51 protein-coding genes are annotated in these 55,372 nt (G+C 63.5%); 19 read left to right on the top strand and 32 right to left on the bottom strand.

Features of this window, described 5'->3' with window-relative positions:
- Positions 1 to 992, top strand: a 992-nt coding sequence (locus AC1DPF_RS16240) for a peptidoglycan DD-metalloendopeptidase family protein (protein WP_477962379.1), incomplete at its 5' end; no start/stop codon positions are given.
- Between the two features lie 8 nt (positions 993 to 1,000).
- On the opposite strand, the gene AC1DPF_RS16235 is transcribed toward AC1DPF_RS16240, so the two are convergent.
- Complete coding sequence (locus AC1DPF_RS16235) at positions 1,001 to 2,755, bottom strand: SulP family inorganic anion transporter (protein ID WP_477870832.1); 1,755 nt, start codon at positions 2,753 to 2,755, stop codon at positions 1,001 to 1,003.
- Between the two features lie 10 nt (positions 2,756 to 2,765).
- Positions 2,766 to 3,038 carry a helix-turn-helix domain-containing protein gene (locus AC1DPF_RS16230; RefSeq protein ID WP_477870830.1) on the bottom strand — a complete coding sequence of 91 codons (273 nt, stop codon included), beginning with the start codon at positions 3,036 to 3,038 and terminating at the stop codon, positions 2,766 to 2,768.
- A 176-nt stretch (positions 3,039 to 3,214) separates the two neighbouring features.
- Between AC1DPF_RS16230 and rimO the strand changes: the two genes are divergently transcribed.
- Positions 3,215 to 4,549: a 30S ribosomal protein S12 methylthiotransferase RimO gene (gene rimO / locus AC1DPF_RS16225; protein ID WP_477870828.1), complete on the top strand. Its 1,335-nt coding sequence runs from the start codon at positions 3,215 to 3,217 to the stop codon at positions 4,547 to 4,549.
- Positions 4,550 to 4,564: 15 nt separating this feature from the next.
- On the opposite strand, the gene paoC is transcribed toward rimO, so the two are convergent.
- From paoC to AC1DPF_RS16195, 6 genes are all read right to left on the bottom strand, one after another.
- On the bottom strand, positions 4,565 to 6,775 hold the full coding sequence (paoC, locus tag AC1DPF_RS16220) for an aldehyde oxidoreductase molybdenum-binding subunit PaoC (protein ID WP_477870826.1): 2,211 nt from the start codon (positions 6,773 to 6,775) through the stop codon (positions 4,565 to 4,567).
- Between the two features lie 2 nt (positions 6,776 to 6,777).
- Positions 6,778 to 7,719 (bottom strand): FAD binding domain-containing protein, encoded by a 942-nt coding sequence (locus AC1DPF_RS16215; RefSeq protein ID WP_477870824.1) that lies wholly within the window; start codon positions 7,717 to 7,719, stop codon positions 6,778 to 6,780.
- The gene (gene paoA / locus AC1DPF_RS16210; RefSeq protein WP_477870822.1) at positions 7,716 to 8,327 is read right to left on the bottom strand and encodes an aldehyde dehydrogenase iron-sulfur subunit PaoA; all 612 of its coding nucleotides are present in this window, start codon (positions 8,325 to 8,327) and stop codon (positions 7,716 to 7,718) included. The genes AC1DPF_RS16215 and paoA overlap by 4 nt, the downstream gene beginning before the upstream one ends.
- Before the next feature lie 148 nt (positions 8,328 to 8,475).
- Positions 8,476 to 9,459: an N-acetyl-D-Glu racemase DgcA gene (gene dgcA, locus AC1DPF_RS16205; protein ID WP_477870820.1), complete on the bottom strand. Its 984-nt coding sequence runs from the start codon at positions 9,457 to 9,459 to the stop codon at positions 8,476 to 8,478.
- The gene (locus AC1DPF_RS16200; protein WP_477962377.1) at positions 9,459 to 10,982 is read right to left on the bottom strand and encodes a hypothetical protein; all 1,524 of its coding nucleotides are present in this window, start codon (positions 10,980 to 10,982) and stop codon (positions 9,459 to 9,461) included. The genes dgcA and AC1DPF_RS16200 overlap by 1 nt, the downstream gene beginning before the upstream one ends.
- The gene (locus tag AC1DPF_RS16195; protein ID WP_477870816.1) at positions 10,972 to 12,192 is read right to left on the bottom strand and encodes a polyhydroxyalkanoate depolymerase; all 1,221 of its coding nucleotides are present in this window, start codon (positions 12,190 to 12,192) and stop codon (positions 10,972 to 10,974) included. The genes AC1DPF_RS16200 and AC1DPF_RS16195 overlap by 11 nt, the downstream gene beginning before the upstream one ends.
- 153 nt (positions 12,193 to 12,345) lie before the next feature.
- Here AC1DPF_RS16195 and AC1DPF_RS16190 point away from each other — a divergent pair, with 153 nt between their 5' ends.
- Positions 12,346 to 14,124 (top strand): ABC transporter transmembrane domain-containing protein, encoded by a 1,779-nt coding sequence (locus AC1DPF_RS16190; protein WP_477870814.1) that lies wholly within the window; start codon positions 12,346 to 12,348, stop codon positions 14,122 to 14,124.
- 14 nt (positions 14,125 to 14,138) lie between these two features.
- Here the strand turns inward: AC1DPF_RS16190 and mmsB are convergent, their stop codons facing one another.
- The 5 genes from mmsB to AC1DPF_RS16165 are packed head-to-tail and all read right to left on the bottom strand — an operon-like array spanning position 14,139 to position 19,491.
- Positions 14,139 to 15,029, bottom strand: coding sequence for a 3-hydroxyisobutyrate dehydrogenase (gene mmsB, locus AC1DPF_RS16185; protein WP_477962375.1), 891 nt, complete (start codon positions 15,027 to 15,029; stop codon positions 14,139 to 14,141).
- Position 15,030: 1 nt separating this feature from the next.
- The gene (locus tag AC1DPF_RS16180; RefSeq protein ID WP_477962373.1) at positions 15,031 to 15,804 is read right to left on the bottom strand and encodes an enoyl-CoA hydratase-related protein; all 774 of its coding nucleotides are present in this window, start codon (positions 15,802 to 15,804) and stop codon (positions 15,031 to 15,033) included.
- 10 nt (positions 15,805 to 15,814) lie between these two features.
- A complete protein-coding gene (locus tag AC1DPF_RS16175) occupies positions 15,815 to 16,867 on the bottom strand; it encodes an enoyl-CoA hydratase/isomerase family protein (protein WP_477962371.1) in 1,053 nt (350 codons plus the stop codon).
- A complete protein-coding gene (locus tag AC1DPF_RS16170) occupies positions 16,867 to 18,006 on the bottom strand; it encodes an acyl-CoA dehydrogenase family protein (RefSeq protein WP_477870806.1) in 1,140 nt (379 codons plus the stop codon). Before AC1DPF_RS16170 ends, AC1DPF_RS16175 begins: the two co-directional genes overlap by 1 nt.
- A 60-nt stretch (positions 18,007 to 18,066) precedes the next feature.
- Positions 18,067 to 19,491: an aldehyde dehydrogenase family protein gene (locus AC1DPF_RS16165; RefSeq protein WP_477962369.1), complete on the bottom strand. Its 1,425-nt coding sequence runs from the start codon at positions 19,489 to 19,491 to the stop codon at positions 18,067 to 18,069.
- A gap of 143 nt (positions 19,492 to 19,634) precedes the next feature.
- Here AC1DPF_RS16165 and AC1DPF_RS16160 point away from each other — a divergent pair, with 143 nt between their 5' ends.
- The 7 genes from AC1DPF_RS16160 (at position 19,635) to AC1DPF_RS16130 (ending at position 23,777) form a co-directional block, all read left to right on the top strand.
- Positions 19,635 to 20,510, top strand: coding sequence for a LysR family transcriptional regulator (locus AC1DPF_RS16160; protein ID WP_477870802.1), 876 nt, complete (start codon positions 19,635 to 19,637; stop codon positions 20,508 to 20,510).
- A 13-nt stretch (positions 20,511 to 20,523) separates the two neighbouring features.
- On the top strand, positions 20,524 to 20,808 hold the full coding sequence (locus AC1DPF_RS16155; RefSeq protein WP_477962367.1) for a hypothetical protein: 285 nt from the start codon (positions 20,524 to 20,526) through the stop codon (positions 20,806 to 20,808).
- 2 nt (positions 20,809 to 20,810) lie between these two features.
- Positions 20,811 to 21,599, top strand: a complete 789-nt coding sequence (locus AC1DPF_RS16150; RefSeq protein ID WP_477962381.1) for a Crp/Fnr family transcriptional regulator — start codon at positions 20,811 to 20,813, stop codon at positions 21,597 to 21,599.
- A 94-nt stretch (positions 21,600 to 21,693) separates the two neighbouring features.
- Complete coding sequence (locus AC1DPF_RS16145; protein WP_477962365.1) at positions 21,694 to 22,023, top strand: hypothetical protein; 330 nt, start codon at positions 21,694 to 21,696, stop codon at positions 22,021 to 22,023.
- Between the two features lie 84 nt (positions 22,024 to 22,107).
- Complete coding sequence (locus AC1DPF_RS16140) at positions 22,108 to 22,854, top strand: response regulator (protein WP_477962363.1); 747 nt, start codon at positions 22,108 to 22,110, stop codon at positions 22,852 to 22,854.
- A 102-nt stretch (positions 22,855 to 22,956) separates the two neighbouring features.
- A complete protein-coding gene (locus AC1DPF_RS16135) occupies positions 22,957 to 23,136 on the top strand; it encodes a CsbD family protein (RefSeq protein WP_477962361.1) in 180 nt (59 codons plus the stop codon).
- A 161-nt stretch (positions 23,137 to 23,297) separates the two neighbouring features.
- Positions 23,298 to 23,777, top strand: coding sequence for a pyridoxamine 5'-phosphate oxidase family protein (locus AC1DPF_RS16130; protein WP_477870793.1), 480 nt, complete (start codon positions 23,298 to 23,300; stop codon positions 23,775 to 23,777).
- 54 nt (positions 23,778 to 23,831) lie between these two features.
- On the opposite strand, the gene AC1DPF_RS16125 is transcribed toward AC1DPF_RS16130, so the two are convergent.
- Positions 23,832 to 24,662 (bottom strand): outer membrane protein, encoded by an 831-nt coding sequence (locus tag AC1DPF_RS16125; protein ID WP_477962359.1) that lies wholly within the window; start codon positions 24,660 to 24,662, stop codon positions 23,832 to 23,834.
- Between the two features lie 300 nt (positions 24,663 to 24,962).
- On the opposite strand from AC1DPF_RS16125, the gene AC1DPF_RS16120 reads away from it, so the two are divergent.
- Positions 24,963 to 25,232, top strand: coding sequence for a GlsB/YeaQ/YmgE family stress response membrane protein (locus AC1DPF_RS16120; protein ID WP_477870790.1), 270 nt, complete (start codon positions 24,963 to 24,965; stop codon positions 25,230 to 25,232).
- Positions 25,233 to 25,828: 596 nt separating this feature from the next.
- Here the strand turns inward: AC1DPF_RS16120 and AC1DPF_RS16115 are convergent.
- The 10 genes from AC1DPF_RS16115 to AC1DPF_RS16070 all read right to left on the bottom strand — a co-directional run bounded on the left by AC1DPF_RS16115 (position 25,829) and on the right by AC1DPF_RS16070 (position 36,078).
- On the bottom strand, positions 25,829 to 26,029 hold the full coding sequence (locus tag AC1DPF_RS16115; protein WP_477870788.1) for a hypothetical protein: 201 nt from the start codon (positions 26,027 to 26,029) through the stop codon (positions 25,829 to 25,831).
- A gap of 325 nt (positions 26,030 to 26,354) precedes the next feature.
- Positions 26,355 to 28,661: a GumC family protein gene (locus AC1DPF_RS16110; protein WP_477962357.1), complete on the bottom strand. Its 2,307-nt coding sequence runs from the start codon at positions 28,659 to 28,661 to the stop codon at positions 26,355 to 26,357.
- A gap of 57 nt (positions 28,662 to 28,718) precedes the next feature.
- Positions 28,719 to 29,387, bottom strand: coding sequence for a LuxR C-terminal-related transcriptional regulator (locus AC1DPF_RS16105; protein ID WP_477870784.1), 669 nt, complete (start codon positions 29,385 to 29,387; stop codon positions 28,719 to 28,721).
- Between the two features lie 438 nt (positions 29,388 to 29,825).
- Positions 29,826 to 30,467: an HAD family hydrolase gene (locus tag AC1DPF_RS16100; RefSeq protein ID WP_477870782.1), complete on the bottom strand. Its 642-nt coding sequence runs from the start codon at positions 30,465 to 30,467 to the stop codon at positions 29,826 to 29,828.
- 38 nt (positions 30,468 to 30,505) lie between these two features.
- Positions 30,506 to 31,459: an ATP-grasp domain-containing protein gene (locus tag AC1DPF_RS16095; RefSeq protein WP_477870780.1), complete on the bottom strand. Its 954-nt coding sequence runs from the start codon at positions 31,457 to 31,459 to the stop codon at positions 30,506 to 30,508.
- Between the two features lie 91 nt (positions 31,460 to 31,550).
- Positions 31,551 to 32,234 (bottom strand): PIG-L deacetylase family protein, encoded by a 684-nt coding sequence (locus tag AC1DPF_RS16090; RefSeq protein WP_477870778.1) that lies wholly within the window; start codon positions 32,232 to 32,234, stop codon positions 31,551 to 31,553.
- Positions 32,225 to 33,157, bottom strand: coding sequence for a methionyl-tRNA formyltransferase (locus AC1DPF_RS16085; protein ID WP_477962355.1), 933 nt, complete (start codon positions 33,155 to 33,157; stop codon positions 32,225 to 32,227). Before AC1DPF_RS16085 ends, AC1DPF_RS16090 begins: the two co-directional genes overlap by 10 nt.
- A complete protein-coding gene (locus AC1DPF_RS16080; protein ID WP_477962353.1) occupies positions 33,129 to 33,731 on the bottom strand; it encodes a sugar transferase in 603 nt (200 codons plus the stop codon). Before AC1DPF_RS16080 ends, AC1DPF_RS16085 begins: the two co-directional genes overlap by 29 nt.
- A complete protein-coding gene (locus AC1DPF_RS16075; RefSeq protein ID WP_477962351.1) occupies positions 33,728 to 34,903 on the bottom strand; it encodes a glycosyltransferase family 4 protein in 1,176 nt (391 codons plus the stop codon). The genes AC1DPF_RS16080 and AC1DPF_RS16075 overlap by 4 nt, the downstream gene beginning before the upstream one ends.
- Complete coding sequence (locus AC1DPF_RS16070) at positions 34,900 to 36,078, bottom strand: glycosyltransferase (RefSeq protein ID WP_477962349.1); 1,179 nt, start codon at positions 36,076 to 36,078, stop codon at positions 34,900 to 34,902. The genes AC1DPF_RS16075 and AC1DPF_RS16070 overlap by 4 nt, the downstream gene beginning before the upstream one ends.
- A gap of 358 nt (positions 36,079 to 36,436) precedes the next feature.
- Here AC1DPF_RS16070 and AC1DPF_RS16065 point away from each other — a divergent pair, with 358 nt between their 5' ends.
- From AC1DPF_RS16065 to AC1DPF_RS16040, 6 genes are read left to right on the top strand one after another with little or no spacing between them, the layout of a single operon-like run.
- The gene (locus tag AC1DPF_RS16065; RefSeq protein WP_477870769.1) at positions 36,437 to 38,446 is read left to right on the top strand and encodes a polysaccharide biosynthesis protein; all 2,010 of its coding nucleotides are present in this window, start codon (positions 36,437 to 36,439) and stop codon (positions 38,444 to 38,446) included.
- 26 nt (positions 38,447 to 38,472) lie between these two features.
- A complete protein-coding gene (locus tag AC1DPF_RS16060) occupies positions 38,473 to 39,687 on the top strand; it encodes a DegT/DnrJ/EryC1/StrS family aminotransferase (RefSeq protein WP_477962347.1) in 1,215 nt (404 codons plus the stop codon).
- A 2-nt stretch (positions 39,688 to 39,689) separates the two neighbouring features.
- On the top strand, positions 39,690 to 40,544 hold the full coding sequence (locus tag AC1DPF_RS16055; protein WP_477870765.1) for a sulfotransferase: 855 nt from the start codon (positions 39,690 to 39,692) through the stop codon (positions 40,542 to 40,544).
- Positions 40,545 to 40,581: 37 nt separating this feature from the next.
- Entirely contained in the window at positions 40,582 to 41,136 is a 555-nt protein-coding gene (locus tag AC1DPF_RS16050; protein WP_477870763.1) for a polysaccharide biosynthesis/export family protein, read from the top strand.
- Positions 41,137 to 42,396, top strand: coding sequence for an outer membrane beta-barrel protein (locus AC1DPF_RS16045; RefSeq protein WP_477870761.1), 1,260 nt, complete (start codon positions 41,137 to 41,139; stop codon positions 42,394 to 42,396). It begins immediately after the preceding gene.
- Positions 42,397 to 42,436: 40 nt separating this feature from the next.
- Positions 42,437 to 43,750: a pectate lyase family protein gene (locus AC1DPF_RS16040; RefSeq protein WP_477870759.1), complete on the top strand. Its 1,314-nt coding sequence runs from the start codon at positions 42,437 to 42,439 to the stop codon at positions 43,748 to 43,750.
- A 51-nt stretch (positions 43,751 to 43,801) separates the two neighbouring features.
- Here AC1DPF_RS16040 and AC1DPF_RS16035 read toward each other — a convergent pair whose 3' ends face one another.
- The 4 genes from AC1DPF_RS16035 to AC1DPF_RS16020 form a co-directional block, all read right to left on the bottom strand.
- A complete protein-coding gene (locus tag AC1DPF_RS16035; protein WP_477870757.1) occupies positions 43,802 to 44,953 on the bottom strand; it encodes a glycosyltransferase family 4 protein in 1,152 nt (383 codons plus the stop codon).
- A complete protein-coding gene (locus AC1DPF_RS16030; RefSeq protein WP_477870755.1) occupies positions 44,940 to 46,232 on the bottom strand; it encodes an O-antigen ligase family protein in 1,293 nt (430 codons plus the stop codon). Before AC1DPF_RS16030 ends, AC1DPF_RS16035 begins: the two co-directional genes overlap by 14 nt.
- Positions 46,233 to 46,249: 17 nt before the next feature.
- Entirely contained in the window at positions 46,250 to 47,398 is a 1,149-nt protein-coding gene (locus AC1DPF_RS16025) for an acyltransferase family protein (RefSeq protein WP_477962346.1), read from the bottom strand.
- A 185-nt stretch (positions 47,399 to 47,583) separates the two neighbouring features.
- A complete protein-coding gene (locus AC1DPF_RS16020; protein ID WP_477962344.1) occupies positions 47,584 to 48,777 on the bottom strand; it encodes a calcium-binding protein in 1,194 nt (397 codons plus the stop codon).
- A 411-nt stretch (positions 48,778 to 49,188) separates the two neighbouring features.
- Between AC1DPF_RS16020 and AC1DPF_RS16015 the strand changes: the two genes are divergently transcribed.
- Entirely contained in the window at positions 49,189 to 50,184 is a 996-nt protein-coding gene (locus AC1DPF_RS16015; protein WP_477962342.1) for an NAD-dependent epimerase/dehydratase family protein, read from the top strand.
- A 28-nt stretch (positions 50,185 to 50,212) separates the two neighbouring features.
- Positions 50,213 to 51,580 (top strand): UDP-glucose dehydrogenase family protein, encoded by a 1,368-nt coding sequence (locus AC1DPF_RS16010; RefSeq protein WP_477870747.1) that lies wholly within the window; start codon positions 50,213 to 50,215, stop codon positions 51,578 to 51,580.
- A 118-nt stretch (positions 51,581 to 51,698) separates the two neighbouring features.
- On the opposite strand, the gene AC1DPF_RS16005 is transcribed toward AC1DPF_RS16010, so the two are convergent.
- The 4 genes from AC1DPF_RS16005 to AC1DPF_RS15990 form a co-directional block, all read right to left on the bottom strand.
- Positions 51,699 to 52,124 carry a LuxR C-terminal-related transcriptional regulator gene (locus tag AC1DPF_RS16005; protein ID WP_477870745.1) on the bottom strand — a complete coding sequence of 142 codons (426 nt, stop codon included), beginning with the start codon at positions 52,122 to 52,124 and terminating at the stop codon, positions 51,699 to 51,701.
- 957 nt (positions 52,125 to 53,081) lie between these two features.
- Positions 53,082 to 53,582 carry a hypothetical protein gene (locus AC1DPF_RS16000; protein ID WP_477870743.1) on the bottom strand — a complete coding sequence of 167 codons (501 nt, stop codon included), beginning with the start codon at positions 53,580 to 53,582 and terminating at the stop codon, positions 53,082 to 53,084.
- Positions 53,557 to 54,390 carry a hypothetical protein gene (locus AC1DPF_RS15995; protein ID WP_477962340.1) on the bottom strand — a complete coding sequence of 278 codons (834 nt, stop codon included), beginning with the start codon at positions 54,388 to 54,390 and terminating at the stop codon, positions 53,557 to 53,559. Before AC1DPF_RS15995 ends, AC1DPF_RS16000 begins: the two co-directional genes overlap by 26 nt.
- 496 nt (positions 54,391 to 54,886) lie before the next feature.
- A partial coding sequence (locus AC1DPF_RS15990) for a M10 family metallopeptidase C-terminal domain-containing protein (protein WP_477962338.1) occupies positions 54,887 to 55,372 on the bottom strand: 486 nt, incomplete at its 5' end.

The raw sequence follows: 55,372 nt of genomic DNA, 5'->3' as shown, positions 1-55,372 counted from the left end.
GCCCGCCGCCTGCCGCGGCGCCGGTCGAGCCGCCGCCGGTGGCCCCTGGCCCGCCCCCCCCCGCCGTTTCGGAAAACGCACCCGTACCGCCGCCGCCGGCCTGGCAGGTCAGAACGGTCACGCCATCCGCCGTCGAGGTCGCCGCATCGACCTATGTGGTGAAGCGGGGGGACACGCTGCGCGCCATTTCGGACCGGACCGGTGCGGGATCCGAAGTCATTGCCCGGGTCAACAACATCGCGCCACCGTTCAAGATCATCGTCGGGCAGAAGCTCAAGATTCCCGGCGGGCGCTATCACCGGGTCGGCAAGGGCGAGACCGGCATCGCCATTTCGCGCGGCTATGGCGTGGAATGGAGCCGCATCGCCCAACTCAATGAGCTCGAAGAACCCTATATCCTCCGCGAGGGCCAGCGGCTGCTGCTGCCAAGCCGCAAGGAGGTCGCAAGCATGACCGCGGACGAGCGGGCGTCCGCGTTCAGGCTCGACATCGAGGACCTGATCACCGGTTCGGAACCCGCGCTCGCCACGCGCGAGACGCCCAAGCCGCCGGTGACGACGCCCAAGGCGGTCGCCCCCACCGTCGCGGTCGCCGAACCGACGCGCTTCACTGGGCGATTCGACTGGCCGGCGCGCGGACCGGTCCTGCGCGGTTTCGGCAGATATTCGGGCGGCCAGCAGAATGACGGCATCAATATCGGCGTCGAGCGCGGCAGCGCGATCACCGCCGCCGCCGATGGCGTGGTCGCTTATGTGGGGCAGGATATCCCGGCCTATGGTACGTTGATCCTGCTGCGCCACGGCGACGGCTGGCTCAGCGCCTATGGCTATGCCGACAGCATCACCGTGACGCGCGGCCAGAAGGTGGTGCGCGGTCAGACCATCGCGAAGAGCGGCGCGAACCCTTATAGCGGTGAGCCCCAGCTCCACTTCGAAATCCGCAACGGCCGGAAACCGGTCAATCCCACGAACTACCTGCCCGTACGGAGCTGATCCGACGTTCAGCCGAACGTGCCGGCATCCAGCTTCAGAGTGGCCCCGCTGCGCGTCTCGTTCCGGGCGGCAGCCAGAGCATTGGCGACCGTCGCTTTGAAGCGGGCCTGTGGCGGGCGGACACCATGGGCGAACAGTACGCGCCTGATCGGCACGCGCGTGCCGGTCAGATAGAGAGCTGCGCCTTGGCGATGGGCCTTTGCGGCCAGCGCCTTGATAGTGGCGGCGGCCGTGGAGTCGAGAATCGGCACGTTCGCAAAGTCGATGACATAGACCTTCGGATGCTCGCCGATCCGATCGAGGGCCGCTCCGACCGCGGCCGCGGCTCCAAAGAAGAAGGCACCGGAAATCCGATAGACGAGGATGTCGGGATCGGTTGCGGACTCGGGATCGTAGCAATCCCGGTCGCCCCCCGCATCATCGGCCATGTCCTGTTGAACCAATGGCCGGGGATCTTCGACCTCCACCGCCTGCGCCATACGATGGAGGAACAGCAGCGTCCCGACACCGAAGCCGACCAATATCCCCTCCGTCAGATCGCGGAACAAGACCAGCAGGAAGGTCAACAGCAGCACGACCGCATCGCCGCGCGATGTGCGCAGCAGTAGCGCGAACTCATGCTTCTCGGCCATGTTCCAGCACACCATCGCCAGGACCGCGGCGAGAGCGGCCAGTGGTACGTAGCTCGCGAGCGGCGCCGCCAGGAGTATGAACAGAAGCAGAAATACCGAATGCAGAATCCCCGCGACCGGGCCATGCGCGCCGGCCCGCACATTGGTTGCGGTACGGGCGATAGTCCCGGTCACACAGATGCCGCCGAACAGCGCGGACCCTATATTTGCCGCGCCTTGGGCGACCAGTTCGGCGTTGGACCGGTGGCGGCGTCCAGTCATTCCGTCTGCGACGACCGCCGAAAGAAGACTTTCGATGCTCCCAAGCAGCGCGAAGGACAAGGCTGCCGGCAGCACCAACTCGATCCTGTCCAGCGACAGCGCCGGCAGATGCGGCATCGGAAGCGACTGGGGAATGCCGCCAAAGCGCGTTCCGATCGTCTCCACCGGAAGCCCGAACAGTCGGCTCAACAGCGCAGCGACCACGATGGCAATGACGAAGGCGGGCCAGTGTGGACGGAAACGCCGAACCGTGATGATCACCCCGATTGAGATCAAGGCGACTGTCACTGCAGCAGCATTGACCGTTGGCAGGGCGCTACTCAGTGCCTCAAGCTTGGGAACGATTGCGCCCGGTTCGCGCCCCGCGAGCGTCAGACCAAGCAGATCCTTGATCTGGCTCGCGAAAATCACGATGGCGATGCCCGAGGTGAACCCGACCGTGACCGGATAGGGAATATATTTTATGAAGGTGCCCAGCCTCAGAAAGCCAATAGTAAGCAGCATCAGCCCGGAGAGCATGGTCGCAAGGATCAGTCCGTCGAGACCGTAGCGCTCGACCGTCCCCGTGACGAGTATGATGAACGCCCCGGCCGGTCCGCCGATCTGGAACCGGCTTCCCCCGAGCGCTGACACGATGAACCCGCCGACGATCGCCGTGTACAGCCCGCGATCCGGCGTCACTCCTGATGCGATCGCAATCGCCATCGAAAGTGGCAAGGCGACGATCGCCACGGTAAAGCCAGCGATCGCATCGGCCTTGAGATCGGCAAGTCCGTAGCGATCTCGCAAAATGGTGACGAGCTTGGGTGTGAACATCTCGCGGAAGCTGGGCTCCGCCTTGCTGGTTGTGACAGCATGTTTTCCGTTCATGGACATCGCGTCAGCTCGGCCTGCCGTTCGGATTGTCGGCGCGCTTGAGCCGCACGCCGCGTCCCAGGCCGACGCTTGTCCCATTGCTGCCGATCAGCTCGACCCCGGCCCCGTCTAACGCCTCGATGATCTTGGTGAGGGTATCGATGACGCCGCGCACGGTTCCCTCGCTCGCCTCCATCCGCTGAATGGTTGGCAAGGACACGCCCGACAATTCGGCGAGCTGCCGTTGGTCGATTGCCAGCAGGGCTCTGGCGGCTCGCATTTGCGCGGCGGTGATCATGGACAATCTCCCACGTCTGCAGCTTCACATAGCATTATTGACGTTTAAAACATCTTTTTGGAGTCAAACTGCGATCGTGGCCGTCCACCCGGGCAGCAGCCGGTCCTACCGCCGAGAGAGCAGGTTCAGGGGCCCCCTCGCAATTTGCGGAAAAAGCGCTTATGTGCGCGCGCTCCATGGCAATCCAACTCCCCTCCCCGCCGAAAGTCGGCATGGTGTCGCTCGGCTGTCCGAAGAACCTCGTCGACAGCGAGCGTATCCTCACGAAGCTGCGTGCGGACGGCTATGGCCTGTCGCCCGATTATGCCGGCGCCGATATCGTGCTGGTCAACACCTGCGGCTTCCTCGACAGCGCCAAGGAGGAGAGCCTCGAGGCGATTGGCGAGGCCATCGCCGAAAATGGCCGGGTGATCGTCACCGGCTGCATGGGCGACGAAGCCGAGCGGATCCGCGCCCGTTTTCCGAACGTCCTGGCCGTCACCGGCGCGCATCAATATGAGGCGGTGGTCGGCGCTGTGCACGAAGCGGCTCCGGTGACGGCGTCGCCCTATACCGATCTGGTGCCCGACGCCGGCCTCAAGCTGACACCGCGCCACTACAGCTATCTGAAAATTTCGGAAGGCTGCAATCATCGCTGCAGCTTCTGCATCATCCCGTCGATCCGCGGCGACCTGGTGAGCCGGCGGCCCGACGCGATCCTGCGCGAGGCGGAAAAGCTGGTTGCGGCCGGCACGCGCGAACTGCTGGTGATCAGTCAGGACACGTCCGCCTACGGGCTCGACCTGAGGCACGCAACCTATCCGCTCAAGGGCGGCGGCGAGGTCCGGGCGCACATGACCGATCTGGCCCGGGAACTCGGCAAGCTCGACGCGTGGGTGCGGCTTCATTATGTATATCCCTATCCGCACGTGGACCATGTCATCCCGCTGATGGCCGAGGGGCTGGTGCTGCCCTATCTCGATATTCCGTTTCAGCATGCGTCGCCGAGGGTGCTGAAAGCGATGAAGCGCCCCGCCAACGACGCGAAGGTGCTCGAGCGGCTCGCGGCCTGGCGCGCGATTTGTCCCGACATCACGGTGCGCTCGTCCTTCGTGGTCGGCTTTCCCGGCGAAACCGAGGCAGACTTCCAGTATCTGCTCAACTGGCTCGACGAGGCACAGCTCGACCGGGTGGGCGCGTTCCGGTTCGAGCCCGTGGCTGGAGCCGCCGCCAATGCGCTGCCGGACGCCGTACCCGACGAGATCAAGGAAGAGCGTTACGCGCGGATCATGGAGAGGACCGCCGCGATCTCCGCCGCAAAGCTCGAGGCGAAGATCGGCCGGACGCTGGATGTAATCATCGACGTCGTGGATGGCGAAGGCGGAGCGACCGGTCGCTCCAAGGCCGACGCGCCCGAGATCGATGGCGAAGTCCATCTGCGCGACGCAGCTACGCTCGCGCCCGGCGACATCGTAAAGGTCGAGATCGAGGATGCCGACGAGCACGACCTGTTCGGCGTGCAGGTCGGCTGACCTGCATACGGTCGATCACGCCATCGGCGGCAGCCTGTCGATCAGCTTGTCGAGCGTCAGCGGATAATCCCTGAGCCGGATGCCGGTGGCATTGTAGATCGCGTTCGCGACTGCCGCGCCGGCGCCGCAGATGCCGAGTTCGCCAACGCCTTTGGCTTTCATCGGCGAGCTCTTGTCGTCGAGTTCGTCGAGGAAGAACACGTCCTGCTCGGGTATGTCGGCATGAACCGGTACATGATATTCGGCGAGATCATGGTTGACGAAGAAGCCAAAGCGCTTGTCGACCAGCAATTCTTCCATGAGCGCGGCTCCGACACCCATCGTCATTGCGCCGATCACCTGGCTGCGCGCTGACTTGGGATTGAGGATGCGCCCGGCTGCGAACGCACCACCCTGCCGGCGGACGCGCACCTCGCCGGTCGCGGCATCGACGCCGACTTCGCAGAAATGCGCGCCGAACGCCGCCTGCGCGTAGCGCTTCGAAAGATCGCCGAACTCGATGCCGTCCTCGACGCTTACGCCCTCGGCGCCCGCCGCGTCGCCAAGCCGGACGCGCCGATTGCCGCCGACGATATAGCCGTCGGCGAAATCGACATCGTCGGCGTTGAAGCCAGCCTTCTGCGCTACCGTCGTGCGCAGCAGCATGCAGGCCGCATAGACGCCCGAGGTCGAGCTGTTCCCGCCCCACTGCCCGCCCGAGCCCGCCGAGACCGGAAAGCGGCTGTCGCCGAGCCGCACGACCACCTTGTCCAGCGGCACGCCCATGACTTCGGCGGCGGTCTGGGCGATGATCGTATAGCTGCCCGTGCCGATGTCCGTCATGTCGGTCTCGATGGTGACGATGCCCTCGCCATCAAGAATGGCGCGCGCAGCCGAGTTAACGGTGGGATTGTTGCGAAATGCCGATGCCATGCCCATGCCCACCAGCCAGCGGCCATCGCGCACCTGCCCCGGCTTGGGATTCCGCCGCCGCCACGAGAAGCGCTCCGCACCGACGCGCAGGCATTCGACCAGCTTGCGGCTTGAAAAGAGACGGGTCGGCCCCTTCTCCGGATCATATTGAACATCGTTACGAATGCGCAGTTCGACGGGATCGATCCCCACCTTTTCCGCCAATTCGTCCATCGCCACTTCGAGGGCAAGCAACCCGACGGCCTCGCCAGGCGCACGCATCGCATTGCCCTCCGGCAGGTCGAGCTCAGCGAGATAATGCGCGGTCATCCGGTTCTTGCCGCCATAGAGCAAGCGGGTCTGCGCCGCCGCCGTCTCGGCGCTACCGCCGGGCAGATCGCCTGACCAGCTCTCGTGGGCGATCGCTTCGATGACGCCGTTGCCGTCGGCGCCGAGACGGACGCGCTGGATCGTTGCCGGGCGGTGGACCGTATTGTTGGGGATCTGCGGCCGGGAGATCGCCACCTTGACCGGCCGCCCCGCCGCCCTTGCACCGAGCGCAGCCAATATCGCATCCGCGCGAATCCACAGCTTGGCGCCGAAGCCGCCGCCGACATAAGGCGAGACGATGCGCACATTGCCCGCAGGCAAGCCGAGCGTTGTCGCCACGTCGCGCACGGCCACCGCAACCAGTTGGTTCGATGTCCACAGCGTGAGCTTGTCGCCCTTCCAGGCGGCAATGGAGGCGTGCGGCTCCATCATCATATGGCTCTGGTCCGGCGTCGTGTAGATCTCGTCCACCGTCACGGTGGCGCGGGCGAAAGCGCCGTCGAAATCGCCGGCCTTCGTATCGGCTGGGCCGGCAAAGCCGACCGGCGCAGCGCTGGCATGGGAACGGCTTGCTGCCAGGTCGAACGACCCCCGAGTTGCGGCATAGTCGACCCGCACCAGCTTCGCCGCATCGCGCGCCTGCTCGAAGGTCTCGGCGACCACGAGCGCGACGGCCTGGTCGAAATGCTCGATCTGGGGCCCCGCGAGCAGCATCGCCGTATTGGATGGCGATATCTTCAGTGGCCCGGCGTTGGCCGCCGTAACTATGGCGAGGACGCCGGGGGCCGCCTCCGCATCACGACTGTCGATGGATCTGATCCTGCCCTTCGCTATGGCCGAGCCGACAATCCAGCCATAGGCGGCATCGGGTGCTACGTCATAGCGTTCATAAGCATAGGGCGCGGTTCCGGTGACCTTGATCGGCCCGTCAATCCGGTCATGCGGATGGCCTACCACGCGCTGGCGATCGATCACGTTATCGGCGGCCGGGGCGTCGAACTTCATGGTCATGCCTCCATCTCCGCCAGCACCGCGCCCAGCGTTCGCCTGACCAGCCTCAGCTTGAAGGCGTTATGTTCGGTGGTACGCGCACCGAGCGTCACGGATGCGGCGATGGCTTCGGCTCCCTTGAGCTTTTCGGCAGCCTCAACGCGCCATGGCTTGTGGGCGAGCCCGCCGAAGGCGAAACGCTGGCCGTCGGGACCCACTACCGCCGCCACAGACACGAGTGCGAAGGCATAGGAGGCCCGGTCGCGGACCTTGCGATAGATTTGCCGTCCGGCAATCGGCGGGGGCAGCAGCACGCCGGTGATCATCTCGCCCGGCGCAAGCGCCGTCTCGATGTGCGGCGTGTCACCCGGCAACAAGTGGAAGTCGGCGATCGGTATCCCGCGTGTCGTGCCGTCCGGTCGCACCGTCTCCACCACCGCATCGAGCACCCGCATCGCCACCGCCATGTCCGACGGATGCGTGGCGATGCAGGCATCGCTCGTTCCCATGATCGCATGGCCGCGATTGATGCCGCCCAGCGCGGCGCATCCGGATCCCGGCTTGCGCTTGTTGCATGGCATCCGCGTGTCATAGAAATAGGCGCAGCGGGTCCGCTGGAGCAGGTTCCCCGCCGTGGTCGCCTTGTTGCGAAGCTGGCCCGATGCGCCCGACACCAATGCGCGGGCCAACACCGGATAATCCCGCCGCACCCGCTTGTCGGCAGCGAGATCAGTGTTGCGCACCAGCGCGCCGATGCGCAGACCGCCGCCATCGATCTTTTCGATCCTGTCGAGGCCGAGATGGTTGATGTCGATCAGGAGCAGCGGGGTCTCGATCTGCAATTTCATCAGGTCGAGCAGGTTGGTGCCGCCCGCGATGAAGCGCGCGCCAGGATGCTGCGCGGCAGCTTTGGCAGCGCTGGCGGCATCTGCGGCGCGCTGATAGTTGAAGGGCCTCATGCCGTGCGCTTTCCGCTAACATCGCGGATCGCCGCGATGATATTGGGATAGGCCGCGCATCGGCAGATATTGCCGCTCATCCGTTCACGAACCTCGTCATCCGAGAAGGCGACGTCCATCAGGTCGGCACTGACATGACTGGGTACGCCCCGTTCAATTTCGGAGAGCATGGCTACAGCCGAGCATATCTGCCCCGGGGTGCAATAGCCGCATTGATAGCCGTCATGCTCGATGAAGGCTTTCTGCAGCGGATGGAGATCCTGCGGCGTACCAAGTCCTTCGATCGTGACAATTTCATCGCCGTCATGCATTGCCGCCAACGTCAGGCAGCTGTTGATCCGTCGGCCTTCGACGATCACCGTGCACGCACCGCACTGGCCATGATCGCAGCCTTTCTTGCTGCCGGTCAGGTGGAGATGCTCGCGCAGCGCGTCGAGCAGTGTCGTTCGGGGATCCAGCGACAGGTCATGATCCTTGCCGTTGACGTTCAGTCTCACGAGCATCGGCGTGACAGGGAGCGATTGCGCGGCCGGGCTCGTCTCGATTGGGGTTGCGGCCAAACCCACTGCCGTGACGGCTCCCGCAGCCAGCACGTTTCGTCGTGTCATCCCGTCGTCCCCGCGCGCCGAAGTCCGCTCAGCCGTCATCATGCACCCCGCTCGAATTTCTGACGGAGGCAACTGGCGGCCGCTGTGATCGTTCCCCGCCTCAAGGCCGCGGCTTCCCCGGCCGCCGCCCTGCCACGAGAACGGCCGCTCAACCCCACAAGGCAACCGGCGCCGGAAACGCGACGCCCCCCTCGAACTGCACCCGGTCGTCGCGATCTTGGGATAGCAGCAACGGTCCGTCAATGTCGATCCAGCGCGCGCCCTGCGCAACGAGCATCGCGGGCGCAATGCCGAGCGACGTGGACAGCATGCACCCGACCATCAGTTCCATCCCGGCGGAGCGCGCCGCGGCGGCGACCGCGAGCGCCTCGGTCAGCCCGCCAGCCTTGTCGAGCTTGATATTGATAGCAGCGTAGCGGCCGACACAACGCGGCAGATCGGCCCGATCCTGGCAACTCTCGTCGGCGCACAGCGGAATCGGAGAGGTCACGCCGTCGAGCAGGTGATCCTCGCCCGCCCTCACCGGCTGTTCGATGAGTTCTACGCCATGGGGCAGCAGCGCCGCCGCTTCTGCGGCGACGTCCCGCCCGGTCCAGCTCTCATTGGCATCCACGATCAGTCGCGCATGCGGCGCGCCGCGGCGAACCGCCGCCACCCGTTCGACATCGCCCTCGCCCGCCAGCTTGAGCTTAAGGAGCGGATAGACCACTGCCGCCTGCCGGGCGTCCCGCTCCATCCGATCAGCGTCACCAAGCGAGATGGTGAAGGCGGATTGCAGCGGCTGAGGCTGGGCCAGGCCGGCCAGCGACCAGACAGGACGCCGCTCGCGCTTCGCCTCGAGATCCCACAAGGCGCAGTCGATGGCATTGCGCGCAGCCCCGCGCGGCATTTGCCGCAGCAGATCTGCGCGCTCGATGCCCCGGGAAATCGCACCTGCCATGGCTTCGACCTGGGCCAGTACGGTCTCGGAGCTCTCACCATGGTAATAGATGGGAGTCGACTCGCCCCTCCCGGCGTGCACGCCGTCGCTGATCTGCACCACCACTAGGTCGACCTGCGTCCTCGCGCCGCGTGCAATGACGAAGCTGCCCGCGACCGGCCATGTCTCGATCCGCGCCGTCAACTCCGCCATCAGGTCATCGCCGCTCCGTTGGCGGGGCGCCGTGGGATCGGCCGGGGTTTGGGGTCGGGCCACAGCACGCGGGGCAGGATTCGTCCCTTCCGTTCGAACGCCGCCCTCACTTCCGGGCGGGCGAGGAACGAGGTCCACAAAGCGCGAAGCCGCGACGGCGCCGGCGCCAGCAGCGACCCGGTCGGCTGGAATTGCACGACCAGATCGCTTGCCGCATCGCTGTCGTCGAACGCCTTGAGGGTCAACTGCGAGGCCTCGGCATCGCGCCCCGCGCACAGCAGCGCTTCAATCGCAGCCGAGGGATTCTGGTCGCTGAGCTTCTTCAGCGTATCCATGGCGCTGGACGCTTCGGCGGTTCGTCCGAGCGCTGCCAGCGTGCAGACTTCGGTGCGATCGAGCCAACGCTTGCCGAGGTCGGTGAGAAGATCGCCGGCCTTCGCCCTCGCTTCGCGCGTCACCACGAGCGCCTTCGCCGGTTTGCCGGCCTCATCGAGGAACTCGGCATAGCTCACCAGCGCCGTGGAAGCCGCGGGCACATGCTGGATATCGAGCGCTAGGAACGGCGCCAGCAGCCGGTCGACCTCCTCGTTGCGACGCAGCGCTGCCAGCGCGCGGGCGCGGTAGAGGATGGTACGGACCGCTTCGCGGCTCATGCCATCGACGATGCGGACATCTTGGGTCATGTCGACCACGTCCTGATAATGGCCGAGCAGCAGCATCGCATCGGCCGCGTCTCGCAACGCCACATCCGAGTCCGGGGAATCGCCATAGGCCGACAATTTGTCGCGCGCGAACCGCTCCACCGACGTGGCACTGGCAGGACCGAGCCGGGCCTCCAATGCTGGCCACAACTTGGCAAAATGGCGGTCGACCGCCATAGCGGCGAGCTGCTCCGGCTGCCCGATCCGCTCGAGCAGACCTTCGGCCTCTGCCGCTTCGCCCTGATCTATCAGGGCCTCGATCGCGCCTTCGGCAAAGCCGATGCGAAGTTCGGGGATATCTGCCGGCTCCCAGTCGGCGCGCGCCAGGGCGATCAGCATTCGGCCCCGCACGGCGCGGGCGTGATCCTCGGCGAGCTTCAGTGAAATCGCCCGCACCGCCGCGCCGCTCAGCACATCGAGCGAGCGCGGCGAGGTCTCTGCCAGGGAAGCGATCTGGTCGGCCGCATCGGCGAAGCGATTTTCGTCGGCAGCGATGAGCACTCCGAATGCCTTGACCACGCCATCGCGCGGCATGCTCACGGCCAGTTCGCGCTGCACGACGGGCAGGTCGGCGACCCGGCCCTGCTCGCTGAGGCAGACAAGCCGCATTCTCTGGATAAGGTTGCGCTGCGGTCCGGCCGCAAGCCCGTCGATCAGTGGATCGAGCGCCGCAAGCACGCCAGCGCAATCCTCGCGGGTCGCAGCTTGCTGCGCCTTGCCGATTGCAGACTGTACGTCGGCCTCCGCGATTTCCGCCCGAAGCGGCGCGCCGGCAACGAGCGTCAGCGCCATGAGGAATGCCAATGCCGCCCTAGCGGGCATGCGTCGCAATCCACGCGTCGACAACAGGGGCAATCTCCTCGCGCCAGCGGCGTCCGTTGAAGATGCCGTAATGGCCCACATGTTCTGCCATCAGATATTTCTTGTGGCTGTCCGGCAGCTTGCTCGCCAAAGTGAGCCCAGCCCTGGTCTGCCCCAGCCCCGAGATGTCGTCGCGCTCGCCCTCGATCGCGAGTATGCCGACATCGGCGATCGCGGCGGGATCGACCTTGCGGCCGCGATGCATGAGCTCTCCCTTGGGCAACAGGTGCCGCTGGAAGACCACGTCGATCGTCTCGAGATAGAACTCGCAGGCCATGTCGCATACCGAGCGATATTCTTCGTAAAATGCCTTGGTAGCATCCGCGCTCTCTTCGTCGCCATCGACGAGATGCTTGAACATGCTCCAGTGGCTGACGAGATGGTTGCCCAAATTCATGGCCATGAAGCCGGTGAGCTGCAGAAAGCCCGGATATACTTTGCGGCCGGAACCCGGATAATAGACCGGCACGGTATGGATCACATTTTGCTCGAACCAGGTCAGCGGACGCTGGGTGGCGACGGTATTCACCGCGGTAGGCGCCTCGCGGGCGTCAACCGGGCCACCCATCATCGTCAGCGTCACGGGCCGGCAGGGATTCTGGTCCGCGCACATCAGCGCGGTGGCGGCGTAGGCTGGCACCGAGGGCTGACACACCGCGAGCATGTGGGCGCCGGGGCCCATCTTCTCCAGAAAGGCGATCAGATAATCGATATAGTCGTCGAGATCGAAACCACCCTCCTCCACGGGGACGAGCTTCGCGTCGCGCCAGTCGGTGATGTAGACATCATGGTCGATCATCATCCGTCCGACCGTGCCGCGCAGCAGCGTCGCATAATGGCCCGACATCGGGGCGACGATCAGCAGCTTCGGCTGGCCCGTCACGCCCCGTCGGCGGAAACGCTTGAGCTGCCCGAACGGCTTGCGGAGAATGATCTCCTCCGTCACCGGAACCTTCTCGCCATCGATCTCGACTTCGGTGAACCCGAAATCGGGCTTGCCGCGCGAAGCGGAAGCATGGGCGAAGACGTCCAGCCCCGAAACCATCATCGGCGCCATGTTGCTGTAAGACATCGGATTCAGGGGATTCTTGAGCCATTGGCCGCTCAGGTCGGCCCAGGCGCTCGCGGCGGACATCAGCGAACGTTGGAATTCATACGCATCGTACAGCATTCACGTCTCCCAGAGGCCTCTGCCGCCTTACGGCCATAATCATGCATCGCGCAATGCCGAGCATGCTCAACCGATGTGGGGATAGCAGGATCGAATTGCGAGATCATGAAGCCCGCGATTGAGCGTGCGCCCAAGGGTTGCTAGGGCCGGTCCATGGCGAAACGCAATGGTCCTCCCGAAAGCTCCCCCCGTAAGCTCGGCGAGCTCGCCATGATCTGGCGCTTCGCGCTTGCCTATCCTGGCCGTATCGTCGGTGCCGCGTTGGCGCTGATCGTCGCCGCAACGGCGACGCTGGCGATTCCTGGCGGGTTCCGCCTGGTGATCGACAAGGGATTCATCGCCTCGCGCGGCGATGTCGGCCCCTATTTCCGCTACCTCCTGATCATCGTGCTGGTGCTCGCGCTTGCCACCGCCTGCCGATATTATTTCGTCTCCTGGCTGGGCGAGCGCGTCGTCGCCGATATCCGGATCGCAGTTCAGGCCAATCTGCTCCGTCTGGCGCCGAGCTTCTTCGAGGAGAACCGGCCGTCGGAGATCGCATCGAGGCTGACCGCCGACACTTCGGTCATTGAACAGGTCGTCGGGACCACCGTGTCGGTGGCACTGCGCAACATCGTGCTGGCGATCGGCGGCATCATCTATCTGTTCGCGATAGCGCCCAAGCTGGCCGCGCTGCTGCTGCTCGGCATCCCGCTCGTCCTGCTCCCCATCATCGTGATGGGCCGGCGACTGCGCAAATTGTCGCAGAGCACCCAAGACCGTATCGCCGACGTCGGCGCGACAGTCTCCGAAACGCTGCGGGCGATGAAGATCGTCCAAGCCTTCGGTCAGGAGGCGCGCGAGGCGCAACGGTTCGAAACCGTTGTCGGCGCAGGCTTCGCCACCGCAAAGCGCCGCATCCGCATGCGCGCCGTGATGACCGCGATCGTGATCGCCCTGATCTTCGGCTCAATCACGATGGTGATGTGGCAAGGCGCGGTCGATGTCGCTTCGGGAAAGCTGTCGGGCGGTTCGATCGCAGCCTTCATCCTGACCGGCGGCATCGTCGCCGGCGCGTTCGGCGCGCTCGCCGAGGTCTATGGAGATATCGTGCGGGCAGCAGGCGCGGCCGCACGGCTTTCCGAGCTGCTGGGCGCGGAACCCGACATCCGGGCGCCCGCACTGCCGGCCGCACTGCCCTCGCCACCGCGTGGCCGGCTCGAGTTCGACCATGTCGCCTTCCGCTATCCCACCCGCCCCGAAGTGCTGGCGCTCGACGACATAAGCATGGTCGTCGAGCCCGGCGAAATGGTGGCGGTGGTCGGCCCGTCGGGTGCCGGCAAATCGACAATCCTGCAGCTGGCGCAGCGCTTCTATGATCCCGAATCGGGCGCGATCCGCCTTGACGGCATCGCACTGCGCGATGCGGATCCAGCCGACATCCGCGCTCGTCTCGCAGTGGTGCCGCAGGAGACGGTGATCTTCGGCGCCTCGGCACGCGACAATCTGCGCTATGGCCGCTGGGATGCCGATGACAGCGCGATCTGGGCAGCGGCCGAGGCCGCCAACGCCGCGACCTTCCTGCGCGCGCTGCCAGATGGCCTCGACACCTTCCTGGGCGAGGCCGGCGCGCGGCTGTCGGGCGGCCAGCGCCAACGCCTCGCGATCGCACGCGCACTGCTGCGCGACGCGCCGCTGCTGCTGCTCGACGAGGCCACCTCGGCACTCGATGCGGAATCGGAAAGGCTGATCCAGGATGCGCTCGATCGGCTGATGCGGGGCCGCACCACGATCGTCATAGCCCACCGTCTCGCCACCGTCCGCGCGGCGGACCGGATCATCGTCATGGATCAGGGCCGCATCGTCGAACAGGGCACGCACCAGAGCCTCAGCGCGCACGAGGGTTTGTATGCGCGGCTGGCCCGGCTGCAGTTCAACGATGTGCCTGCCTGACGCTGCTGCGCAGGTTATTTGTTAAAGCTGCCATCCAACAGCTTGATGATGGCCGAGAAATCCTTGCCGCCGCCGCCAAGGTTGGTGAAAGCCTGGTACAGGCTTTCGGCATGGCCGCCCATCGGGACGCTGGCGCCGACGCCTTGTGCCGCCTCTACCGCCAGCTTGAGATCCTTGAGCATCAAGGCGCTGGCAAAGCCGCCTTCGAAATTGCTGTCGGCCGGGCTGACCGGCCCGACGCCCGCGACCGGACAATAGCTGGTCATCGACCAGCTCTGTCCGCTGGCCTTCGACGATATATCGTAGAAGGTCTGGAGGTCGAGGCCAAGCTTTTGCGCCAGCGCGAACGCCTCGCATGTCGCCACCATGTTCGCGCCGAGGATCATGTTGTTGACGATCTTCGCGGCCTGGCCGGATCCGATCGTACCGGCATGTATCACCGCCTTGCCCATCAAGGTGAGTACTGGCTCTGCACGGGCGAAATGCTCCGCGCTGCCGCCCACCATGAACGTCAGCGTGCCGGCAATGGCACCGCCGATGCCGCCCGAGACCGGTGCGTCGACCATCGCCAGGCCCTTGGCAGCGGCCGCCGCGCCAACCGCGCGCGCGGTCGCGACGTCGATCGTCGAGCAATCGATAAGCAATGCCGTCGCTGGAACCACAGAAAATATTTCGCCCTCATAGACCGAGCGGACATGCTGGCCCGCTGGCAGCATCGAAACGACGAACTCTGCGCCTGCAGCAGCTTCCGCAGCCGACCCGACAGCTACGCAGCCCGCCGCGACCGCCTTATCGAGAGCGTCCCTGGAAAGATCGTAGGCACGAACGTCATGGCCCTTCTTCGACAGATTGGCGGCCATTCCACCACCCATATTGCCGAGCCCGATGAAACCGATCGTCGCCATCTTACTGGCCCGTCCAATTGCCGGGTCGTTTCTCGACGAAGGCAGTCATGCCCTCGGCCTTGTCCGCGGTCGCGCAGAGTCCGTTGAAAACACGGCGTTCGAACAGCAGCCCCGTGGCGAGGCCGGTTTCGAACGCGGCGTTGATCATCTCCTTGTTGCCGATCGCCGCCAGCGGCGGCATCGCCGCGATCGTCTGCGCCATCTTGAGCGCCTCATCCATCAGCTCGGCAAGCGGCACGACCTTGCTGCACAGATTCGCCTTCTCGGCCTCGGCGGCATCCATCATCCGCCCCGTCAGGCACATGTCCATCGCCTTCGACTTGCCCACGGCGCGAGTCAGCCTCTGCGAGCCGCCCATCCCGGGCGCGACCCCAAGCTTGATCTCCGGCTGCCCGAACTTGGCGTTGTCGGCGACGATCATGATATCGGCCATCATCGCCAGTTCGCATCCACCGCCCAGCGCAAAGCCGGCCACAGCAGCGATCCAGGGCTTGCGAGTCGCGGTGACCCGCTCGAAACCGGCGAAGAAATTCTCCCCGAACATCGCCGAAAAACCCTTCGGCTGCATTTCCTTGATGTCGGCTCCGGCGGCGAACGCCTTGTCGCTGCCCGTAAGCACTGCGCAACGCTGGCTTGGATCGGCGTCGAACTTGCTGAAGGCGTCGATCAGGTCGGCAAGCACCTGGGTGTTCAGCGCGTTCAGCGCCTGCGGGCGATTCAGCCGGATCACCGTAACGGCGCCTTGCAGCTCGACGAGAATGGTTTCGTAGGTCATCAGGGGCCTTTCAAGCGTTGGGCACGGGCGTCCAGGCCTCGGCAGCCGGCAGCGGTACAAAGATCGCGTCGACCTCGGCCTCGCTAACACCATCTGCCGTCGGTGGATTCCAGCGCGGTGAATTGTCTTTGTCGATGATCAAAGCACGGACACCTTCGACGAAGTCCGGCCGAGCGATCATATGGACGGCCACGGCGTATTCCATGGTCATTTCAGCCGCGAAATCTTCGATCTTCGCCGCTTCGAACAGGAGTCGCAGCACGACCTTGCAGGCTCGCGGCGACTTGGTCTCGAGCGTCTTGAGCGTTGCCAGTGCCCAGTCTCCACCATCCGCGGCCAGAGCCGCCAGAATCTCCTCGAAGTGGTCGGACGCGAACAGCCGGTCGATATCGGCTCGGTGATCGAGGATCGGGGCGGGCGGCACCATCGTTCCGGCGCTGCGCAGCGCCGCATCGATCCCCCGAGGGTTGCCAAGGATCGCGGCTTTCAAGGCCTCGACATCGTCGCCTGCGACATAGTGGCTGCCGATGCCGAGCGCTAAACATTCGGCGCCGCTAAGCCGAGCGCCGGTCAACCCGACATATTGGCCCGTACGGCCCGGCATCCGCGAGAGATAACGGCCGCCGCCGACATCGGTGAACAGGCCGATCCCGGTTTCCGGCATGGCGTACATCGTGCGGTCGGTGACGACGCGGATCGTGCATGGCTGCGAGATACCCACGCCGCCGCCCATGGTGATCCCGTCGAGGAAGGCGACGGTCGGCTTGGCATAGGTGAACAGCAGATGGTTGAGGCGGTATTCCTCATGGAAGAAGGCACGCCCCGCGACGCCGTCACCCGCGGCACTGTCGGCTATGACACGAATGTCACCGCCAGCGCAGAAGCCCCTTCCCTCGGCATGGTCGATCATCACCAGGTCGACGGCGTCATCCTCGGCCCACGTGCTCAGCGCCGCGATCATGGCGGAGCACATCTCATGGGTGAGCGCGTGAATTGCCTTGGGACGGTTGAGCCGGATCCGGCCGGTACGGCCTTCAACGAAGGTGAAGATGTCCTGGCTCATTATCGGAGCATATCCCGGCTGACGATCATCCGCATGACTTCGTTGGTCCCTTCGAGGATGCGATGCACGCGGAGGTCGCGAAACAGTCGTTCGATCGGGTAATCCTGCAAATAGCCATATCCCCCGTGCAGCTGCAGCGCGCGATCGACGACCGACGATCCCGTGTCGGTCGCCATCCGCTTGGCCATGGCGGCAAAGCGCGTCTTGTCGGCGGTGCCGGCCGTCACCTTCACCGCGGCGGCGTATAGCAGCATCCGGGCCGCCTGCAATTCTGTCTCCATGTCCGCCAGCGTGAACTGCGTGGCCTGGAACTCGGCGATCGCCTTGCCGAACTGTCGCCGCTCCTTGGTGTAGTTCACCGCTTCATCGAGCGCGCGCTGCGCACCGCCAAGCGAACAGGCGCCGATGTTGAGCCGCCCGCCATCGAGGCCGGACATGGCGATGCCGAACCCGGCCCCTTCGTCGCCCAGCCGATTGGCAACGGGTACCCGCACGCCGTCGAAATTGACCTGTGCCGTCGGCTGCGACCGCCAGCCCAGCTTCTTCTCCTGTGCGCCGAAGCTCACGCCCGGCATGCCCTTCTCGATGACGAGGCACGAGATGCCCTTCGGGCCATCCTCACCGGTCCGAACCATCGTTACATAAAGTTCGTTTTCGCCGCCGCCAGAGATAAAGGCCTTCGATCCGGTGACCACATAATCGTCGCCATCGCGAACCGCCCTGGTACGAAGGCTCGCCGCGTCGGACCCCGCGCTGGGCTCGGTCAGGCAGTAGCTGGCTATCTTGTCGCAGGCGACGAGATCGGCCAGATATTTTGCCTTGACCTCTGCACCGCCGAAGCAGTCCACCATCCAGGCGGACATGTTGTGGATCGAGATGAAAGCGGAGGTGGAAGGGCAGCCATAGGCCATCGCTTCCATGATCAGCGCCGCCTCGAGCCGTCCCAGCCCGATGCCGCCCCCTTCCTCGGAGACATAGATGCCACCGAACCCGAGATCCGCGGCAGCCTTCACGACCTCGCGGGGGAAAATATGATGCTCGTCCCATTCCGCCGCGAACGGCGTAATCGCATCGGCGGTGAATTTCTGCGCCATATCCCGAATGGCGCGCTGATCATCGGTCAAATCAAACTGGTTCATGGCTAAAGGCACCTGCCCCCCTGCGCCCATAACGTCAAACCCAACCCAGCGGCAGCCGGATTATTTCAGCTTGTCGATGACGGACGCGAACAACACCTCATCCGGCGGAAGGATCTTCGTTTCGGCCAGCGGCTTCGAAACCCAGGTTTCGTTGATCAGATCGCGCCAGGTGATGTTGTTGTTCGTGGAATTGCCACCCCACGAACCGCAGCCCAGCGAGAAGGTCTGCCGCATGCCATTCCACAGATTGCCGCTGTTCGAAGCCGCCTGCGGCTGGTTGACCATCACACGCGAGGTCTTCGTCGCGTTCGCCAGCTTCATGATGTTCTCATCGCTGTTCGAATAGATGCCGCAGCTATGCCCCTGGCCCTGATAGGCCTGAATGCCGTTGGTCAGGCGGATCGCGTCGTCGATGTCCTTGGCGCGATAGAGCGCCATCGTGACTGTCATCTTCTCGCCCGAGAAAGGATGCTCAGGACCATAGCCGGTTTCAGGCACGATGAAGAACTGCGTGTCTTCCGGAATTTCGAAACCAGCGTAGTCGGCAATGAACTTAGGAGTTTGTGCGACGACTTTCGCGTTGATATGTCCATCGACCCAGATCGCGGCCTGCAGCTTCGCCTTGGCGGCATCGTTCAGGATGTAGCCGCCTTTCTCCTGCAGCTTGGCGAGCATCTTGTCATAGATCGCATCCACGAGGATCACACTGTTGTCCGAGGAGCAGCTCGCCGCGAGGTCAAGAGTCTTGGAGATCCGGATCTTTTCAGCGGCATCGTCCAGATCGGCGGTGTCGTCGACAGTCACCACCGCGTTGCCCGCACCCACGCCAAGCGCCGGCGTGCCGCTGGAATAGGCCGCAGTGACCATCGCCGCACCGCCGGTCGCGAGGATGCGGTCGCACTGCTTCATCAGTTCATTGGTCTTTTCGAGCGATGGCGTATCGATGCTGATCACCAGATCTGCAGGGGCGCCCATCTTGACGATCGCCTCCCGCATCAGGTCGCAGATCATCTTGTTGGTGAGCTTGGCGCGCGGATGCGGCGCGACGATGATCGCGTTACGCCCCTTGACCGCGGAGATCGCCTTGATGACCGGCGTCGCTTCGGGGTTGGTCGTCGGCGCAAGCGCACCGATCACGCCGACCGGCTTCGCGATCTTGACGATGTTGCGAACCGGATCCTCTTCCAGGATGCCAACCGACTTGTCGTTGATGATGTCGTACAGGGTCGCGCGGGTCTTGCGGAAGATCTTGAGAAACTTGCCCTCATAATTGCCGAGCTGGGTTTCATCGACCGTGAATTGGGCGACCTTCTCGGCCACGCCTGGCTTCGCGACCGCCCACACCATCGCGGTGATCAACTTGTCGACCTGCTCCTGCGTATAATTCTCGATCTGCGCCTGGGCTGCGCGCGCCCGGCCGACCAGTTCCGCAATCTCAGCGGCAGCCGGATCGGCATCAACCAATGTCAGATTAGCTTGGGCCATCGATCCACTCCTGTGAAAATGCTTCGGCAACCGTCACCGAACGCCGCGGATGCCAATTTTCCGGCTCAATGAACCTGTGAGTTCCCGCATGCAAGGAGGTATATTTGCATGTTAAGTGTGCATTTTTGCAGTATGGATCGAGAATGTTCGATTGGGACGACCTGCGGATTTTCCTGGTGCTGGCACGCATGCGAAAGGCGGCGCCGGCCGCGCGGGCACTGGGAATAGACGTGACGACGCTGAGCCGGCGGATAGCGCGGCTACAGACCAGCCTGAACGCCAGCCTGTTCGAGACGATCGGGGGGGAGCGGCGACTGACCGAGCGTGGCGAAGCGCTGTTCGCCCATGCCGAGGAGATGGAAAGCGCAACGCTGGCAGCGATCGGCGACGTGACAGGCGACTCGTCCAGCCTGTCCGGTCAGGTGCGGCTGAGCGTGGCTGAAGGCTTCGCGACCTGGGTGCTGGCCCCCGCCCTTCCCGCCTTCCAGCGTGATCACCCCGATATCCGGCTCGATCTCGTCACCGCGTCGGGCTTCCTCAACCCGTCCAAACGCGAGGCGGATATGGCGGTCATGCTCGCACGCCCGCGCACGGGCCGGCTCGCCGCAGCCAAGCTCGGCAATTACAGCCTGCGGCTATATGGCGCCGCCGACTATCTGGCCGCGACCAGCAAACCGAAGCGGATCGAGGACCTGAGGCAGCACCCGCTGGTCGGTTATGTTCCCGAGTTCATCTATGCCCCCGAACTCGATTATCTCAGCGAGGTCGGCGCCGGCCTGTCGGCGGTCGCGCGCAGCACCAGCATCAACGTGCAGCACAGGCTGATCGCCAGCGCCGCCGGCATCGGCATCTTGCCAGCCTTCATCGGCGACCGCGACCCTTCGCTTACACCGCTGCTTGCCGATCTGATCGAGATCCGCCGCAGCTTCTGGCTGGTCACCCATAGCGACCTGCGCCGCCTCGCCCGGATCGAGGCCGTAGCCGGCTGGCTGAAAACAAGTGTCACCGGAATGACATAATGCGGCGAGGCGCATGCTGGCGCTCGTGGACATCAATCGCCACGGCGCCAAGATCTTGTTGGTCACCGCCAATCCCGAACAGATCGGCGATGCTATCCATATCGGCGAAGTTCATCAAAGCCGTTCGATCGCACCCCAATCCTGCGCGCGGTCGCATTGGTTCGCGCCGACGAGGCGGCCTGAGCCCGCCGCCGCACAAGCTGCAACCGAAATCAAGCCCTCGCCACTAACCCACGACAAGATCTCGATTTTCTCGTCTCGCCATAATTTTTTTCTTTTTTCCTCTGTATCTTCGTGAACATGTACGGGGGTGCAACGTTTGCAACTCAGCTGTTGGAGTTGAGTATGATCGACACGCACACTGCCTTACAAAATCGCTTGCTTGCCGCGCTTAAACCCGACGACCTGATGCTGCTGCTGCCCTCGCTCACGGCCCTCGAATTTCCTACTGGAAAGATATTGCAGGAGGCAGGCAGCGAAGTTCGCTATGCTTGGTTTCCGCTGGAGGCAGCCGCCGCCTCGTTCGTGGTCGCCGCCGATGCCAATCATATGGTCGATGCCGCGCTAGTTGGCCGCGAGGGTGCCGTTGGCGGGATCATCTCCACAGGGAACTACCCTGCATATGCGCGAGCTCATGTCCAGTTCCCAGGCAAGTTCCTGCGGCTGCCACTCAGTGCGCTGAACCAGGCCAAGGCTCAATCGCCCAGCATAGCCGACTGGGTTGCCCGCTATTCAGATTGCCTCGTGGCCCAGCTGTTTCAATCGGCCGCCTGCAACGCCTCGCACACTATCGCACAGCGCCTTGCCCGCTGGCTAATCGCCACCCGCGACCGGATCGACTGCAACGAGATCATCATCACGCAGGAGCAACTCGGTGAGATGCTCGGCGTCGGCCGCAGCTTCATCAACCGCTCGCTGCGCCACTTCGGCATGATGGGCATACTCGGATCGCGCCGTCGGCGGATCGTGATCCTCGACGCCGACAGGCTGGAAGCAATCGCCTGCGACTGCAACCATCGCGTGCGTGACCATTTCGACTTGGTTCTTGCCGGTGTCTATCCGCGCGAACCCGACTCAGTCGCCGCGTAAGCCGCACAGCTCGATCGAGGGCGCCATAAGTCACCGGGTCCGGGACGGACGAAGGCCAACCGAAGCGGAGGTAGGATTGAACAGAATATGTAAAGTGATCGCGACGATCGCGCTCGGCCTGACATCGGCCTCGGCATCCGCTCAGGTCGCCGGAGGGGTGAACGCGTCTTCCGCCGGAGATGTGCGGATCGCCAGTCCGGCTGCGGCCACCAGCGCAGCCGGTTCGGTCCGCGCCGAAGTCGGTGCAGCGTCGCGAAGCGATGCGGCCGCCGACACGGCTCCAAGTGCCGTTGGTGACGTCAAACGAGCGATCCGCAAGCCCCGTCCTGATGCCCCGGCTGCCACCAATAGCGGTGCGGCGACCGCGGCTGGCAGCACCGCCAAGTCGAGCGGCAAGTCACCGGAACCCAGCAGCGGCGACTAAGTCTGTCGACCCGATCGGATGGCGCCGGTGTAGGCAAGGCAGCGGCGCCGCGATCCTTCATTCGAATTCGTAGGAGTATCGAGAATGCCGCTTGGCCGTGAACTTGCCCCCCATCTGCCCTTCCTGCGACGCTATGCGCGGGCGCTCACCGGTTCACAGCAGGAGGGCGACCGCTTTGTCCGTGCCGCTCTGGAGGGCATCGTTGCTGCACCCGGCGACTTTCCTCGTGACGTCGATCCCCGGCTGGCGATTTATCGTGTCCTGATCGGCCAGTGGGAGGCGGCCGGGGTCGGCGAAGCGCGACTTGGCAGGATCACCCCACGGACGCGCCAGGCGCTGCTGCTCACTGCAATGGAGGGTTTCACGCCGGAGGATGCCGGTTATCTGATGCGGTGCGACCGGGCTGAAGTCGAAGCGCTTGCCGACGAGGCGCTTGCCGAGATCGAACGACAGGCGCGCACCAATGTCCTGATCATCGAGGACGAGCCGATCATCGCGATGGACATCGAAAGCATCGTGCGCGATCTGGGCCATGGCATATCCGGAATCGCCGTCACGCACGACGAAGCGGTGGCGAGTGCGCGCGCTCACCGGCCCGGCTTGGTCCTCGCCGATATCCAGCTTGCCGACGACAGTTCCGGCGTCGACGCCGTGCAGGAGATCCTAGCGGATTTTTCCGTCCCGGTGATCTTCATAACGGCTTTTCCAGAACGGCTGCTCACGGGAGAGCGCCACGAGCCCGCCTTCCTCATCACCAAGCCCTTCCAGCGCTCCACCATCAAGACGGCGATTAGTCAGGCGCTGTTCTTCCACCAGGCCGTGCTCGCATGACCCCGCTCGTTTCGGGAACAAATCAATATAAATCAATACCATAGGAACATCTATCCTTCCCAATACGTTGTGGCGGCGTTCCTGTAGTCAAGGAGATTCCCAATGGGCGAAATGCTCGACAAGACAAAAGGCTTTGCCAATGAAGCCGGCGGCAAGGCCAAGCGCGCGGTAGGCGACGCACTCGATCGCCCCGATATTCGCGCCGATGGCGACGCCCAGGAAGCCAAGGGCGATCTTCAAAAGGCGAAGGGCGAAGTAAAGGGCGCGATCAACCGCATCTGATGCCCCTCACCCGGACCAATGAGGAGCAGGTCGGTCATGCCGCCCTGCTCCTTGTGTTTCGCACCTCGCGGCTCTCTTGTCGCGGCGACTGGCGACCCGTGGTGTGCACGGAAACCTTTGCGAACTACTTCGTTCTGGGATTTCCAATAAGGAGACTGAAGATGTCGGACGCGACCAAACTCAAGGAACATCTTTGGGCCAAACTGAGCCACGGCCCGTTCATGATGGTCGGTCTTTCGGAACCGCGCACCCATGCAGAACCGCTGACCGTGCAGCTCGACAAGGATCAGCTCGACCGGATTTACTTCTTTGTCGGCAGGGACAATCGCATCGCTCCCGGTGGACCGGCGATGGCGCAGTTCGTGTCCAAGGGTCAGGACTTCTTCGCGTGCCTGTCCGGCCGGATCACCGTCGACAACGATCCTGCCATGATCGAGAAGCTCTGGTCGAATCAGGCCGGGGCATGGTTTCCCGGCGGGAAATCTGATCCCAACCTGGCGCTGGCGCGATTCGACATCGACGAGGCCGAGCTATGGGAATCGGATATGTCCCTCAGCGGCAAGCTGAAGATGCTGTTCGGCGGCAAGATTCGCGCCGACGAAGAAGGCAGCCACGCCAGAGTTTCCAGCACCGCGGTGTGACCGCGAGCGATCAGCGAACTGCGTGGCCGGGCGGCCACGCAGTTTGCCGGTTGATCAGAAGCGATAGCTGACGGTCGTCACGACCGAATGATAGGCGAACTTCGAGAAGCCGCGGCGGAAATCGGTGCCGGTACCGCTCACCACCGTGAAAGGTCCGCCGACCGGGCCGCCCGTCACAGCGACTCGATAGTCGTTGTTCTTAAGCGCCGTGAACAGATAAAGGGCGCCGATCGAGAACGGCCCGACCTTCTGTTCGATGCCGCCGCCATAGGTATAGCCATAGGCGTTCTTGGTCGGATCGTTAGGCGTGAAAGTGTTGACGGCATTGGTGGTCGTGAAGCTGTTCTCGATCTTGCCATAAGTGACGCCACCGGTGCCGTAGACCAGCGTGCCGGTGCTGAGCGCATAGCCGGCGCGGCCGCGGATCGAAGCATTTTCCTTGAGCTTTGCCTTGAAACGATAGGCCGCTGGCGTGGTGCTGAATGCGGTCACGCTATCGTAGAGATAGGCTCGGCCGGCTTCCACGACAGCGCCGACGACAGGTCCGCTGGTTTCGCCGAACTGGAGATCGTAGCCGAGATGGACCTTCCAGATCGTCGCGTCATTGTCCTTCGTGCAGCCGGTGGCAGGCGACCGGGTGGTCGGTGCACCGCCGCAGAAACCGGGCGAGAAGTTGGGGAAAGCATCGCCGAAATTGCCGTCGCGATTACGATCGAAGCTGATCGCTTCGTCGCCGTCGCGCGGTTGCCAGCTATAACCGAGCTGCCCGCCAATGTAGAAACCGGTCCAGCTCGCGGAACCTGTGCTCAAATCCTGCGCCGACGCGCCTGCAGCGCCGAGCGCGGCCAAGCCGGCCGCCGTGATTATCTTGAAAACATGTCGCATGCTCAACCTTTCCTGCTGTCGAAACGGCTTGATCTTATCTTTGCTCGACCAAATACCCTAGAATTCGAAGCGGATAGCGCAGATTGGTAGCATATTACCAGACGATTTTATGTCCGTAACGGTCGATTTATCACCGGGCGATGACGCGCCTCCGCCGGACCATGGCGCTTTACCACCCGCCAGGGAGAAATGCTGTCGTGACGGCCATGAGACAGATCGAGGGATAGCGGGGGAACGGTAGAGATCAAGCGACGTTATATTGACCGAGCCACTTCCGGCTCCGTACCGAGGAGTAGATCGATGGGTCTCCTTATTCTTCTTGTAGTCGGGGGTGTTATTGGCTGGATTGCCAGCATGATAATGCGCACCGATGCTCAACAGGGCATCGTGCTCAATGTCGTGGTCGGGATCATCGGATCTTTCCTGGCCGCATTCTTGCTGTCGCCGCTACTCGGTGTCCCGCCGATTACCAGCGGTGCGATCACCGCCTCCACCCTCATCATCTCGCTGCTGGGCGCGATCGTTTTGCTCGCGATCGTCAATCTCGTGCGCCGCGGCACAGTCCGCTAGCCGGCACTGTCATTGCGCCGAGCCTGAAGGAGGCACCTGCCGGCTCGGCATGAGGAGCCCGTCGATCCCAGGTTGGCGGGCTTTTCGCCGTACACATCCGGCGGCGAGCAATATAAAAATATCGCACATATCCTTTCACTTACCTGCACCGCTCACCATATCGGCTGCATCTTCAACAGATGAAAGGAGGTGATCGAATGTCTCATTGTCCAACGCCTTACGCGGCTCGCCGTGCGGGTTCGATCTGCTCCTCAGGAGTATATTCGGCCTGACGGCGCATCGGTCACAGACCCGTGCGCCGGGTCCGCCACGGCCGAACGGAATGCCCGCTGGCCGGATGAGGCTGACAATGGAAGGGCCGCGTCAGAGATGGCGCGGCCCTTCGATATTCAGGGATCAAAGGCCGATGACTCGATTGTCCTGGATGTTCGAACTGCCGACCAGTTACCCTGTCGCCACTCTATTGGTTGCTGGCGCTCGTCCGGGCGCTGATGCTGACGCCCCGATGGTCATTTTTGGGCGGATGCCTCCGTCAATGGGTCGAACGCCGCATGCTCGTCGACCGGCCGCCGCCGTAAGCATGTCCCTTGCGTCGCTCACGCGCCCTGCGCGCAACCGCTCGTCCTGAAAGCCACATCGAGTGGTGAAGGCGCCTTGGCGATGCATTCGCCATAGGCACGATCGAGATAAAGACAGGCGAGGACATAATGCGCTTTGACGGCTGCGAAATGCGTAGCGGATTGCGCCAGCGCCAACTCCGCTTCGGCGCGGCGCAGATTATAATCTGAATCGGTCATGTTAGATTTTCACCCTGGAATCGCTGTCAAAAACATTCATCTCGCCTGGATCGCATGCATTGATGTCGCCGGCGCGTCAGCCATTCCGTCACGCAGGAATGTCCTATCCTACCGCACCAGCGAGCGAACTTCGCCGAGGGCGGCAGATGCGGACATACGACGCGCGGACGCCGATCCGGTTCGATCAATCACCGCCTTCGCCAACCTGACTCGGCGCACACAATCCCTTGCTGATGAAGGACATAGCAGCATATGATTCGGACGAAATCACATGCATCAGCCCTATGGTCTCACAATGCGCCAGCCGGTGCCGGATCAGCGCCGCCTAGGTAAGGTGCAAGGACTCGGATACCCGGCCGGCCAGGCTGCGAGCCCAGCGACGAGCTCTGAAGCGCGACCCGGCGCGCTTCGGTTCCGCCTCATAATAGGCGGTCGAGAGCGAGACATGATGGATGGCATCGCCGTAGCGACGGCCGGCATGCGCCTCATAATCGACTCGGTTGATGACCGCGCCGGCAATTTGCCCACCGAATATCTCCATCGCCGCCATCGCCGCCTCGGGGCTTGTCCGGCCCCAGCGCAACACCAGCAGCGTCGCATCCGCCTGATCCGCGAGCGTCTTGGCGTCGCGTACCGGCAGGATGGGCGGGCCGTTGAGGATCACCAGCTCGAATCTGTCGCGCAGTTCGGAAATCAACTGGGGCAGCTGTGGCGACCCGATCAGCGCCCCGGGGTCGCGCGCGGTCTCGCCGACGCCGATCACCGCGAAATGACCCTCCTCTTCAACCGTGACAAGGTCGTCGACCAGCGCGCGCTTTGCGAGGAAGGCAACGACGCCGGCGCTCTTCCCCTCGCTGTTGCCCTCGTTCATCGCCGGATCGGGCCGGCGAAGATCGAAATCGACGACAACCGCACGCCGGCCCAGCACGGCTGCGGCTGCGGCCAGGCTTACCGCCACGGTATTCTTGCCTTCCCCTTCGAGCGGCGAGGTGATCACGACCACGCGGCCGCGATTGGCCGGAATGCGGACTTCGAGCTCGATCAGCAGGTTGCGCATCGCTTCCGCGAAGCGAGAACGCGGCCGACCGGCCACGGCGGCGTGAACCTTGCCCTCCTCGGCGTTCAGCTCAGGCACCATCGCCAGGGTCGGGATGCCCAGCAGGCGGCGCACCTGTTCGCCGGTCCGCAACTTGGTGTCCATCGTATCGATGATGAAGGCCAGCAGAATGCCGATGGCGAGCGCAGCGAGAAGGGCAATGGCCAGCACGCGCTTGGGCATCGGATAGGCCGGCGCGTCGGGCATGGGAGCGCGCGAAACGCGCGATATGTCCGGATTATTGTCGGCCGGGGCGCCGAGTTTGGCATTCAGTTCGTTCAACAGCGCCGAATATTGCGCGTTCACGGCGCCGACGTTTCGCTCGAGTGCCCTCAGCGGCACGGCCGCCTGCCCATCGCCGAACGACCTGTTCCTGAGACCGGATATCGCGGCTGCAACGGCCGCGGTCCTGGCCTGGCTGGCGGCCGCCTGTGCGCGAAGCTCAGCCTGGATCCGCGTGCTCTCCTGCCTTATCCTGGATCGCAGTGCCGTCAGTTCGGCCCCGGCCTGGATCAGTTGCGGATAGCCGGGGCCATAGAAGGTCGTCAGTTCGGCGACCTTTCGCGACAACATCGTTTCCTGTTGCAACAGATCAGTCAGCAGGGGAGATGTCGCGACCGGCGCGCCACCCGGCAGGACGGCTGCCGCCCTGCGCCCGTCGTTCGCGCTGTCCGACATCGCCTGGACGCGCAGCCCGGACAATTGGCTGACCTCGTTACTGGCCGTGCCTTCGGGCTGAGAACTCAACAGGCCATGCTGGCGCCGATAGGCTGCAGCCGCGAGTTCGGCGCGCTCCAGATAGGAGCGGACCTCTGCAACACGCTTGGAGAGCGCCTTTATCTGCCGGCGCTGGCTGTCGTTCGCCTCGTCGATCTGATTATGTATGTAGGTTTCCACCAGGCGATTGGCGATCAGCGCGGCCTTCGCCGGATCCATCGACGAGGCCGTGATGGCGATGACATTCGAGCGTGCGATGCGCGCAACGCTGATATGGTCGATCAGGCGGTCGGTGATCGCCTCGCTGCGGGCGCGCTCGGCCATTTCCGCCAGGTCGCTCGAATCACGCGGTGCGGGAGCATCGGGCGTGAGAAATGCGAAGAGGCTATCGGTCCACGACCGGTCCTGCACCGGTGGAGAAAACTCCTTGTCGTCCGCTAGCCGGAGGGATTGGGCGGTCTGCTTCATCAGCGCGCGGGACTGCAGCAGTTCGACCTTTGTCTGGATCGCTGCGTCGTCGGTGGCCGTCGGCACCATGTTGGGCACCGAGGACGACAGGCCCTGGTCGGCGGGCAAAACCATCACGGTCGTGGTCGCCTTGAATGTCGGCGGCGTCGTCGCCAGGAACAGCAGCGCAGCAACAAAGGCGAGCGCGACCACCAGCAGAATCACGCCGATCCGGCGGCGAATGACGCGGAGCGCATCTGCCAGGCCGATATAGCCGGTTCGCGTTCCGGGCTGGCGGTGGATGGCGGATATCGTGAGATCCGGGTTGATGCGTCCCTGCTCCGGAATGCTCAGCGCATGTGCATTCGGCATGTGCGTACCCTCGCTACTGAAGCGGTCTGCCGGCCGCTCGACAATGTTCGGCCCGGGCTATTGGTGAAGGCAGGAGCTGCCATTGAGGAGCGCTGCGCTGACCACCGGCATGGATGTCGATGGAATGGCCTCGGGGACGTTCACAAGGCCTCTGCTCATTCCCCAGATCGCAGCCTGGGTCCGGTTCATCACCCCGACCTTGCGGAGGATGGACTTTACGTGAACCTTGACCGTCGCTTCGGTGATCGTCAGCCGCCGCGATATGACCTTGTTCGGTTCACCGCGAATGAGCCCCTGCAATATCTCGAGCTCGCGATCCGAAAGATTGGCTTCACCGAGCGAAACCCTCATCTCGCCGGACATGTTTTCCGACTTGAGCAGCGCAAGGTCAAAGAGCACCTGCGAGGGGATCATCTTCTCCCCGAGGGCGACGAGCTTGAGCATCTCGCCCAAGCTCTCGCAGGACGTGTGCTTGCCGACATAGCCGTCGATACCAACCTGGAAGGCGTCTGCCACTCTCTGGCTCTGACAATTGGCTGCAAAGATGACGATCTTGCAGTCCGGCCAGTTCGCGTTGAGGAAGCGGCAGGTTTCGAGGCTTTCCTCCTCCGTCACCGCGTCGACGATCACGATCGGGACGATATCGGGCCGCATCATGAACGGCTCCAGGTCGAGGCTATGGTGATCGCGATGGACACCGATGATCTCGAAGGATTGTTCGATCAAGATACGGCGAAGACCTTCGCGCTCTATCTCGTTCTGGCTAACGATAGCGATGTGAAGCTGTTTGTACACAGAAGACCCCCATTGTTGAGTTGAAGTCCGTGATATTAGTGACAGGTCTCAGTTTCCTCCCTCTCCAGTCAGCGACTGTAGATATTCGGAACGTCCGAGTATTTATCGGCTCTTATGGATGAGGCAGTGCAGGCCACCTCGATCACGCATCAGATTTCTTACGAAAGCATCTGACCACTTGTATGTGTAACACGAACCAAGGTTACGGCAACGTCGATATCGGATAGCTCATTTTGTTCGCGCCATATCCAAAATAGGTAATATAAACAGTGTTATGGACCATAGACCAAACAACCTATGTTAGTTCTAAACAGGCTAGTCCGTACAACTGAAGCAGCACTATGATAGGTTAATTATTGGTCGATTTTTTCAAAGCTGATCGAACGTTTCGATCTCACGACAAACTTTCGGCGCAGGGAGCGGTCGTTTCTGTGCCAAGCGCTCTGAACGCTTGATGTGAACGGTACGCCAACCTAACCAAATGGGAGCAACGAAGTCTTTTTCTTCATTGTCAGCTACATAGGTGCAGGATTCAGCCGGCATTCCAAAAAATGATTGAACATGTTCGAATGCCCGCGGTGACGGTTTCCAATGTGACCGCCCCCAACGATCGGTGCAGACCGCAAGATCTACCTGACCAGTCGTGAGGCCCAGTGCCCGGAGCTTGCGCTTCTGCGCATCCAGAAAACCGTCGGTGATGATGGCGAACGCGGTTCGCGGAGGACGGCGTGCCAAAAACCGGGACACATCGGCCGCGAGTGCTATTTTGGGACGATGCTGGCGATAGACGCTGAGCATGCGCGAAATCAGTTCGGGCGCATGAAGTTCGCCTGCCTCCGCCAGCGCTTCGTCGAAGATGTGCCCGCGGGATCCAGCCCTGAACAACCGAAGCATGCGGTTTGAGAGGCCCGCAATCCCAAGCTGCTGCTCGGCCCATGAGCCGACCGCGCGGAGGCCGCTCTCCACATAGTCGCGCTCCAGGTACATGGTATCGTCGAGGTCGAAGACCATCACGGCGTCATAGCCGTCCGATCTTCGGCCTGAACGCATCAGACGAATACTGCGTCGTCGAACCGAAGCATTACCACGTCGGCCTGCCAATCATCGCTCATCGTACGAGGCAAGTTGAGCCGTTGCTCGATCAGCCAGCGGGTGAAGGTCGCACCGGCCCGGTGGGCCAGCGGATAGCCGCCGCCGAAGCGCGCATTGATCTCGAACATCGATGCCCTTCCGTCGTCGCTCATGATTGCCTGGAAGCACAGCGCGCCAAAGGGCCGGGCTTCGAGCGCCCTGGCAAGCTTCCTCGCCAGCTCGGACAACGCCGGTTCGCGCGTGGTCACGCCCTTCTCGACTTCCCCGGCACGAACCTTCAGCCGCTGATGCGGTACGGTGCACCGCAGCTCACCAAATTCGTCGAAGAAGAGATTCACGGTGAACTCGCGGCCATGCAGCATTTCCTGGACGATATAGGGTTCATCGCACTCCATATTCTCAACCGCGCGCCGATCATGGACGATGTGGATGCCGCGACTGGAGCTGCCATGGCGCGGCTTGGCGATCATCGGCCAGGTGCAGGGTCCATCGGTCGAAAGGAAGTCCTCGATGCTCTGCGTTTTCGGTGACGGGATATCGTTTTCAGCGAGGAATATCGCGGTCGCCAATTTGTCGCGGGCCATTTCCACCAGACTGGAGCTCCCGACCGCGACCTGCGTACCGATCATCGCGAAACTGTCGCGCGCCTTCGCGAAACACAGAAGTTCGGTGTCGATGGTCGGCACGACGAGCCCGATGGCATGCCGCTCGCAAAAGCCAAGCACCGTCCTTATGAAGCCCTCGCCTTCCGCCGGGGGCACCGCGAAGGCATAATCCGCCTCCATGCAGGCAGAACTCCACTCCGGCTGCAGGTCGCAGGCGAACACCTCGAGATCGATCCCAAGCGCGCCTGCGGACGACCGGAACGCGCGCAGCAATCCCACTCGGCGCCCGGCGGAGCTCAGCAACATGCGCAGCTTGGGCCGCTTGCCTCGGCCGATCCGTGGTTTGCGAGGAATGCCGGCTCCTACGAAAATATCTGATGTTACCGGGATGCCCATATCAACTGACCTCTCTGATGAGCATGAAGGCCTCCGCTGCCGAGCGCGTGACGGTGGAACCCCGCACGAGGCCCAACGCCCGCAGCGTCTCGAGCGAACGCTCGTCGGGAAAGGGGCGTAGCTGCGACGCGAAGCAGGCGAAGGCATCGAGCTTCGCCTCAAGGTGATCCGAGATGTCGATGAAGACGTTCGGCTGAAACGACTGCGACAGCATCGGCGCCGACCAGTTGGTTTCCGACACCGTTTCATAGGCAAGGATGCGCACCGGATAGTCGTTGCCCCGCGGCCTTGCCGCAACCATGGCTGCCTCGAACACCAGCCGGTGGTCGAAGTGCAGATCGCCCACGAAAGGAACGAAGAGCGTGTCGGGGCGAACGTCGGACACGACTTCGCCGATCGCACGGTTGAGATCCGCCAGCGGCATCTGGTCGAGGGCCGCGGCGGGAAGATCGAGGAAGCGAGTGCTCGAAACGCCCAGCAGGCTATGCGCCCGCTCCGCTTCGAGGCGCACATGGTCGGCCTGTGCGCTGTCGAAGTGCGGCGGCTGGCCGCGCGTGACGACCGCGACCGTCACGCTGCCCTCCCCGCTTGCGATCCTGGAAATGGTTCCACCGCAGCCGAGGATCTCGTCATCCGGATGCGGCGCCAGCACCAGCGCACGCGATATGCGCGATATCAGCGACATCCGCAGCCCCCCGCGCGCACGGCGAGCTTCGAATGCAGCGGCGGCGGCCCCGGCCGGCTCCATTGCCAGTCATGAACCAACAGGCCCCTCCCGTCACCACATCGTACGGTGAAGCCCTCGCTCCCTCGCTCCACGATCTGCCCCACCAAGCCGGCGCGATGCCCGGCCAGGCTGACGATCCGCGCGCGTTTGATGACGATGGGTTCATCGCGATATGTCGCTCGCGCGCCTGGGTAGGGATCGCCGCAGGCGCGAACCTGCCGCCAGGCCGCTTCGGCGCTGCCGCTCCAGTCTATCTCGCCGTCTTCCGGCCGGCGGCGCGCCGCCCAGGTGGCAAGGCGCGGATCCTGCGGCGCAGGGGCGGCGGTGCCCTCGACCAGGTCCGCAAGGAGGCCCGGGAGTATCTCGGTGAGCGCCGTCATATGCTTGGCGTAGAGCGTGGCGGCGGTCTCGTCTGGTGCGACATGGAAGAAGCGTTGCGCGAGGATCGGCCCGCTATCGGTGCCGCCATCGATCATGAAGATCGTGCTCGCGGTGATCGGCTCGTCGAGGAGGATCGTCCACGGGATCACGCCACGGCCGCGCAAACGAGGAAGCGGTGCCGGATGGAACCCGATCACCTGTCCAGGGGTCATCTCCATAAGCCGCTCGCCGCACAGCTGCGACCAACCGATGACGAAGAGATAATCGGGCGCCAGTGCCGCAATCCGTGAAATCGCGTCGTCGGAATTGGCGTTCTCGACACAGATGAGCGGGCATCCGGCCCGTTCGGCAGTAGGAGCAAGATCGACAAAATCGGAATGGCGGCTTGCCAATTCGGGCGGCAGCGAAACGATTCCCGCAACATCCCAACTCGGAGCCTTGTGCAGGCACTCCGCCGCTATGCGGCTGCTCTCAACCGCCCCGATGATCACTGCGCGCATGCGCTTTCCCTATTGCTATAGAGTTCAGACGCTCGCCGAAGAAGACGACCGCCAATGTCCGCCCGAGGATCAGAAGGTCCAGCGCGGCCGATCTGTTGGCAACATACCAGTCATCGAGCGCGATCTTGTCCTGGTCGGTCAGCAATGTGTTGCCATTGACCTGCGCCCATCCGGTCAGGCCCGGTCGCACGGAGTTCCTCGGCGATCCTGTCCGCGCCGCCTCGGCAACGGTGGCCGCCAGCAGCGGCCGCGGCCCGACGAGGCTCATGTCCCCAACGAGGACGTTCCAGAGCTGGGGCAGTTCGTCGAGCCTCGTCGCACGCAGGAAACGCCCGCTCCTGGTGATGCGTTGCTCGTCGGGCAGCAACGCTCCCGCATCGTCGCGCGCTGCGTCCATCGTCCGGAATTTGAACAGCACGAAATTGCGGCCGTGCAGTCCGCCGCGGACCTGCAGGAAGAATAACGGACGCCCGTCCAATGCCATGACCGACGCTGCGACGATCCCCAACAGCGGCGCCAGGAAGCACAGGCCGAAGGCGGCGACAGCGATATCGCGGAGGCGGGCGACAGTCATGCGGCCAGGTGCGGCGCGCGGCCGCTCAACTTTGGCGGCAGCGGCACAGCACCGACCGGCGCGAACAACTGCATTGTCGACAGCAATATCTCGTTGACGCGCTGCACGGAGAAGCGGCCGATTGCGGTGCGCCGTGCGCTGGCGCCCATTGTGGCGGCAAGGCCAGGCTGCCGCACGAACCGCATCATCGCGGCCTCCAGCAATTCGACATTGCGCGGCGCGACCAGCAGGCCATTGGAACCCTCGTCGATGGGCTCGCGGCAGCCGGGCATGTCGGTGGTGATGACCGGGCGTCCCATCGCCATGGCCTCGAGGATCGAGCGAGGCAGCCCCTCGCGATACCAGCTCGGCAGGACAAAGACGCTCGCCGCGGCAAGGCTCGGCCGCACATCCCGCACCTCGCCGAGATATTCGATCACGCCTTCCGCCGCCCACGCCTCGATCTGCGCCATCCCGATCCCGGCGGGATTGGGGTCCAGCGGACCCAGCAACCGGAAACGCACATGCGGGTGCCGCTTGCGGATGCGCCGTGCGGCTTCGACATATTCGGACAGGCCCTTGCTGCTCAGCAGGCGGCTGATCATCAGGAAGCGCGGCGGGCCAGGCTGTACCGGCACCGCGGTATAATATTGGAGATCCACGCCCGTCCCGGGCACCTGTACGACCAGCATGTCGGGCCGGATCATCTGGTGCCGCAGCATCTCGCCGCGATCGTCGGCATTGAAAACAAAAACGCCCTCGGCGCGCTTGAGCGCCACCCGGTACAATGCGGCGACCAGCCAGCGCAGCCAGCGCGCGCCGTTATCCGCAAAGGCGTGGCCCAGACCGCTGCACATCGCGAAGTAACGGATGCCACCGGCAATCCGGCTGGCGATGCCAGCATAGACGATTGGCTTCTGCGTGTAGGCCAGCACAAGATCGGGACGCTGTTTGCGGAACAAGCTGACGAGCCAGGCCAGCGTCCGGGTGTCCGCGAGGGGATTCAGGCCGGCACGCGCCATCGGCATCACCCGAAAGCCTATACCCATTGCGGCCAGCTGCGCCGCAACCACACGATCGTCGTCCGGGGCGCAGGCCATTACCTCGTGACCGTTGGCGACCATATCCTTGAGCAGGCGGCCTCGGAAATTGACAAGCGAGAAAGCGAGGCTCGCCACCACGATGATCTTCATGGGACATCGGCTCCTGCTGCCGGACCGCGCACCGCCGGCGCAGGCCAGGATGGCCGGGCATACTTCCGGAATAGGGCGGTGTAATTCCCGACGACGGCCGGCAGCGCGAAATGGCGGTCGACCCGATCCTGCGCAGCCCGGCCGAGTGCGCGCCGCCCGTCCTCGCCCAGCTCCGCCAGTTCGATCAGTGCGGCGGCCAGAGCTGGGGCATCGCATGGCGGAACGACGACACCGGTCGAGCCGATTACCCAGCCCGTATCGCCGACGTCGGTGCCCACGCAGGGGACGCCGCAAGCCATCGCTTCACCCACGATGTTCGGAAAGCCTTCTCCCCATGCCGAGGGCAGCGCCAGGATATCGAGGCCGGCGAGCCAGGCGGATACGTCGCTGCGGTGCTCCGCAAGCGTCCAGCTCGCCGGCGGCAGCGTCGCCAGGATCCGCTCCGCAGCCGGCGATGGCTGGTCCATCGCATCCCCCACCACCAGCAGGTGAGCGTCGTTGCGCACCCGCCGGACTTCGGCGAAGGCGGCGAGAAGATTGGGCACGTCCTTCATGGGGTGGTTGCGCGCGACGGTGCCGATCACAAGCGCATCCCCCGGCACCCGCAACCGCAAGCGAAGGGCTGCCCTGCCTTCGGCCCGGGCTGCGAAACCGCTCCTGTCGAAGCCGTTCGGGATTACCATGGCGCGACGCGCGCAATATCCGAACGCGGTATATTGCCGTGATGCAACGCGCGAATTGTAGATGATCGCGGCAGGCCTGCGCGACAACCAGGCGCCCAGTCTCAGCAGTGCGCGGGTCATCGGCTTTTCTTCGCGATAGCCGCTGAGAGAGTGCCGGACGTTCCACAGCATCGGCACCTTCGATACCGTTGCAGCCAAGGTGGCGGCGATCTGGCCGTGATGCATCCAGCCGATGATCAGGTCCGGCGCTATACTTTCGGTGAACTTCACAAGGCGCATGGCCGCGGCGAGCGTCGGCACGCCACCGCGCATGCCAAGGCTGTGGATCGGCGTTCCCGTGAGAGCGATCCGTCGGCCGACCTGTCCTGGCGCCATCAAGGAGATGACCTCTGGAAGGATGTCGGGCGACTGAACGCGATGCTCAAGCAGGCGGGCAAGCATAGTCTCGGCACCCCCCACATTGAGGCCAGTGATGATATGGAGAACTTTCATCTTATAGTTGTCGTGTTCGATTGCGCATGATCAGCAATCCCCCGCCGATGCATCTGACGAGTGCGAGACTAGCCAAAAGCGCCGCGCTATTCAGATCGATTCTGGTGACTATCCCAACGATCCCCCGTGCCAATTGGCAGGGTTGGGGAGCACTCCATTTGAGCTGAAAATATCCTCCACGCAGCTACCGCCCCTCCCAATGGAAGCCGCGCTACCCCTCCGCGATTCCTCCCGATGCTCGCCTTCCCGCCCCGCGCTGCAGGGCTATCGTTAGCGAACAGGCAAGGGGTGCCTAGTTCGCGTCCGCATCGGAGATAGCGAGACAGTTCGTCGCCACATCAAACGGGGGAAGACTCCGATGACGACCATGGTTGTTCCCGCAGTACAGCGCAGGAAATGGCGCAAGCTAACCTTCATGCTATACGATGCGAGCGCGATCTGCGCGGCGCTTGGCGTGGCGTTCATGCTGCGGATGAATGGCCACATCCCACCGGCCATGCTGCACGGAATGACGATCAACCTACCAGTCTTCCTGGTTAGCGGACTGGTCGTCTTCCATCTGTGCGGCGTTTATGACCGGATGTGGCGGCTCGGATCGCTGAACGATCTTGTCGCGCTCGCCGAGGCCGCCACGATCTCGATCATCATCCCGGTGTTTGCGCTGGTGATTACGTCAAGGGCGGGCTGGCTGCCCTCTTCGGTACCGATCATCCAATGGCTCGTGCTGATGCCGATCCTGGCCGGCGGCAGACTCTGGCGCAGGATCTTCAGCGAGCGGTTGCGCGACTACGGCTTCTCGCTCGGCGCGCGCGAAGACGTCCATGCACCGAAAAAGCCGGCACGTACCCTGATTGCGGGACTGCCTGAGCATGTCGAGATCGTCCTGCGACAGCTGGAGTCGGCCCCCGACCGCGAGCATGTTGCGGTTGGAATACTCGACGCGGGCAACCAGGATATCGCGATGAAGCTGCGCCGCGTGCCCATCCTGGGCGGCATCGAGGCGATCGAGCATGTCGTCGGCAAGCTTGCCGCGCAGAACCAGCGGCCAACCTGCCTGATCATCGCGGAAGGGCCGAAGCCGCTCCAGGGTTCGAGCAAGTTGAAACTGGTGACGGCCGCGGAAACGCTCGGCCTGTCCGTGCTGCGGGCGCCGCCGCCCACCGCGATCGGCAAGTCGCTCGACCTTGAGGTGGTCAACCTCGCCGACCTGCTGGATCGGCCGCAGGCGGCGCTCGACGAAGCCGTGGTGTCCCGGCTGCTGGTCGGCAGCCGGGTGCTGGTGACCGGTGCCGGCGGCACCATCGGCCAGGAACTGGTGCGGCAGATCGCCGCGATCGGCCCGGCCGAACTGATCCTGATCGATGCGGGCGAGTTCAACCTTTATTCGATCGAGCTCGAACTTCGGGAGCATTTCCCGAACGTGCGCTGTGTGGCCACGCTGTGCTCGATCCGGCAGCGGCAGCATGTCATGGCGGCGTTTGCGCGGCACCGGCCCGAGTTCGTGTTCCATGCCGCCGCCCTCAAGCATGTGCCGCTGGTGGAAACCAACATCTGCTCGGGCATCCAGACCAATGTGCTCGGCACCCGCAACGTCGCCGATGCGGCCCACCGCTACGGCGCGCGAGCCATGGTGCAGGTGTCTACGGACAAGGCGGTCAATCCGGTCGGGGTGATGGGCGCCACCAAGCGCCTTGGCGAACTTTATTGCCAGGCCTTGGACCTCGAGGGCGCCGGCTCGCCTTCGGCACCGCGGTTCATGACGGTTCGGTTCGGCAATGTGCTCGGTTCGAGCGGATCGCTGATCCCGCTGTTCCAGCGTCAGCTCAAACGGCGCGTGCCGCTCACCGTCACCCATGTCGACATCACCCGTTATTTCATGACGGTCCACGAAGCGGTGCAGTTGATCCTGCACAGCACGGCCTGTGCGATGGAGCATGACGTCCAGCGCGGGCGGATCGTCGTCCTCGACATGGGCGAACCGGTGAAGATCATCGACATCGCCCGCCGCATGATCCGCCTGTCGGGACTGGAACCCGACCGCGACGTACCCATCGACATCGTTGGACTGCGGCCCGGTGAAAAGCTTTACGAGGAGCTGTTCGACGAGCGCGAGGAGCGCCTGCCGTCGAAGCTTCCCGGGGTGTTCGAGGCGGCGCCGACGCCGGTTGCCATGCACACGCTGCGGCGGGGCATCAACGACCTCGCCGAAGCGGTTCGCAACCACAATGAGGACAAGGCCAGGGCGCTGCTTTTCCGGCTGCTCGATCCCGCCCGCGCCGACGCTCCCTGCGTCACCCACAAGCTGAGCATGAACGTCGCCGCGACGCGATCATGGCCTGGCGAGACCACCGACTCCCAGCAGGTGTAAGGATAGCAATGAGGACTTCTCCCATCATGCGCATGCCGCAAGATTTGCTCCACGCCACCGAAGAGGCACCCCGGATCGTGTCGCATTGGCCGGTTTACGCCGAAGACGAGATTGCCGCCGTCACCGAGGTCCTGCGCACCGGTCGGGTGAATTCGCTCCACCATGGTGAACGCTGCGCGCGGCTGGAGCAGCAGTTCGCTGCGATGTGCGGCCTTCCCCACGGTGTCGCCATCGCGAACGGGACCTTGGCGCTGGAGGTCGCGCTGCGCGCATTGGGGGTCGGTCCCGGCGACGAAGTCATCGTTCCCGCGCGCAGTTTCGTGGCTTCGGCGAGTTGCGTCGTGGCGTGCGGCGCCAAGCCGATATTCGCCGACATCGATCCCGTGACGCAGGGCCTCAACGCCAATCTCGTAGCCGCCCGGCTCACCCCGCGCACGCGGGCGATCATCGTCGTGCATCTGGGCGGATACCCTTCCGACGTTGCCGAGATCGCCGTGCTGGCCAATCATTATGGCATCAAGCTGATCGAGGATTGCGCGCAAGCGCATGGCGCAACCCTCCATGGCCGGCCGGTCGGCGGTTTTGGCGATGCAGCCGCATTTTCCTTCTGCACCGACAAGATCATGTCGACCGGCGGCGAAGGTGGCATGATGGTCTTCCGCGACGAGGCGGTGGCGCTGCGCGCCTGGTCGATCAAGGACCATGGCAAAGATCGGACCACCACCCACACCCCCAATGCCGCGCGGGGCTTCCGCTGGCTGCACACCGGCTTCGGCAGCAATTACCGCCTCACCGAGGTGCAGGCCGCGATCGGCTTGGTGCAGCTGACGAAGCTGGACGGGTGGATAGCGATCCGCCGGCGCAACGCGGCGGCACTGATCGAGGAACTCAGGGGCTGCCGCGGACTTCGCCTTGTAGAGCCGACCAGCGGGATCGGGCACGCCTATTACAAATTCTACGCGTTCGTCCGGCCGGAAGAGCTGCGTTCCGGCTGGCACCGCAATCGCATCGTCGAAGAAGCCTGGACGAGCGGCATACCCTGCCAGACGGGCATCTGCCCCGAAATCTACCGCGAGCGGGCGTTCACGGCGGCCGGCCTCGGCCCGTCGCAATCGCTGCCGGTGGCGCATGAACTCGGCAAGACCAGCATCATGCTCCCGGTCGACCCGACACTGAGCGAAGCCAGCTGCACCGCCATGGGGCGGGTGCTGCGCTCGGTCCTGGATGAGGCGAGTCTTTGAGCATGGCCGCAGACCGCCTCCCCTCCTTCCTCGTCATCGGGGCGGTCAAGGCCGCGACGACGTGGATTTCCCATCAGCTTCGGCATCATCCGCGCCTGTGGCTGCCCAATGCCGAGCCGCACTTCTTCAGCGCCGAATATGATCGGGGCCTCGACTGGTATCGCTCGCTGTTCGCTGAGGCGCCTGCCGATCGGATAGTTGGTGAGAAATCCGCCGACTATCTCGCCCATCCCGATGCCGCAGCGCGGATCGCAGCGGCCCTTCCCGGCGTACCGCTGATCATCCAGCTGCGCGACCCGGTGGAGCGGGCCTATTCGGACTATTGCATGTGGTATCGCCGCGGACTGGTCGGCGAGGATCCGCGCCATTACCTCGACAGCAGGCGCACGACCCAGGCGCGCTTCCTCGAAGGGGGGCTTTATGCGCGCCACATCCATAGGTTGTTGACACATATCCCGATCGAACGGGTCAAGATATTCCTCTACGACGATGTCGTGGCGACGCCCGACGCGGTGATCACCGAGACGTGCGAGCATATCGGCGTCGAGCCCCACATCTCGCCACCCGCCATGGAAGATCGCCGCAACGACAGTCACGCCCCGATGCTGCCCCTGTCGATCCGGCGCCTGCTGCGCCCGGCCCGGCCGCTGCTGGATCCGCTGCGGTCCAATCCCATGCTGTCGCGCATTCGGGCAGCGGTCGCCCGCCCGGTCCGCTATCCGGCGCTGACGAGCGAACTGCGATCGATGCTCGAGGACTATTATCGCGAGGATGTTCGCGAACTCGGCCGGTTATTGGGCCGGAATCTCGCAAACTGGCCCTGCGCGTCGCCGACCAGCGAGCAGGTCCACGGATGATGATGCACCCAACATGTCTTCGTGAGGGAGTTAGAAGATGACCCGACGCACGAAATTGATCGCCAGCCTGGCGACATCGCTCCTCCTTGCGAGCTGTTCGAGTTCCGACGGAGGGCTTCCGAGGCTGGAGCTCGCGGCGCCCGAGGCCTATCGGCTAGGTCCGGGCGACGAATTGCGGGTCAGCGTCTTCGGGCTCGACGCGATGGCGAACAGCTACGCGGTCGACGACACCGGCGCGATCGCGTTGCCGATCATCGGTGCCGTGCCGGTCGCCGGGAAAACCCTGCGCGAGGCTGAAGCGCTGATCGCGGACAAGGTCCTCGCACGCAATCTGGTGATCGATCCGCGGGTCACCGCCCAGGTCCAGACCTACAGGCCCTTCTTCATCGCCGGTGAAGTACAACGTCCGGGCCAATATCCTTATGTCCCCGGCATGTCGCTGATGACCGCGGTGTCGATCGCGGGCGGCTATACTTTCCGTGCGGATACCAAGCAGGCAACCGTTACCCGCACCGCGCGGCGGGGTGTCGCCACCCAGGACACGCCGATCCTCCCGGGGGATGCGATCATCGTCAAGGAAGGCTGGTTCTAATTGGCGGATCAGGCCACGCCTTGCCAGCGGCGCTCCACGCGCGCGATGCGGCACCTGCTGCTCGCGAGCGTGCTCGGTGTTGGCATACCTTCCGTCGCCGCCAGCGCGGACCGCGACCCGTCTGTCGCCAGCCTGCCACGCTCCGGCTATGAACCGAGAACGATCATCATCGGATCCGTCGTTGTCCGGCCGACCCTCGACCTGTACGCGACCTATGACGACAACATCTACGCGACGCGGAGGGCCAAGGTCGACGACAAGATCGTATCGATCAGCCCGCGGGTCGAGATCCAGCGACAGGGAGCCGCGCTTGATCTCACCGCCGATGCCCATGGCGACATCATCCGCTACATCGACAACAGCCGGGAAAATGTGAACCTGTTCGGCGGCAGCGTCGCCTCGAAGACGAACCTGACCCGGCGACAAACTCTGTCAGCCAGCCTCAGGTTCGACCGTGGCTTCGAACGCCGCAGCGATCCGGAGGCCACGACGGATCGCTCCCGGCCGCCGGCATTGACGAACATCACGTCCGGAGAGATCGGCTACCGCGTACAGGGCGGCAGGTTCGGTGCGGCCGTCGACCTGCAGGCGACCAAGATCGATTATCTGCCCCTGCGGGACGCCGATCGCGACCTGCTGACCTATCGGGTCGCAGCGCGTGGCCTTGTCAAGGTGACCCACCGCATTTCGGTATTTGCCGAGTCCTATGTGAATCACCGCGATGCGCGGCTTCGCGTCGACCGCAGCGGCGTCAACCGCGACGCCACCACTACCGGCATATTGACCGGCGTATCGTTCGACCTTGCCGACAAGTTGCAGGGCGATGCCGGCATCGGGGTCTTCAAGTCCAATCCAAAGTCGCCGGTGCTGCGTTCGTTTCATGGCGTCGGCGCCAATGCGCGCCTCGTCTGGCGTCCTCAGCGGCGAACGTCGGTGTCCATCGACGGCTTCCGCGGCGATGTCGCCACCATTCGCGCCGGTGCGGTCGGTCGGGTGGATACGCGCTTCACGCTGACGGTCGAGCAGGAGGTTCGCCACAATCTGCTGCTGCACGCCTCGGCAGGCCTGCGCGACGTCCACTATCGCGGTTCGATCGGCCAGGACCAACGCTATAAGAGCGGCGAGCTGGAACTACGCTACCTGCTGGACCGCCACTTCGCCTTGTCGCTGGGCACGACCCACTCGCGGCGATCGGCAGACGATCCAGACGAGCGATTTGCCCGCTGGCGTACTACACTCGGCCTGCACATGGTCTATTGAGAGAGCACCATTGAAATCCTTCATTTCCGTTGCTGTCGCGATGATGGGCGCTGTGCTGGTCGCGTGCGGTCCGGCGACGCCGGCGTCCCCTCCCTTCGCCGTCGTCACGACGCCCCTGAAGGATTCTTTTCCGGGAGCCGAAGGCTATGGCCGGATCAGCGTTGGCGGGCGAGGAGGCCGCGTCGTCGCGGTCACGACGCTCGACGATTCCGGGCCCGGTTCGCTGCGCGCCTGCATCGACATGACGGGGCCCAGGATCTGCGTTTTCAGGGTTGCCGGGGTGATTCGCTTCACCACCGAACGCCCCATCATCCACAACCCTTACATCACGATCGCCGGTCAGACCGCGCCAGGCGGCGGCATCATCCTCACCCATGGCGGCGGACGCGACGGATACACGCCGCTGGTGATAAAGAGCACGCACGATGTCATCGTGCAGCATATCCGGGTCCGGCCCGATCTTCGCGGCGAGAAGCGCGAAGCGAACAGCGCGATCATCATCGAGGGAAGCCGCCGCGTAATGATCGATCATGTCAGCACCTCCTGGTCGCTCGATGAGAATATCGGCGGCTATGCCGCGAATGACGAGGTGACGATATCCAACTCGATCTTCGCCGAGGGCATTCCTCGGCATGACAAATGCGCCTTGCTGGCCAGCGATCCGGTCGGTCCCCAGAAGCTCAGTTTCATTCGCAACCTTTGCGCGCATAATGGCGACCGCAATCCCGACATCAACTTCCCGCCCGGTTCGTGCGTGGAGGTCGTCAACAACGTCCTGTACAATGGCATGTTCGAGTTTGCGGAGATATGGGAAAGCTATGGCGGCACCCCGGTCACCATCGTCGGAAACTACTTCCGTGCCGGCCCGGACACAGTGGCGGGCCAGGCCCATGGCCTCGTCTCCCAGTCGGTCGGCTCGAAGGGTGCTGCGCAGCTCTACGAGGAGGGGAATCTCTTCGACGGGCTCGCCAAGGAAAATCAGCGGATCGCCTCGGTTCGTATATCGAACCCGCCCTGCCCGCTGACGGTCAAGCCCAGCAGCGCGCAACAAGCCTATGCCACAGTCCTCGCCGGGTCCGGTGCGATGCCCCGCGACAGCCTGGACCGCCGCATCATCGCCGATGTCGTCGCTCGCACCGGACATATTGTCAAAGCCGCCGGCCAGTTGCCCGAACTCGATCCGGGCGTACCTTATCCCGATGCGGATGGAGACGGCATGGCCGATGACTGGGAAAACGCCCACGGACTCAATCCGCATCGGTTCGATGCCTGGGGCGACAGGAACGGCGATGGCTGGACCAATCTCGACGAATTCCTCGATGCCCGCAGCACGGCGCTGATCGCGCAGCGCTGAGCCAGCAGGGACCGGGTCATACTCCGCCAGAATCCAGCAGGCTGATGGCGTTCACGCCACCCCGAGATCCGTCAACATCCGATCCCACTGGCCAATGATGGCACTCGGCTTGAACCGCGTACCGGTCGCCAATGCCGCCTTTCCCAGGCGGGCGCGAAGATCCGCATCGCTCAATAGTCGATCCAACGCCGCGGCCAGGCCGCCGACATCATCCGGAGGAACCAGCAGGCCGTCATGCTCGTGATGGATCATCTCCGACGGCCCATAGTCGCAATCGAACGACACCACCGGCAGGCCCGCCGCCATGGCTTCGCCCAAGGCGTTGCCGAAGCCTTCATATCGCGACGACATCACGAAGGCGTCCGATTGTCCCACCCAGTGCCCGGGCGATCGGCTGTTGCCGCGAAGCTGGACCCGCTCGGAGAGACCATAGTCGCTGATCTGCCGTTCGAGCGCATCTCGGGACTCGCCTTCCCCCCAGATCGCCAGCGTCCATTGTGGATGCCGATCGGCAATCGCCGCGAAGGCGTCGATCAGCATATCGAAGCCCTTCTGCCACGTCAGCCGGCCAGTCGCCGACAGGACGAAGGATGAGCGCACAGGGCCGATAACCGGGGCGATCTCGATGGGATTCGGAATCACGCGAGCCCGGCATCGGGCTTTGGTGCCGATGCACTCGCAGCTTTTACGAGTCTGCATGACGATCGCATCGGCGCGCCAATGGAGCCGTGCGAGAAGGATCGTCCATAATCGGCTGGCGTGCTGCAGACGAGGATTATTGCGCTCCGACACCACGACGCGGCGGTCGGTGCCCAGGCTAGCGAGCAAGGTCAGCACGTTGATCTTCGTCAGGAAGGATATGGTGGCATCCGGCTTCAGCGCGCCGAGCGTTTCCTTCAACGCCCGATACCGCCTGACCACCGCCCGCAGTCCCTTCAGCCGCTTGCATCCCCCTGCGGAAATGCCGAGCCGCACGACCCGCACGGCCGGATGAAGACGGTGAAATATCGGAGCATCAGGAGAATCGAAGGCGACGATCGTTATGATTCGACCTCTCGCGGCCCAGTCGCTGGTGAGCAGGCTGATCACCCGTTCGGCGCCGCCGGCGCCGAGGCCCGCGACCACCAGCGCGATGTGCGATGGCTTGCCGACCATCAGCGCGGGTTCGACGGCATGAACTACCGCAAGATCAGCTCTCGACACGGGTTCGCCCGAATTGCCCGACAGGCCGGGTGGACGCCCGCCGCCGTGCCCGCGCGGGGAACACCGTCAATTCCAGCGAGACGGCGACGGCAAGCAGGACCGGAACTGCCCATAGCCGCGCGTACATGTGCGGGCTCGCCATCGACGCGATGATGAAATTGCACGTCACCGACAGGGCCAGTGCCGTCGCGAGCCGGTCGCGCGGATAGGCGTTGACGGCCGCGGCGAGCAGCACCGCCAGCAGCACCATCCATCCGACCAGGGAGATCAGCCCGCCCTCGACCCAGAGCAGCAGGTACATGTTGTGTACCGGAGCGCCGAGCGCGCTGATGACCCGATATTGATCCGCGCCGACGCCTACCAGCATATGCTGCTCGACGAGGCCCCAGGCTTCGCGCATCAGCTGCATCCTGCCTTCATAGGTGCCGGCTTCGGATATGTCGCCCCTACCAATGGCCCTGCCCACGCGGGCGACGAAGGTTGCGGGAAGGCTGAGGCCGAGGTCGACAAACACTCCCAAGCCCAACAGGGCGCTCGCCCCGGCCACGGCGACCGATCGCGGACTTGGCCAGATGTTGCCGACCGCCATGAAAATCGCGAGAGCTGCAACGCAGCTGACGAAGGCGGTGAACGAGGCGCTGAGCATCACTCCCAGGAGGAGGACCGCGAGCCACAGCATTGTTGCAACATTCCCGACATAGCCCTTGGCGCGCAGGAAGATGACGAAAGGAACCGTCATCGCGAGCACCGCCCCGTTCCAGTTGGCATCGCCGGTGAACCCGCCCAGACGCCGGCCGCCGGACAGGAAATCCTGCCCGAACAGGTTCTGCGCGTCCTCGAAGGTTCCGGTGTAGGTGAAATAGACCAGCGCGCCGAACAGGTTGACGGCAAAGACGCCCCATATCATCGCCTTGATCATCGCGACATTCTGCTCGGGCGATCGCCGCAGAAGGATCATGGGCAGGACAACCCAGGCGAAGAGATATTGGCACGAGACGATCAGCCACCGCGACGGCGCCGGCCCATCGATCGAACCGATGAGCAGGCCGGAGACCAACATCACGAAGCCGCACATCCAGATGGTGGTCAGGAATCGGAACGGCTCGAGAGGGATGCCGTCGCGGTAGGCCAGCCGCACGAACCCCAACAGGAACAGCGCGTCGCTGAGGGTGAACATGATGTCATGGGAGGGACGCCATGTCAGATAGCTGGACAGGAAGATCGCAGCGATCACGGCATGTGGCATCGGCTCGTCGCCGACGGTGTCTGGCCAGGCCATGGGCATGTTCGAGGGCATTAGCGTGCCGCCGCCGCGGCGGATGAGGTCGATTTTTCCCGATAGACCGCCTGATGGAACACCCGCTGATAGGGCCAGCGCTCGAACAGCGCATGTGCGAAATGGGTCAGCAGGAAGGACGCCGCGAACACCGCGATCGCGAACAATGCCATCGAGAGCGCAATGTTGTCGGTGAACAGGCCGTAGCGCACGAACATCGCGCGAAGCACGAAATAGGCGAAGGGGTGCACCAGGTAGAGGCTGTAGCTCACGGTTCCGATATAGCGGAAGACCGGCCTGTCCAGCGCCCCGGCCGTAAGGCTGCCTTGCTGCAAGGCAAGGTAGAAATAGGTGCTGAGCGAAACGAGGATCGGCAGCACCACCGGGTCCTGAAACTGCGACCATGTCGTATAGTCGAAATGGGCGCGGCTGGCGAACCAGATGACCAGTGCGAGGCTTGCCGCCTCGGCGACCCGGGAGACCGCCGTCGCCTGTCGATGGGGCCTGAAGCTGAGCCGCAGGGCCAGCCCGATGATGAAATAGCAGGTGATCGGGAAGGCGATGAGGAACGCCAGGGCAGCGCCGACGGACAGGGCGCCGGCTACGGCAGTGCGGCGCTTGACTCCATATGCCACCACAAGCGCGGTAAGCGCGTAGAAGCATATCTCGAAGCTGAGGCTCCATGCATTGGGCGTCAGCTGCTCCGTGCCCGTGAAAAGGTTCACGAACAGCAGGCCGGCGATGACCGTGCGCAGGTCGTTCAGATTCGGATAGGCGTTCGTCACGGCGTTGAGCGCCACGAAGAAGAGCGAGAATATGAAGAACAGCGGATAGATGCGCACGAACCGGCGCAGCGCGAATTCGCCCAGGCTATATTTCATGACGCTCGGCAGGATCACGAACCCGCTGATCACGAAGAAAATCTCGACGCCGAATGTGCCGAGATACCAGGGATGCTCGACCAGCGAGACATAGTTCGCATTGCCGGCATAGATATGGCGGGCGGTGCCGCCGGCGATATGGGCCGCGAGGACCAGCACCGACGCTACGCCGCGCAGCCCGTGGGCAGCGACGTTGAACTCGGCCGAGCCGGTCCGCGCCTCCGGCCTCGCCGGGCCGTCGGTGACCATGGTCCTCGTCGATACGCTCTGCTCGGCATTCGTTGCCACGATGGAGATGCTCCCCCAACCCGTCCTTCCGGAGCGGTCGAGGGAGCACCATATCGCGCAGTTTTTCGGCAAAACATCACTCTTCCGAGATCATTCGGCCTCGGAGGAGGCATCGCGGCCGCTCGAAAGGCGTGCTTTGCGCCTTGCCCACGAGCTACGCTATGGTAGGTGTTACGCCGCCCGGCTCAGGCAAAGATGAAATCCGCAGCCGAGAAGCTTGCGGCATTCAGGGTGCCGGCGGGATCCTCGACGACGATGCTCATCTTGATGCCGGTCGATGTGACGACGTCGAGCCCTACTGCTCCGCTCGCCAGGTCGTGGGCGTAAACGGTGCCTGCACCGCCGCCGGCCCGGTAGCTCCCGACACCGAGCTTCTCGAGGACGATATGATCCAGGCCGTTCTCGAAGTCCTCGATATGGTCGCCGCCATCGAGAGCCCCGGCCCCCTTGAACACGAACCAATCGGCGTCGCTGCCGCCCCAGAGCCGGTCACTGCCGAGCTCCCCGAACAATTTGTCGAAGCCGCCATCGCCGTGAATCTGGTCGTCGCCGGCTCCCCCGAGCAACAGGTCGGTCCCGGCGCCGCCATATATGATGTCGTTGCCTGCTTCGCCGTTCGCCGAGTCGTTGCCGTCGCCAGCGTCGAGCCGGTCATCGCCGGCACCGGCCTGCAAATTATCGTTGCCGGTGCCGCCGGACAGGGTGTCCATGCCATATTCGGACGAGAGGGTGTCGTTGCCTTCTCCGCCCGTCATCAGGTTGTTGCCATCGCCGCCGTCCACCCGGTCTGCGCCGAGGCCACCATGAACATGGTCATCGCCAGCCTGTCCTTTCAGGCTATCGTTGCCCGCTTCGCCGAAGATCGTGTCATTGCCCGCACCGCCGCCGACCGCCTGGGTCGTGAGCTTCCCGGTCGCGGGATTGATCTCGTTGAAGAAGCCGTCGTCTCCGTCCCCCGCATAGATGAGGTCATTGCCATAGCCACCGTCGAGATAATCGCGGTCCCCGCCGCCGCTAAGCGTATCGTTACCGGCATCTCCCAGGATCTGATCGTAGCCGCTGCCGCCTTCCAGCAGATCGGCATCGTCACCCCCCGAAAGCACGTCGTTGCCCAGGCCGCCGACAAGGTGGTCCATTCCCAGCGCCCCGTCCAGGGAATCGTTGCCGTCGCCGCCATCGACCAAATCGGCTCCGACGCTGCCCTTTATGAAATCATTGCCCGCTTCGCCGAAGAGGCTGTCATTGCCTTCGCCGCCATTGATGTAATCATTGCCGCCACCGGCCCGCACCACATCATTGCCCGCCAGGCCGCTGATCGTGTCGACGCCGATGGTTCCGATGATGGAATCGTTGCTCGTAGTACCTGTGTACAGTGCCATGCCCTGCCCCTTCCCGTGATAGTGCCGCCTGCAGCCGGCGGCGGTCATCTCTGGGAAGGATTGGCTTAACCTACGCTAGGACTTTGAGCCGGCGCGACCGGTTTGCTGCGGCCGAACGGGCGATAGGACATCATAAGTTAAACATATGGATCAGCCCTTTGTGCTGCTCTGCGCATCGAAACAAGCGCAGCATAGCCTGGTCCGAGATCGCAGATGCTTCCGGTCGACCCCGGTACCGCAGAAGCACTACTCCTCCTCGGCTGCGCACCTGCGCCGATGGGCAGGCTGAATTCCGCCGTTTCTGCGCTACAGCATCAACCGGCCGATCCGCCTTGTGGTGCTGGAAGACATCGAACTCCCCGAGCATCGCAGCTGCGCACGGATCGAGCATTCGCACATATGGGGTATTCGATGGCGGTTTTAGTGACAGGTGCTGCGGGGTTCATCGGCATGCACTGCGCGATCCGTCTGGTGGAGCGCGGCGAGCGCGTCATCGGCCTCGATAATCTCAATGACTATTATTCCGTGGACCTCAAGCATGATCGGCTTTGCAACATAGAAGCTGCCGGCGGCGACTTCAGCTTTTCGGCCTGCGACTTTGCCGATCATACCGCGCTCGACGCAGCGTTGGCAGGCGATGACTTCGACCGGATCGTCCACCTGGGCGCGCAGGCGGGCGTCCGCTTCTCCCTCGAAAACCCTCGCGCCTATGCGCAGAGCAACCTGGTGGGACACCTCAACATCCTCGAACTGGCCCGCAGCCGCAAAACCCGCCAGCTCGTCTACGCCTCGTCGTCGTCGGTCTATGGCGGCAACGCGACCCTTCCCTTCCGTGTCCAGGACCAGGTCAACCAGCCGCTCTCGCTCTACGCAGCGACCAAGCGCGCCGACGAACTGATGAGTGAAACCTACGCGCACCTCTACAGGCTGCCGCAAACCGGGCTGCGCTTCTTCACCGTCTATGGACCCTGGGGCCGCCCCGACATGGCGCCCTGGCTGTTCACCGACGCCATCCTGCGCGGGAGACCCATCTCGGTTTTCAACAATGGCGACATGGGTCGCGACTTCACCTTCATCGACGATATCGTCAGCGGCGTGATCGCTGCGCTCGATCATCCGCCAGCGGATGACGGGCTCGAGAAGGCCGGCGGCAGCCGCACGCCGCACGCAATCTACAATATTGGCAACAGCAGACCGGAACGCCTGGGCCATTTCATCGACGTGCTGGAGCAATGTTGCGAACGCCCCGCCATTCGCGAAATGCGGCCGATGCAGGCCGGCGACATGAAGAACACTTTCTCCGACATCAGCGCGATCGAGCGCGACCTGGGGTTCAGGCCCGCCACTACGCTCGCTCAAGGCGCGCCGAAGTTCGTGTCGTGGTTCCGCGAATATCATCAAATCTGAACCACCTGATCAGCCAAGGGGTTATCTTATGCGCATCGCGATGATCGGAACTGGTTATGTCGGCCTCGTTTCTGGCGCCTGCCTGGCGGACTTCGGCCATATCGTCGTCTGCGTCGACAAGGCGATCGACAAGATCGAAGCCCTGAAAAACGGTGTCATGCCCATCTACGAACCCGGTCTCGCGACGCTCGTCGCCAGCAATGTCGAGGCGGGCAGGCTTTCCTTCTCGACGGACATCGCGCCGGCGGTAGCTCAGGCGGATGCAGTGTTCATCGCGGTCGGGACGCCATCCCGTCGGGGGGACGGCCATGCCGACCTGAGCTATGTCTTCGCCGCCGCCACCGAAATCGCGCGCGCTCTGGTCGGCCGGACGGTGGTCGTCACCAAGTCGACCGTGCCTGTGGGAACAGGCGATGACGTCGAACGCATCATTCGGCAAGAAGCGCCTTCGGCAGCGGCCTGGGTGGTATCCAATCCCGAGTTCCTGCGGGAAGGCGCCGCAATAGAGGACTTCAAGCGCCCGGACAGGATCGTCGTGGGAACCGACGACCCCGAAGCTCGCCAGGTCATGCAGGAACTCTATCGGCCACTGCACATCAATCAGTCGCCGCTGATGTTCACCGGCAGGAGAACTGCCGAACTGATCAAATATGCAGCAAATGCCTTCCTCGCCACCAAGATCACCTTCATCAACGAGATGGCGGATCTCAGCGAGGCCGTCGGTGCAGACGTACAGGACGTGGCGCGTGGCATCGGGCTGGACAACCGCATCGGCACCAAATTCCTGCACGCCGGCCCCGGCTATGGCGGATCCTGCTTTCCGAAGGATACGCTGGCGCTGCTGAAGACGTCGGAGGATTTCGGGTCCCCGCTCCGGATCGTGGAATCGGTGGTGAAGGTGAACGACGTCCGCAAGCGGGCGATGGGACGCAAGGTCATTCGCGCCATGGGCGGCGACGTGCGCGGCAAGCTGGTCGGGATCCTCGGCCTCACCTTCAAGCCCAATACCGACGATATGCGCGATGCTCCGTCGATCGCGCTCATTCAGGCGCTTCAGGATGCCGGGGCGATAGTGCAAGCCTATGATCCTGAGGGCGCGGAACAGGCACGGCCGCTCATGAAAGACGTGGCGTTCCTGTCCGATCCCTATGCCGCCGCCGAGGACGCGGACGCCATAGTCATCGTCACCGAATGGGACGAGTTCCGTGCACTCGACCTGCGACGCATCGCGTCCTTGATGAACGACCCTGTCCTCGTCGACCTGCGGAATATCTATCCGGATCATGAAGTCCGCCGCGCCGGCATGAGCTACACCGGCATCGGACGAGCTTCGGCGGAGGCATTCGATCGCAAGCCGGCGGTGCCCAGGCTGCGCGTGGCCGCCCTCGACTCCTAGAGCGGCTGCCAACCCGATTGCGCCGGGTCGGCCGCCCCATGTTGCTATTTTATCGGGAGTTCCCAGTTGCAAGATGATTTCACCTGACTGGAAATCGCTATAGCTCCGCCGCTCTTGGTCAGCTGAGAAGGCTGGTCGCCAAGCCGGCTATCGCGACGTTCCTGGTTGCCCAGATCGCCGCCTGCGTGCGGTTGAGGATGTTCAGCTTGCGCAGGATCGTCCGCACCTGAACGCGCACCGTCGCGACCCCGATGCTGAGACGGTTCGCAATCACCTTGTTGGAGGCACCGTCAGCCAGGCACCGCAAGATATCGAGTTGCTGCGTCGAAAGTCCGGCATGGCTGGCCACCATCGACTGACCACCGCGCGTTCCCAGCATCGCTGCCAGCGACCCTACCAGTGGCGAAGGTATGAATTTCTCACCGCCGGCGAGCAGCGGGATCATCAAGACCAGCGCGCCGGGCTTGACGCTCCACAGGATCACGGCGTCCACGCCGGCGGCGAAGGCGTTCTGCAGCTCGGCCGGCTCACAGTGGTCGCTCAACAGAGCTATCCTCGCGTCGGGTTCGCGCATACGAATGTCCGCGACGGAGGCGAGGCCGAACGCATCAGCAAGACTATCGATCAGGATGACATGTTCCGCCCTGCTGCTCCGCGCAACGCGTGGCGCTCCTTGCGTCAGCGCATCAGTCTCGACCGAGAAACCGTGGGCGCCGAGCATCTGAGCCAGGCTGGCCCTTCTCATTTCCGAATTGCTCAAGACAGATACGAAGATCTGCCCAGGAAGCGAATCCGGGAAGGTCGATGAACCCTCACGTCTGACCGGCACGTCCGAGCCTAGTCGCATCCCTGCTGCGGCTGTGTATCGACCCAAAAGGAATACCCCGATTTAGACAGCTAAGCTTACACTGAACCTCACCGCCATCTAGCACGCGCCATTCTATCCACCAATATCTTTACGCCTAATCTATGTTAGTTAACGATTCTGGGTTGATCGACTCACCATTCTGCACTCGATACAACCGATCCAACYCCAATCTTTCCAGTTTACTTGCTATCATCAATTACAAAATAACATTCATCTATTTGGCAGTTCTATCCACCTGGATTGCCGCACAGCCCCTCCATAAAGGTCATATTTTGCGGTCTGGCGGAAATCTCCAGGGGTAAGGTGCAGTTGCGCTTTGGGCGCGGCTTCGCATCTCATCCATTCACTTCTGCGATTTGGATGGGATGGGATCGGCTCAACGACGGTTGGCGATCCTACCGTCGCCCCTGCGAGAGCATGGCGCCGCTGCCCGACGGATGTGTGACAGGCCGCGCGGGTCAAAGGGGGGAACGCGCGGCCTGTCAGCACGATGCGGCCGGAGCTTTTCAGCCGCATGGCAGGGCAATGCCGTGACCTGGATACATCATCCGCTCCAGGGGCGGGCATCCGCATGGGGAGTAATACTTGTGCCGCAGCGTTCGAAGGCAGCCGGGCGACAGCCTCACTTCCGATCTATTGCGTAGCCGGCGCGGAATGCGCGCTTATCGAGTCCAGCAGGTGGCGCAATTCAGGACAACGCCGGCTCTGCGCTACAGCGAGCACTGCGGGCCGCGCGAAGAAGAAGCCCAGACGAGCGGCGCTGTCTTGCGTGAAGCGTTCCACGATCGCCCGGGCAGCGGCAGGGCCAGGCTTCCAGACTCCCCGATAACCGATCGTCAGGGGACCGACGGCGGCACCTTCCATCTCGAACAAGGTTCCCAACTCACGCGCGCGATCGCCGTTACGGATCAACAGGCGGCATGGGCCCAGCGTAGCGGCAACGGCCGGGCCAGGAGCAAAGCTCTCCATATCGATCGAGAAGCCCCTCGCTCGAAGGGTCGCCGCGATGTCACGGCTGAGATGGTACTCGTCGACATGGGTCGATCGCTGCTGGAGCCACAGCTTCGGAGCGACCGTGGCGATCAGCAACGCCATGATCGCCGCCGGGCTAATGATGGCGCGTGACAGCGACAACGCCTACTCCTGTCACTGCGATTGCCGCCGCGAAGCTCGCCAGGCCGAACAGAGCCCCGCCCTGCCCCACATGGAAATATTCGAAGTGGCTGGGAAAGCGCGCGATCGTCGCCAGTCTCAGGATGTTCACGATCGCCATGGCGGCTGCCGACGCGACACAGACCGAGAGGAGTGCCGGGCTAAGCCTCAGCTGCAGCATCTGAGTGACCACCACGAACAGCAATRTGGACAGCGACATATTGTGCAGCGACGAGCAGCCGAGAGCGACATATAAGCGACCGGCGCCGCCGAACAGGTCGACGACATTACCCTGTACGCTCGAGCCTGCGATGGCGGCAGCGAGATGGGCATCCCATCCGAGCAACATCGGCCCAAAAAAAGCCAGCAGCAGACGCCCCCAGATCAGCGGCCCCGTGAGCGCGACCATGACGACCGCGACGCGCCGGGTCGCCGATGCGCTCGCCGATGTGGCGAGGAGGTAGGCTCCGCCGAGAAGCACAGCGATGGCGCCGCCKAAATTGAACGGAATGGCGGCTAGGATCGCCATCGACGCGAGCACCGGTCGGTCCAGCGGCGCCAGCGCTTCGACCTTGTCGGTCTTGCCGGCAATCACAAGCATGACGATCAGGGCGAACCAGATGATCGCACTCACCCCGCCTAGCGAGAGCAGTGCGCTTGCCAGGCTTTGGCCGTGCAACGCGGTCGCCAGCTTGCCGGCCAGAGCATTTACAGCGGCGATGCCACCGATGATGGCGAATGCCTCCGCCCGGGCATTGAGGGAGGGCAGCCAGCGGATCGGCCGCTTCACGTCAAGCGCCGGCCGCAAGGCTCGGAACGGATCTTGCGCACCGGCCTACAGGGCCGATCAGGATGACGGGCTGCATTGTCTTCCGCATGGATCGAGCCTGACGCTGGTGTAGAGAGCCAGCAGTAGGCGCCATTCAGATTGTTTTCACATGTGCACTGTGTGTAACTCTAAGTTTCCAAGCGTGACCGTTGCCGAACTAAATCACAAGAACGCAGGCAGGCTAGCCCTGGGTCGTCGCAATTTCCCAAATCACCGTGACCACGATGAGGAGTGCGACAGTACCCGTCCATCTGGATGCGCCCGTATTCATGTACGGATCGACCGCACTTCGTATGACGCAAAATTGATAATGTCCCCATTGACGGATATGAAGAATACTCATCGTACACTTCCTTATATTATGTCACTATTCGCCCGTATTTATTTTAAAGATAGATAGCTTCGGGATCGCTATCCGGTCTATTCGAGACTAGATGGCCGTGCATGCGATCCTGATCTATATGAAATCGGAGGCCGTCACCGCGCCCGGCGCCAGGTTGGCGATCTGGATCGCCGAATCTGCCGTGCCGTTGCCCGTACTCGAATAGAAAAGGAAGGTATCGTTCCCGACCGCCAACGCGGCCACTTCGCCATCGCCAGCGTGCCCGTTGAAAAGTTGCTGTGCCGCGGCGGCCGCAGCGGTGAAAGAGGATTGCACCGATCCGGTCAGGATGGCCACCGGGTTATACCCGACGTGCAGTCGATCGGCACCATCCTGGAAGTCGCTGATGACATCGGCTGACGCGCTCTCGAATTTGGCAGAGTTCCCGCCGAAGATGAAATAGTCCACGCCGGCGCCCCCGGTGAGATTATCAACGCCGAGGTCGCCGCTGATCACATCGTTTCCCTCACCGCCGACGATCGAGTCGTTACCTCGACCGCCGCGCAGAGAATCGTTGCCGAGCCCTCCGTCGATAACATCATTGCCGAGATTGCCGTTGAC

Source organism: Rhizorhabdus sp. P4_G6 (genome assembly GCF_056401045.1).
This window is presented reverse-complemented; position numbering and strand designations above follow the sequence as displayed.

Bases quoted from the DNA above. Each gene is read 5' to 3' on its own strand.
- AC1DPF_RS16235 (WP_477870832.1), bottom strand. From the start codon at position 2,755: ATGAACGGAAAACATGCTGTCACAACCAGCAAGGCGGAGCCCAGCTTC.
- AC1DPF_RS16230 (WP_477870830.1), bottom strand. From the start codon at position 3,038: ATGATCACCGCCGCGCAAATGCGAGCCGCCAGAGCCCTGCTGGCAATC.
- rimO (WP_477870828.1), top strand. From the start codon at position 3,215: ATGGCAATCCAACTCCCCTCCCCGCCGAAAGTCGGCATGGTGTCGCTC.
- paoC (WP_477870826.1), bottom strand. From the start codon at position 6,775: ATGAAGTTCGACGCCCCGGCCGCCGATAACGTGATCGATCGCCAGCGC.
- AC1DPF_RS16215 (WP_477870824.1), bottom strand. From the start codon at position 7,719: ATGAGGCCCTTCAACTATCAGCGCGCCGCAGATGCCGCCAGCGCTGCC.
- paoA (WP_477870822.1), bottom strand. From the start codon at position 8,327: ATGACACGACGAAACGTGCTGGCTGCGGGAGCCGTCACGGCAGTGGGT.
- dgcA (WP_477870820.1), bottom strand. From the start codon at position 9,459: ATGGCGGAGTTGACGGCGCGGATCGAGACATGGCCGGTCGCGGGCAGC.
- AC1DPF_RS16200 (WP_477962377.1), bottom strand. From the start codon at position 10,982: ATGCCCGCTAGGGCGGCATTGGCATTCCTCATGGCGCTGACGCTCGTT.
- AC1DPF_RS16195 (WP_477870816.1), bottom strand. From the start codon at position 12,192: ATGCTGTACGATGCGTATGAATTCCAACGTTCGCTGATGTCCGCCGCG.
- AC1DPF_RS16190 (WP_477870814.1), top strand. From the start codon at position 12,346: ATGGCGAAACGCAATGGTCCTCCCGAAAGCTCCCCCCGTAAGCTCGGC.
- mmsB (WP_477962375.1), bottom strand. From the start codon at position 15,029: ATGGCGACGATCGGTTTCATCGGGCTCGGCAATATGGGTGGTGGAATG.
- AC1DPF_RS16180 (WP_477962373.1), bottom strand. From the start codon at position 15,804: ATGACCTACGAAACCATTCTCGTCGAGCTGCAAGGCGCCGTTACGGTG.
- AC1DPF_RS16175 (WP_477962371.1), bottom strand. From the start codon at position 16,867: ATGAGCCAGGACATCTTCACCTTCGTTGAAGGCCGTACCGGCCGGATC.
- AC1DPF_RS16170 (WP_477870806.1), bottom strand. From the start codon at position 18,006: ATGAACCAGTTTGATTTGACCGATGATCAGCGCGCCATTCGGGATATG.
- AC1DPF_RS16165 (WP_477962369.1), bottom strand. From the start codon at position 19,491: ATGGCCCAAGCTAATCTGACATTGGTTGATGCCGATCCGGCTGCCGCT.
- AC1DPF_RS16160 (WP_477870802.1), top strand. From the start codon at position 19,635: ATGTTCGATTGGGACGACCTGCGGATTTTCCTGGTGCTGGCACGCATG.
- AC1DPF_RS16155 (WP_477962367.1), top strand. From the start codon at position 20,524: ATGCTGGCGCTCGTGGACATCAATCGCCACGGCGCCAAGATCTTGTTG.
- AC1DPF_RS16150 (WP_477962381.1), top strand. From the start codon at position 20,811: ATGTACGGGGGTGCAACGTTTGCAACTCAGCTGTTGGAGTTGAGTATG.
- AC1DPF_RS16140 (WP_477962363.1), top strand. From the start codon at position 22,108: ATGCCGCTTGGCCGTGAACTTGCCCCCCATCTGCCCTTCCTGCGACGC.
- AC1DPF_RS16135 (WP_477962361.1), top strand. From the start codon at position 22,957: ATGGGCGAAATGCTCGACAAGACAAAAGGCTTTGCCAATGAAGCCGGC.
- AC1DPF_RS16130 (WP_477870793.1), top strand. From the start codon at position 23,298: ATGTCGGACGCGACCAAACTCAAGGAACATCTTTGGGCCAAACTGAGC.
- AC1DPF_RS16125 (WP_477962359.1), bottom strand. From the start codon at position 24,662: ATGCGACATGTTTTCAAGATAATCACGGCGGCCGGCTTGGCCGCGCTC.
- AC1DPF_RS16120 (WP_477870790.1), top strand. From the start codon at position 24,963: ATGGGTCTCCTTATTCTTCTTGTAGTCGGGGGTGTTATTGGCTGGATT.
- AC1DPF_RS16115 (WP_477870788.1), bottom strand. From the start codon at position 26,029: ATGACCGATTCAGATTATAATCTGCGCCGCGCCGAAGCGGAGTTGGCG.
- AC1DPF_RS16110 (WP_477962357.1), bottom strand. From the start codon at position 28,661: ATGCCGAATGCACATGCGCTGAGCATTCCGGAGCAGGGACGCATCAAC.
- AC1DPF_RS16100 (WP_477870782.1), bottom strand. From the start codon at position 30,467: ATGGTCTTCGACCTCGACGATACCATGTACCTGGAGCGCGACTATGTG.
- AC1DPF_RS16095 (WP_477870780.1), bottom strand. From the start codon at position 31,459: ATGTTGCTGAGCTCCGCCGGGCGCCGAGTGGGATTGCTGCGCGCGTTC.
- AC1DPF_RS16090 (WP_477870778.1), bottom strand. From the start codon at position 32,234: ATGTCGCTGATATCGCGCATATCGCGTGCGCTGGTGCTGGCGCCGCAT.
- AC1DPF_RS16085 (WP_477962355.1), bottom strand. From the start codon at position 33,157: ATGCGCGCAGTGATCATCGGGGCGGTTGAGAGCAGCCGCATAGCGGCG.
- AC1DPF_RS16080 (WP_477962353.1), bottom strand. From the start codon at position 33,731: ATGACTGTCGCCCGCCTCCGCGATATCGCTGTCGCCGCCTTCGGCCTG.
- AC1DPF_RS16075 (WP_477962351.1), bottom strand. From the start codon at position 34,903: ATGAAGATCATCGTGGTGGCGAGCCTCGCTTTCTCGCTTGTCAATTTC.
- AC1DPF_RS16070 (WP_477962349.1), bottom strand. From the start codon at position 36,078: ATGAAAGTTCTCCATATCATCACTGGCCTCAATGTGGGGGGTGCCGAG.
- AC1DPF_RS16065 (WP_477870769.1), top strand. From the start codon at position 36,437: ATGACGACCATGGTTGTTCCCGCAGTACAGCGCAGGAAATGGCGCAAG.
- AC1DPF_RS16060 (WP_477962347.1), top strand. From the start codon at position 38,473: ATGCGCATGCCGCAAGATTTGCTCCACGCCACCGAAGAGGCACCCCGG.
- AC1DPF_RS16055 (WP_477870765.1), top strand. From the start codon at position 39,690: ATGGCCGCAGACCGCCTCCCCTCCTTCCTCGTCATCGGGGCGGTCAAG.
- AC1DPF_RS16050 (WP_477870763.1), top strand. From the start codon at position 40,582: ATGACCCGACGCACGAAATTGATCGCCAGCCTGGCGACATCGCTCCTC.
- AC1DPF_RS16040 (WP_477870759.1), top strand. From the start codon at position 42,437: ATGATGGGCGCTGTGCTGGTCGCGTGCGGTCCGGCGACGCCGGCGTCC.
- AC1DPF_RS16030 (WP_477870755.1), bottom strand. From the start codon at position 46,232: ATGGCCTGGCCAGACACCGTCGGCGACGAGCCGATGCCACATGCCGTG.
- AC1DPF_RS16020 (WP_477962344.1), bottom strand. From the start codon at position 48,777: ATGGCACTGTACACAGGTACTACGAGCAACGATTCCATCATCGGAACC.
- AC1DPF_RS16015 (WP_477962342.1), top strand. From the start codon at position 49,189: ATGGCGGTTTTAGTGACAGGTGCTGCGGGGTTCATCGGCATGCACTGC.
- AC1DPF_RS16010 (WP_477870747.1), top strand. From the start codon at position 50,213: ATGCGCATCGCGATGATCGGAACTGGTTATGTCGGCCTCGTTTCTGGC.